The 55,901-nt window shown below is 41.2% G+C and carries 69 protein-coding genes, 1 riboswitch and 1 other annotated feature (2 of these 71 only partly in view); of the genes, 14 read left to right on the forward strand and 55 right to left on the reverse strand.

Annotated elements, in window-relative coordinates; translation table 11 throughout:
• The 14 genes from NST24_RS10810 to NST24_RS10875 form a co-directional block, all read right to left on the reverse strand.
• Nucleotides 1–467, reverse strand: partial view of a sigma X negative regulator gene (locus NST24_RS10810; protein WP_342461763.1) — the 5' end (the start) only. 640 nt of this gene lie to the left of the window's left edge; the window shows 467 of its 1,107 coding nt (coding positions 1–467); its start codon is at nucleotides 465–467; the stop codon falls past the left edge of the window.
• Nucleotides 427–987, reverse strand: coding sequence for an RNA polymerase sigma factor SigX (gene sigX / locus NST24_RS10815; protein ID WP_007501006.1), 561 nt, complete (start codon nucleotides 985–987; stop codon nucleotides 427–429). Before sigX ends, NST24_RS10810 begins: the two co-directional genes overlap by 41 nt.
• A 202-nt stretch (nucleotides 988–1,189) precedes the next feature.
• Nucleotides 1,190–2,971 (reverse strand): ATP-binding protein, encoded by a 1,782-nt coding sequence (locus NST24_RS10820; protein WP_024718919.1) that lies wholly within the window; start codon nucleotides 2,969–2,971, stop codon nucleotides 1,190–1,192.
• Nucleotides 2,968–3,690, reverse strand: a complete 723-nt coding sequence (locus tag NST24_RS10825) for a response regulator transcription factor (RefSeq protein WP_003215596.1) — start codon at nucleotides 3,688–3,690, stop codon at nucleotides 2,968–2,970. Before NST24_RS10825 ends, NST24_RS10820 begins: the two co-directional genes overlap by 4 nt.
• Nucleotides 3,691–3,776: 86 nt before the next feature.
• A complete protein-coding gene (gene ccsB, locus NST24_RS10830) occupies nucleotides 3,777–4,955 on the reverse strand; it encodes a c-type cytochrome biogenesis protein CcsB (RefSeq protein ID WP_017359778.1) in 1,179 nt (392 codons plus the stop codon).
• Nucleotides 4,939–6,618: a cytochrome c biogenesis protein ResB gene (locus NST24_RS10835; RefSeq protein ID WP_045034330.1), complete on the reverse strand. Its 1,680-nt coding sequence runs from the start codon at nucleotides 6,616–6,618 to the stop codon at nucleotides 4,939–4,941. The genes ccsB and NST24_RS10835 overlap by 17 nt, the downstream gene beginning before the upstream one ends.
• A gap of 1 nt (nucleotide 6,619) precedes the next feature.
• Nucleotides 6,620–7,150, reverse strand: coding sequence for a thiol-disulfide oxidoreductase ResA (locus NST24_RS10840; RefSeq protein ID WP_017359780.1), 531 nt, complete (start codon nucleotides 7,148–7,150; stop codon nucleotides 6,620–6,622).
• Between the two features lie 90 nt (nucleotides 7,151–7,240).
• A complete protein-coding gene (rluB, locus tag NST24_RS10845; RefSeq protein ID WP_008344472.1) occupies nucleotides 7,241–7,975 on the reverse strand; it encodes a 23S rRNA pseudouridine(2605) synthase RluB in 735 nt (244 codons plus the stop codon).
• Nucleotides 7,976–8,109: 134 nt separating this feature from the next.
• Nucleotides 8,110–8,646, reverse strand: coding sequence for a spore maturation protein (locus NST24_RS10850; RefSeq protein ID WP_017359781.1), 537 nt, complete (start codon nucleotides 8,644–8,646; stop codon nucleotides 8,110–8,112).
• Between the two features lie 4 nt (nucleotides 8,647–8,650).
• The gene (locus tag NST24_RS10855) at nucleotides 8,651–9,238 is read right to left on the reverse strand and encodes a nucleoside recognition domain-containing protein (protein ID WP_007501015.1); all 588 of its coding nucleotides are present in this window, start codon (nucleotides 9,236–9,238) and stop codon (nucleotides 8,651–8,653) included.
• Nucleotides 9,226–10,377 (reverse strand): D-alanyl-D-alanine carboxypeptidase family protein, encoded by a 1,152-nt coding sequence (locus NST24_RS10860; RefSeq protein WP_342461764.1) that lies wholly within the window; start codon nucleotides 10,375–10,377, stop codon nucleotides 9,226–9,228. Before NST24_RS10860 ends, NST24_RS10855 begins: the two co-directional genes overlap by 13 nt.
• Before the next feature lie 110 nt (nucleotides 10,378–10,487).
• Nucleotides 10,488–10,967, reverse strand: coding sequence for a YpuI family protein (locus NST24_RS10865; protein WP_017367524.1), 480 nt, complete (start codon nucleotides 10,965–10,967; stop codon nucleotides 10,488–10,490).
• A 113-nt stretch (nucleotides 10,968–11,080) separates the two neighbouring features.
• A complete protein-coding gene (gene scpB, locus NST24_RS10870) occupies nucleotides 11,081–11,674 on the reverse strand; it encodes an SMC-Scp complex subunit ScpB (RefSeq protein WP_008344462.1) in 594 nt (197 codons plus the stop codon).
• The gene (locus NST24_RS10875) at nucleotides 11,664–12,422 is read right to left on the reverse strand and encodes a segregation/condensation protein A (RefSeq protein WP_007501021.1); all 759 of its coding nucleotides are present in this window, start codon (nucleotides 12,420–12,422) and stop codon (nucleotides 11,664–11,666) included. Before NST24_RS10875 ends, scpB begins: the two co-directional genes overlap by 11 nt.
• Nucleotides 12,423–12,632: 210 nt before the next feature.
• On the opposite strand from NST24_RS10875, the gene NST24_RS10880 reads away from it, so the two are divergent.
• Together NST24_RS10880 and NST24_RS10885 are read left to right on the forward strand one after the other, a co-directional pair.
• Nucleotides 12,633–12,725 carry a YjcZ family sporulation protein gene (locus NST24_RS10880; RefSeq protein ID WP_008359694.1) on the forward strand — a complete coding sequence of 31 codons (93 nt, stop codon included), beginning with the start codon at nucleotides 12,633–12,635 and terminating at the stop codon, nucleotides 12,723–12,725.
• Between the two features lie 88 nt (nucleotides 12,726–12,813).
• The gene (locus NST24_RS10885; protein WP_039165804.1) at nucleotides 12,814–13,338 is read left to right on the forward strand and encodes a DUF309 domain-containing protein; all 525 of its coding nucleotides are present in this window, start codon (nucleotides 12,814–12,816) and stop codon (nucleotides 13,336–13,338) included.
• 225 nt (nucleotides 13,339–13,563) lie between these two features.
• On the opposite strand, the gene NST24_RS10890 is transcribed toward NST24_RS10885, so the two are convergent.
• The 7 genes from NST24_RS10890 to NST24_RS10920 all read right to left on the reverse strand — a co-directional run bounded on the left by NST24_RS10890 (nucleotide 13,564) and on the right by NST24_RS10920 (nucleotide 17,912).
• Nucleotides 13,564–13,917, reverse strand: coding sequence for a GNAT family N-acetyltransferase (locus NST24_RS10890; protein ID WP_017359785.1), 354 nt, complete (start codon nucleotides 13,915–13,917; stop codon nucleotides 13,564–13,566).
• Between the two features lie 113 nt (nucleotides 13,918–14,030).
• The gene (gene ribE, locus NST24_RS10895; RefSeq protein ID WP_007501031.1) at nucleotides 14,031–14,495 is read right to left on the reverse strand and encodes a 6,7-dimethyl-8-ribityllumazine synthase; all 465 of its coding nucleotides are present in this window, start codon (nucleotides 14,493–14,495) and stop codon (nucleotides 14,031–14,033) included.
• 26 nt (nucleotides 14,496–14,521) lie between these two features.
• On the reverse strand, nucleotides 14,522–15,145 hold the full coding sequence (gene ribB / locus NST24_RS10900; RefSeq protein WP_017359786.1) for a 3,4-dihydroxy-2-butanone-4-phosphate synthase: 624 nt from the start codon (nucleotides 15,143–15,145) through the stop codon (nucleotides 14,522–14,524).
• Nucleotides 15,146–15,156: 11 nt separating this feature from the next.
• Complete coding sequence (ribE, locus tag NST24_RS10905) at nucleotides 15,157–15,807, reverse strand: riboflavin synthase (protein WP_138278694.1); 651 nt, start codon at nucleotides 15,805–15,807, stop codon at nucleotides 15,157–15,159.
• A 252-nt stretch (nucleotides 15,808–16,059) separates the two neighbouring features.
• Nucleotides 16,060–16,201, reverse strand: a riboswitch (FMN riboswitch).
• Between the two features lie 113 nt (nucleotides 16,202–16,314).
• The gene (locus tag NST24_RS10910) at nucleotides 16,315–16,659 is read right to left on the reverse strand and encodes a hypothetical protein (protein ID WP_008344451.1); all 345 of its coding nucleotides are present in this window, start codon (nucleotides 16,657–16,659) and stop codon (nucleotides 16,315–16,317) included.
• Nucleotides 16,660–16,893: 234 nt separating this feature from the next.
• On the reverse strand, nucleotides 16,894–17,130 hold the full coding sequence (locus tag NST24_RS10915) for a DUF2164 domain-containing protein (RefSeq protein WP_017359788.1): 237 nt from the start codon (nucleotides 17,128–17,130) through the stop codon (nucleotides 16,894–16,896).
• A gap of 200 nt (nucleotides 17,131–17,330) precedes the next feature.
• Complete coding sequence (locus NST24_RS10920; RefSeq protein ID WP_017359789.1) at nucleotides 17,331–17,912, reverse strand: TetR/AcrR family transcriptional regulator; 582 nt, start codon at nucleotides 17,910–17,912, stop codon at nucleotides 17,331–17,333.
• A 250-nt stretch (nucleotides 17,913–18,162) separates the two neighbouring features.
• On the opposite strand from NST24_RS10920, the gene NST24_RS10925 reads away from it, so the two are divergent.
• Nucleotides 18,163–19,425 (forward strand): MFS transporter, encoded by a 1,263-nt coding sequence (locus tag NST24_RS10925; RefSeq protein WP_058336690.1) that lies wholly within the window; start codon nucleotides 18,163–18,165, stop codon nucleotides 19,423–19,425.
• 31 nt (nucleotides 19,426–19,456) lie between these two features.
• Here the strand turns inward: NST24_RS10925 and NST24_RS10930 are convergent, their stop codons facing one another.
• Nucleotides 19,457–19,894 carry a peptidylprolyl isomerase gene (locus NST24_RS10930; protein WP_007501040.1) on the reverse strand — a complete coding sequence of 146 codons (438 nt, stop codon included), beginning with the start codon at nucleotides 19,892–19,894 and terminating at the stop codon, nucleotides 19,457–19,459.
• Nucleotides 19,895–20,215: 321 nt separating this feature from the next.
• On the opposite strand from NST24_RS10930, the gene NST24_RS10935 reads away from it, so the two are divergent.
• Nucleotides 20,216–21,100: a DUF1002 domain-containing protein gene (locus tag NST24_RS10935; RefSeq protein WP_008344446.1), complete on the forward strand. Its 885-nt coding sequence runs from the start codon at nucleotides 20,216–20,218 to the stop codon at nucleotides 21,098–21,100.
• Between the two features lie 40 nt (nucleotides 21,101–21,140).
• On the opposite strand, the gene lysA is transcribed toward NST24_RS10935, so the two are convergent.
• From lysA to NST24_RS11050, 23 genes are all read right to left on the reverse strand, one after another.
• Entirely contained in the window at nucleotides 21,141–22,466 is a 1,326-nt protein-coding gene (gene lysA, locus NST24_RS10940) for a diaminopimelate decarboxylase (protein ID WP_039165814.1), read from the reverse strand.
• A 115-nt stretch (nucleotides 22,467–22,581) separates the two neighbouring features.
• Nucleotides 22,582–24,054 (reverse strand): spore germination protein, encoded by a 1,473-nt coding sequence (locus NST24_RS10945; protein WP_007501043.1) that lies wholly within the window; start codon nucleotides 24,052–24,054, stop codon nucleotides 22,582–22,584.
• A complete protein-coding gene (locus NST24_RS10950) occupies nucleotides 24,008–24,616 on the reverse strand; it encodes a stage V sporulation protein AE (protein WP_007501044.1) in 609 nt (202 codons plus the stop codon). Before NST24_RS10950 ends, NST24_RS10945 begins: the two co-directional genes overlap by 47 nt.
• A gap of 6 nt (nucleotides 24,617–24,622) precedes the next feature.
• Entirely contained in the window at nucleotides 24,623–24,973 is a 351-nt protein-coding gene (gene spoVAE / locus NST24_RS10955) for a stage V sporulation protein AE (RefSeq protein ID WP_007501045.1), read from the reverse strand.
• Nucleotides 24,973–25,989, reverse strand: a complete 1,017-nt coding sequence (gene spoVAD / locus NST24_RS10960) for a stage V sporulation protein AD (protein WP_024718928.1) — start codon at nucleotides 25,987–25,989, stop codon at nucleotides 24,973–24,975. The genes spoVAE and spoVAD overlap by 1 nt, the downstream gene beginning before the upstream one ends.
• 12 nt (nucleotides 25,990–26,001) lie before the next feature.
• Nucleotides 26,002–26,454 carry a stage V sporulation protein AC gene (gene spoVAC, locus NST24_RS10965; RefSeq protein WP_024718929.1) on the reverse strand — a complete coding sequence of 151 codons (453 nt, stop codon included), beginning with the start codon at nucleotides 26,452–26,454 and terminating at the stop codon, nucleotides 26,002–26,004.
• A gap of 20 nt (nucleotides 26,455–26,474) precedes the next feature.
• Nucleotides 26,475–26,891 (reverse strand): stage V sporulation protein AB, encoded by a 417-nt coding sequence (locus tag NST24_RS10970; protein WP_007501049.1) that lies wholly within the window; start codon nucleotides 26,889–26,891, stop codon nucleotides 26,475–26,477.
• Nucleotides 26,881–27,501 (reverse strand): stage V sporulation protein AA, encoded by a 621-nt coding sequence (locus tag NST24_RS10975; protein WP_024718931.1) that lies wholly within the window; start codon nucleotides 27,499–27,501, stop codon nucleotides 26,881–26,883. The genes NST24_RS10970 and NST24_RS10975 overlap by 11 nt, the downstream gene beginning before the upstream one ends.
• Before the next feature lie 114 nt (nucleotides 27,502–27,615).
• Complete coding sequence (gene sigF / locus NST24_RS10980; protein ID WP_007501051.1) at nucleotides 27,616–28,383, reverse strand: RNA polymerase sporulation sigma factor SigF; 768 nt, start codon at nucleotides 28,381–28,383, stop codon at nucleotides 27,616–27,618.
• A 12-nt stretch (nucleotides 28,384–28,395) separates the two neighbouring features.
• Nucleotides 28,396–28,836, reverse strand: coding sequence for an anti-sigma F factor (gene spoIIAB / locus NST24_RS10985; protein ID WP_007501052.1), 441 nt, complete (start codon nucleotides 28,834–28,836; stop codon nucleotides 28,396–28,398).
• Entirely contained in the window at nucleotides 28,833–29,186 is a 354-nt protein-coding gene (spoIIAA, locus tag NST24_RS10990; RefSeq protein WP_342461765.1) for an anti-sigma F factor antagonist, read from the reverse strand. The genes spoIIAB and spoIIAA overlap by 4 nt, the downstream gene beginning before the upstream one ends.
• Nucleotides 29,187–29,343: 157 nt before the next feature.
• Complete coding sequence (locus tag NST24_RS10995) at nucleotides 29,344–30,531, reverse strand: D-alanyl-D-alanine carboxypeptidase family protein (protein WP_041091986.1); 1,188 nt, start codon at nucleotides 30,529–30,531, stop codon at nucleotides 29,344–29,346.
• Between the two features lie 126 nt (nucleotides 30,532–30,657).
• A complete protein-coding gene (locus NST24_RS11000; RefSeq protein ID WP_342461766.1) occupies nucleotides 30,658–31,470 on the reverse strand; it encodes a purine-nucleoside phosphorylase in 813 nt (270 codons plus the stop codon).
• Between the two features lie 11 nt (nucleotides 31,471–31,481).
• A complete protein-coding gene (gene deoB, locus NST24_RS11005; RefSeq protein ID WP_025207568.1) occupies nucleotides 31,482–32,666 on the reverse strand; it encodes a phosphopentomutase in 1,185 nt (394 codons plus the stop codon).
• Nucleotides 32,667–32,819: 153 nt separating this feature from the next.
• Nucleotides 32,820–33,710, reverse strand: coding sequence for a site-specific tyrosine recombinase XerD (gene xerD, locus NST24_RS11010; protein WP_007501057.1), 891 nt, complete (start codon nucleotides 33,708–33,710; stop codon nucleotides 32,820–32,822).
• A gap of 6 nt (nucleotides 33,711–33,716) precedes the next feature.
• Nucleotides 33,717–33,944 (reverse strand): YqzK family protein, encoded by a 228-nt coding sequence (locus NST24_RS11015; protein WP_024718934.1) that lies wholly within the window; start codon nucleotides 33,942–33,944, stop codon nucleotides 33,717–33,719.
• A gap of 117 nt (nucleotides 33,945–34,061) precedes the next feature.
• Nucleotides 34,062–34,514 carry a ferric iron uptake transcriptional regulator gene (fur, locus tag NST24_RS11020; RefSeq protein ID WP_342461767.1) on the reverse strand — a complete coding sequence of 151 codons (453 nt, stop codon included), beginning with the start codon at nucleotides 34,512–34,514 and terminating at the stop codon, nucleotides 34,062–34,064.
• 121 nt (nucleotides 34,515–34,635) lie between these two features.
• Nucleotides 34,636–35,280 (reverse strand): stage II sporulation protein M, encoded by a 645-nt coding sequence (gene spoIIM, locus NST24_RS11025; RefSeq protein ID WP_017367532.1) that lies wholly within the window; start codon nucleotides 35,278–35,280, stop codon nucleotides 34,636–34,638.
• A 115-nt stretch (nucleotides 35,281–35,395) separates the two neighbouring features.
• Entirely contained in the window at nucleotides 35,396–36,526 is a 1,131-nt protein-coding gene (locus NST24_RS11030) for a S8 family peptidase (protein WP_342461768.1), read from the reverse strand.
• A 111-nt stretch (nucleotides 36,527–36,637) separates the two neighbouring features.
• On the reverse strand, nucleotides 36,638–36,859 hold the full coding sequence (locus NST24_RS11035) for a hypothetical protein (protein WP_342461769.1): 222 nt from the start codon (nucleotides 36,857–36,859) through the stop codon (nucleotides 36,638–36,640).
• Nucleotides 36,860–37,126: 267 nt separating this feature from the next.
• Entirely contained in the window at nucleotides 37,127–37,579 is a 453-nt protein-coding gene (locus NST24_RS11040; protein WP_342461770.1) for a GNAT family N-acetyltransferase, read from the reverse strand.
• Nucleotides 37,566–38,747, reverse strand: a complete 1,182-nt coding sequence (locus NST24_RS11045) for a TIGR00375 family protein (RefSeq protein WP_342461771.1) — start codon at nucleotides 38,745–38,747, stop codon at nucleotides 37,566–37,568. Before NST24_RS11045 ends, NST24_RS11040 begins: the two co-directional genes overlap by 14 nt.
• A complete protein-coding gene (locus NST24_RS11050) occupies nucleotides 38,744–39,301 on the reverse strand; it encodes an NUDIX hydrolase (protein WP_100325352.1) in 558 nt (185 codons plus the stop codon). The genes NST24_RS11045 and NST24_RS11050 overlap by 4 nt, the downstream gene beginning before the upstream one ends.
• A gap of 168 nt (nucleotides 39,302–39,469) precedes the next feature.
• On the opposite strand from NST24_RS11050, the gene NST24_RS11055 reads away from it, so the two are divergent.
• Entirely contained in the window at nucleotides 39,470–40,396 is a 927-nt protein-coding gene (locus tag NST24_RS11055; RefSeq protein ID WP_342461772.1) for an aldo/keto reductase, read from the forward strand.
• Between the two features lie 188 nt (nucleotides 40,397–40,584).
• On the opposite strand, the gene NST24_RS11060 is transcribed toward NST24_RS11055, so the two are convergent.
• Nucleotides 40,585–40,872 carry an LCI fold-containing protein gene (locus NST24_RS11060; RefSeq protein WP_171465553.1) on the reverse strand — a complete coding sequence of 96 codons (288 nt, stop codon included), beginning with the start codon at nucleotides 40,870–40,872 and terminating at the stop codon, nucleotides 40,585–40,587.
• Between the two features lie 300 nt (nucleotides 40,873–41,172).
• A complete protein-coding gene (locus NST24_RS11065; RefSeq protein ID WP_008343840.1) occupies nucleotides 41,173–41,397 on the reverse strand; it encodes a YqkE family protein in 225 nt (74 codons plus the stop codon).
• 119 nt (nucleotides 41,398–41,516) lie between these two features.
• Between NST24_RS11065 and NST24_RS11070 the strand changes: the two genes are divergently transcribed.
• Nucleotides 41,517–42,290 (forward strand): prolyl oligopeptidase family serine peptidase, encoded by a 774-nt coding sequence (locus tag NST24_RS11070; protein ID WP_342461773.1) that lies wholly within the window; start codon nucleotides 41,517–41,519, stop codon nucleotides 42,288–42,290.
• Nucleotides 42,291–42,314: 24 nt separating this feature from the next.
• Here NST24_RS11070 and NST24_RS11075 read toward each other — a convergent pair whose 3' ends face one another.
• The 3 genes from NST24_RS11075 to NST24_RS11085 all read right to left on the reverse strand — a co-directional run bounded on the left by NST24_RS11075 (nucleotide 42,315) and on the right by NST24_RS11085 (nucleotide 44,456).
• Nucleotides 42,315–43,577: a tetratricopeptide repeat protein gene (locus NST24_RS11075; RefSeq protein WP_025207573.1), complete on the reverse strand. Its 1,263-nt coding sequence runs from the start codon at nucleotides 43,575–43,577 to the stop codon at nucleotides 42,315–42,317.
• Nucleotides 43,578–43,877: 300 nt separating this feature from the next.
• Nucleotides 43,878–44,117, reverse strand: coding sequence for a YqkC family protein (locus NST24_RS11080; protein WP_008343836.1), 240 nt, complete (start codon nucleotides 44,115–44,117; stop codon nucleotides 43,878–43,880).
• A 12-nt stretch (nucleotides 44,118–44,129) separates the two neighbouring features.
• A complete protein-coding gene (locus NST24_RS11085) occupies nucleotides 44,130–44,456 on the reverse strand; it encodes an iron-sulfur cluster biosynthesis family protein (protein WP_039165847.1) in 327 nt (108 codons plus the stop codon).
• Between the two features lie 212 nt (nucleotides 44,457–44,668).
• Between NST24_RS11085 and NST24_RS11090 the strand changes: the two genes are divergently transcribed.
• Nucleotides 44,669–45,376 carry an expansin EXLX1 family cellulose-binding protein gene (locus tag NST24_RS11090; protein ID WP_342461774.1) on the forward strand — a complete coding sequence of 236 codons (708 nt, stop codon included), beginning with the start codon at nucleotides 44,669–44,671 and terminating at the stop codon, nucleotides 45,374–45,376.
• Nucleotides 45,377–45,394: 18 nt separating this feature from the next.
• On the opposite strand, the gene NST24_RS11095 is transcribed toward NST24_RS11090, so the two are convergent.
• A complete protein-coding gene (locus tag NST24_RS11095; RefSeq protein WP_342461775.1) occupies nucleotides 45,395–46,369 on the reverse strand; it encodes a GNAT family N-acetyltransferase in 975 nt (324 codons plus the stop codon).
• Nucleotides 46,366–46,845: a GNAT family N-acetyltransferase gene (locus NST24_RS11100; protein WP_007501073.1), complete on the reverse strand. Its 480-nt coding sequence runs from the start codon at nucleotides 46,843–46,845 to the stop codon at nucleotides 46,366–46,368. Before NST24_RS11100 ends, NST24_RS11095 begins: the two co-directional genes overlap by 4 nt.
• 282 nt (nucleotides 46,846–47,127) lie before the next feature.
• On the opposite strand from NST24_RS11100, the gene NST24_RS11105 reads away from it, so the two are divergent.
• The 4 genes from NST24_RS11105 to NST24_RS11120 all read left to right on the forward strand — a co-directional run bounded on the left by NST24_RS11105 (nucleotide 47,128) and on the right by NST24_RS11120 (nucleotide 50,778).
• On the forward strand, nucleotides 47,128–47,577 hold the full coding sequence (locus NST24_RS11105; RefSeq protein WP_024718948.1) for a YfmQ family protein: 450 nt from the start codon (nucleotides 47,128–47,130) through the stop codon (nucleotides 47,575–47,577).
• Nucleotides 47,578–47,718: 141 nt separating this feature from the next.
• Nucleotides 47,719–48,951: a DNA polymerase IV gene (locus NST24_RS11110; protein ID WP_135009215.1), complete on the forward strand. Its 1,233-nt coding sequence runs from the start codon at nucleotides 47,719–47,721 to the stop codon at nucleotides 48,949–48,951.
• 15 nt (nucleotides 48,952–48,966) lie between these two features.
• Nucleotides 48,967–49,311 (forward strand): YolD-like family protein, encoded by a 345-nt coding sequence (locus NST24_RS11115; protein WP_017367544.1) that lies wholly within the window; start codon nucleotides 48,967–48,969, stop codon nucleotides 49,309–49,311.
• A gap of 231 nt (nucleotides 49,312–49,542) precedes the next feature.
• Entirely contained in the window at nucleotides 49,543–50,778 is a 1,236-nt protein-coding gene (locus NST24_RS11120) for an MFS transporter (RefSeq protein WP_008343828.1), read from the forward strand.
• A gap of 30 nt (nucleotides 50,779–50,808) precedes the next feature.
• Here the strand turns inward: NST24_RS11120 and coaA are convergent, their stop codons facing one another.
• The gene (gene coaA, locus NST24_RS11125) at nucleotides 50,809–51,768 is read right to left on the reverse strand and encodes a type I pantothenate kinase (RefSeq protein WP_008342294.1); all 960 of its coding nucleotides are present in this window, start codon (nucleotides 51,766–51,768) and stop codon (nucleotides 50,809–50,811) included.
• A 188-nt stretch (nucleotides 51,769–51,956) separates the two neighbouring features.
• Here coaA and NST24_RS11130 point away from each other — a divergent pair, with 188 nt between their 5' ends.
• Both NST24_RS11130 and NST24_RS11135 read left to right on the forward strand, forming a co-directional pair.
• Nucleotides 51,957–53,285, forward strand: coding sequence for a CoA-disulfide reductase (locus tag NST24_RS11130; protein ID WP_342461776.1), 1,329 nt, complete (start codon nucleotides 51,957–51,959; stop codon nucleotides 53,283–53,285).
• An 8-nt stretch (nucleotides 53,286–53,293) separates the two neighbouring features.
• On the forward strand, nucleotides 53,294–53,716 hold the full coding sequence (locus NST24_RS11135; RefSeq protein WP_342461777.1) for a VOC family protein: 423 nt from the start codon (nucleotides 53,294–53,296) through the stop codon (nucleotides 53,714–53,716).
• A gap of 17 nt (nucleotides 53,717–53,733) precedes the next feature.
• Here the strand turns inward: NST24_RS11135 and NST24_RS11140 are convergent, their stop codons facing one another.
• Together NST24_RS11140 and NST24_RS11145 are read right to left on the reverse strand one after the other, a co-directional pair.
• Nucleotides 53,734–54,510, reverse strand: a complete 777-nt coding sequence (locus tag NST24_RS11140; protein WP_144665762.1) for an SDR family oxidoreductase — start codon at nucleotides 54,508–54,510, stop codon at nucleotides 53,734–53,736.
• Nucleotides 54,511–55,473 (reverse strand): MBL fold metallo-hydrolase, encoded by a 963-nt coding sequence (locus NST24_RS11145; protein ID WP_342461778.1) that lies wholly within the window; start codon nucleotides 55,471–55,473, stop codon nucleotides 54,511–54,513.
• Nucleotides 55,474–55,642: 169 nt separating this feature from the next.
• Nucleotides 55,643–55,854, forward strand: a binding site (T-box leader).
• 41 nt (nucleotides 55,855–55,895) lie between these two features.
• On the opposite strand from NST24_RS11145, the gene proC reads away from it, so the two are divergent.
• Nucleotides 55,896–55,901 carry the 5' end (the start) of a pyrroline-5-carboxylate reductase gene (proC, locus tag NST24_RS11150; RefSeq protein WP_216894653.1) on the forward strand. 822 nt of this gene lie beyond the right edge of the window, so only the first 6 of its 828 coding nucleotides appear in the window; it begins with the start codon at nucleotides 55,896–55,898; the stop codon falls past the right edge of the window.

The raw sequence follows: 55,901 nt of genomic DNA on the forward strand, positions 1-55,901 counted from the left end.
AGCTCCAGTTTTTCATATGTATCAAGAAGCGCCTGCACATCATCATGCTTATTTTCTTTTTGAATACTGATTGGGACAACTTGAGAAGTCGATTCATCTATGTATGAAATCGTCATATACTTTTCTTTGTCAGATGCGTAAGCAACATGTGAAGGATCATTTGTGTTTTTTACCGCCTCTAATGTAGCATTCACCTGTCCTTTTTCAGCACTCGAGTCCTTTTTCACTTTCTTTATATCTTGAGCAGCCGGCTGAAATAAATGAGGAGAAATCAAAAACGCCATAAATAAGACCACAACGGTTGCGACCGCTGGACCGATCCATCTGGCACTTTTCTTTTTCTTCCCGCTTGCCATCAGCATTTGCTGGTAAATCTGCTTAGATGAACGGTTGTCCTCCACCTTTGGAAGCTGACTGAGTAATACTTTAATTCGTTCTTCGCTCCAATTGGACCTGTTCGTTTTCATTCACTAGCTCCTCCTTCAAAAGCTCCATATGTTTTCGGAGCACTTTCAGGCCTCGGTGCTGCGTTGTTTTGACTTTGCTTTCCGAGAACTTTAGCGCCTTGGCCGTCTCCATGATTGAGTAGCCTTGGATAAACCTTAAAATGATGACGGCTCGTTGATCAATGGTGCAATGATCAAGCGCGGCATAAATTTCTTTGATATTTTCATCCTGTACAGCCAATTCATCTGGGAGCAGGTCTGGATCTTTTACATCCTGTTTATCCCAATCAAACGTGCCGAGTACCCGTTGTCTGATGGTTTGCTGTTTGCGAAACCAGTCAATTGCCACATGCCTTGCAATTGAAAACAGCCATGTTTTCTCGCTGCTTCTTCCTTCAAAAGTTTTATATGAGTGAAGTACCCGAATGTAAACCTCCTGCACGAGATCCTCTGCCTGATTTTTATCTTTTACCATATAAAATAAAAATTGGTACAAATCTTGATGGTACGAATCATATATTTTTTGAAAGGTTTCATGCATAGGAAACCCCTCCGTTCACTTATTTTTGTCGAGTGACTCTCACAAAACGTTACATTACAACTTTATGACAAATATATTACAAGATCGACAATTTGGAAAGGGCTTTTTGTTTAACTTCTCCTTAAAAATATGAAAATAGAAAAAACACTTCATTTTCTTTCGAAAAGAAGTGTTTCTCATGTAACAAGATTCTTCGTCAAGATTAGACGAGTTCCTGCTTTTTTTTCGGAATATAGAAAGTGAAGTGAGTACCTGTTCCAGCTTTACTATGTGCATGAATGGAGCCTTGATGCGCTTCTACGATGTTCTTCACAATCGCAAGGCCCAGCCCCGTACCGGAACGTCCTCTTGTTCTTGCTTTATCTGCTTTATAGAACCGTTCAAAAATAAACGGGAGATCCTCTTCAGGAATGCCGCTTCCCGAATCTTTCACATCCATCTTGAGCCCATTTTCCACCGATTGAACTGAGAAGTGAACTTCTCCGCCTTCTGGTGTATGACGAATGGCATTATCGATGAGATTTGTAAAAACCTGTTCTATTTTATCTGGATCAAATACAAAATACGGTTCTTCTACTTGAATTTCATACGTCAGGTTGATTTGTTTTTCTTTCGCAATTCCAAGGAATTTACGGTAGATTTTTTCAGTCAGCTCTTCTGTATCAGTTGATTCAAGATTCAGTGTAATATGACCAGCTTCCATACGTGCGAGATCGAGAAGATCATTCACAAGACGACCCATTCGAAGTGATTCATCATAGATAATTTGGGCAATCTCTTTCTTTTCCTCTTCTGATCCGGCAATGTCATCGACAATCGCTTCACTATAGCCCTGAAGCATAGCAATAGGTGTACGGAGTTCATGACTGACATTTGCAATGAAGTCTTTTCTTAGCTTATCCAGTCTTCTCTCTTCTGTCATATCGCGAAGTACCGCTACCGCCCCTCTGACATCTTGCTGGTTATAAAGCGGAGACATGAGAAGAACCCAAGTACGCCCTTGCAGCGTGACTTCGATCATTTGCTCTTTTTCCGTACTGACGGCAGTATGAAACAATTCACGCGCTTCTGGCGGCAGTTCATCCCCATCTTTGATCTTCATATTTTGCTCGTAATACCAAGCCTGCAAGAATCTTTCTGCAGGAGGGTTTGTCATGAGGATCGTTCCATCAATATTGATCGTGATGACACCGTCTGCCATACTGCTGAGAATGTTGGACAAATGTTCTTTTTCTTGATTTAAAGCGGTTATATGAAATTTAAGCTGCTTACCCATTTGATTAAAGGCGATCGCCAGTTCCCCAATTTCATCTTGCGTTAAAATAGGAATCTTTGTATCAAATTTCCCTTTCGCCAAATCTTGTGCTCCCTCTCTCATCTTTCTGAGAGGATAGGTGACACGAGTGGATAAGAAGAAAGCGAAAATCGTGGTGAGCACAATCGCAATTCCGGCTGCGAGGAAGATATAACGCGTCGTATGTTTTGTTGTCTGCTCTACTGCGAGGAGGGATTGAGAAAGAAAGACCATCCCTTTCTTTCCGTTCGCCTCGTAAGGAACACCTACTACAATGCGCTCATCCTTCTGATTGCCTGTATCAGATTCAGCTCGTTTACTGATTTTTTTTCGTTCTGTCAGTGCCCTGTTCAAATCTTTGTCTGCTTCAATTTGTTCTTTTGTGATCGCAGGAAGCTTCCCGCCTTTTTCAGACGAATACCATTCTAGTCCATCCTCTTGAACAATCGCGATACTTGTCAATTTATCAGCTAGTTCTGATGTAATCGATCTTGCAAGTGATTGATCCTCATGGCTTTCTAAAATGACTGCTACTTTGTTGGCCATTTGTGTTAAATCAGACTTTGCTTCTTCCACATGGTAATTCTCAATGAACTCTAAAAGAAGCACAGTTAAAATCGATAAAACAATGAGCACGAGGAAAAGAATGGTTAACCATAGCTTTCCTACGACACTTTTCCACAGCTTCATTCAGCGCCGACCTCAAATTTGTACCCGACACCCCATACTGTCACGATTTTTTTCGCTGCTTCTGGTGACACTTTATTCAGTTTTTCGCGAAGCCTTTTGACGTGGGTATCCACTGTTCTCAGATCCCCAAAGAATTCATACTGCCACACTTCTTTGAGAAGCTTTTCCCTGTCATAGACCTTATCCGGCGTTTTTGCCAAGAAATACAAAAGTTCGTATTCTTTCGGCGTGAGGCTGACTTCTTTTCCATCTGCTGTGACCCGGTGTGCATCATGATCAATGGATAGATGAGAAAACACGAGAACATCTTTTGTGGTTGTTCCAGTATTAAGGTATGACGTTTGAGACGATCTTCTTAGCAGTGCTTTCACACGAAGAACCACTTCACGCGGGCTGAAAGGTTTGACGATATAATCATCCGTTCCTGCCTCAAAGCCTTGCACACGGTTAGCTTCCTCACCTTTTGCTGTCAGCATAATAATTGGTGTGGCTTTTTTATCTCGGATTTGATTACACACTTCAATCCCATCTGTCCCAGGCATCATTAAATCAAGCAAAATGAGGTCATAATCGGTTTGAAGTCCTTTTTGAATGGCTTCATCCCCATTTTCCGCTTCATCAATTTCATAATTTTCCCGTTCTAAATACATTTTTAAAAGGCGACGAATTCTTGCCTCATCATCGACGACTAATATTTTCGTTTGAGTTGTGTGTTCCATTAGACAATCCTCCTGCTTTCTCCGTTGTTACATACATTTTAACAAAAAGCCGAATCGAATCATAAAAGTTGGCCTTTTTCATGCGATTAGGCGTAAGAATGAAGCCCCGCAATCACTAGGTTGACAAAGATAAGGTTAAACATAATGATCGCAAATCCGATTACAGCAAGCCAAGCGGACTTTTCACCATGCCAGCCTCGTGATAACCGAAGGTGGAGATAGGCGGCGTAAAATAAAAATGTAATTAATGCCCATACTTCCTTCGGGTCCCATCCCCAGAATCTCGTCCATGCAATTTGTGCCCAGATCATCGCAAAAATAAGACCGCCTAACGCAAATACAGGGAATCCTATGGAAACAGCCCTGTACCCAATTTCATCGACTAAATCGAGATTCACCTGTCTTACGAGCGGCTGAAGCAGCGCACTTAGTCGTTTGCGAATGATCAATCTTAGCAGTCCATAAATAATCAGCCCAACGCCAAATGACCACAGCACTGTATTCACCTTTCTACCTGAAAAAACAGGCGGCAGATCAACTACAGGCTCTAAACGATCTTTTGTGATAAGTTCTCCTTTATGAGGTCCTACTAAAGCAGGCAGCTCATAGACCATGACGCTCTCTTCTTTATTTTTATCTACCCAATTAAATTTCGCTTCATACCCTGTCATTCTAAAAATGGACGTGACAGCGATAAATGCAAGGGTGACCACAATCATAAACATGACCAGCTCTAAGCCAAAGGTTTTCTTCCCCGGTTTTGTTTGATCGACATGCTTCAAAAGAAAAATCACACCTGCCACAAAACTGATCGCTAAAATGGCTTGACCAAGCGCTGCTGTCGTGACGTGAATATATAGCCAATTACTTTGAAGCGAAGGAATCAGCGGTGAAATATCCGATGGAAACATGCTTGCATAAGCAATGATTAATAAAGCGATTGGAAGTGTGAATAAACCTAGCACAGACACTTGATAGACAAAATATAAAATAATAAATGCGAGCACCAGCATCATGCCAAAGGCTGTGGTGAATTCAAACAGATTACTGACTGGTGCGTGACCAGACGCGATCCACCTTGAAATAAAATAGCCAAATTGACTCAAAAAACCAATGATGGTGAGCGTTATGCCGATAAGTGCCGCCTTGTTTTTGCGCGGACCCTCTTCTTTCTTTTTTCCTTTAATGGCCCCTCCAAAAAAAGGAACTGCCGCTAAATACAATAGAAAAGCTGCAAATAACAGGTTTTCACTGACTGCCGCCATCTAATCCTTCCCCCTTGCTTTTGCTGATACTTGTTGTATCAGGCAGTTCTTTTTGATCCACTGGCTGTTTGATGCCACTGCCATGCAGTAACACCTTGAGATCAGACTTTAAGCCGAACCAGTTTTTGTTTGTATGTCCTGCCACAAATACTTTTCCATCCTTTGCCGACAGCCAGATTCTTCTGTGCTGCCAGTACATCCCTTGTACGACACCAATCATAAAGATCATTCCGCCAACAATAAGTACCCAGAGTGTTAAGTCTTTTCGAACCGTTAAACCTGTCACGTTTTTTGTTTCAACCCGGTCAAATTTCATTTTATAAAGATTGTTATCAGAACCCTCTACTGTCTCTTGAATCGCGACAAAACTTTTTTCACCTTTTGGTTTTTCAGGAGAGATCATTTCAAAGACGAACGCAGGATTATTCGGATTCCTCGTTTTCGTACTAGGTGTGCCATCTTCGTCAAAATAAAAATCAGGCAAATAACTCATCACCTTGACTTTGTAACCGCTACCAAGATCATATTCTGACTTAGGCTCCAGCAGATTAATCTTCACTGTTCCGAAAGATTTCTCAGTATCTTTTCGAATCAGCTGAAAGACCATTTGATCGAGTTCATTTTGTTTAAAATCCACTTGATATAATGAGAAATTGTCAAACTTAAGCGGTTCATTCACTTTAATATCGTGTTCTGTTACCTGCTTCAGCTTTGGCTTTTCACCAAAAACAACTTCCCCTTCACGTTTGTATAAAACGGCATCGGTTTTATAACTTTTGACGACTTGACCATCGCCAGCCTTTTCAATAGCATTTTCAAAGACTTCTTTTTCTTTTTCAGATTCATAGCGGTCAATTGAAAACGCATTATTCTTTAAGAAGTATTGGCCTCCCGTCCCTGGGATTGGTGCCGTTTCGCCTTCTCTTACCCATAATGTTTCATCCACGTACATTCCCGGGACAAACCGAAGCATGGATCCAATGAGAAATATAATTAATCCAATATGATTGACGTAAGGTCCCCAGCGGGAAAAGCGGCCTTTTTCAGCTAAAATATGTCCATCTTCTTCTCTTACGCGGTAACGCTTTTGTTTCATCTTACTAACGATGCCTTCATATGTATGTTGATCTAATGTTTGATTTGTTTCGCTGAAAAGACGCTGCCTTCTCATAAAGCCTTCTTTTTTGACAACCCCTTGATTTTTGAGTGCACGATAAAGTGGAATCACTCGATCAAGGCTGCAAATCACAAGGGAAATTCCGATAGATGCGACAAGGGCTAAAAACCACCAAGAATTATAAAGATCATGGAATCCAAGGATGTAATATAACTTGCCAAACGACCCATATTGCTCCTCATAATAAGTGGAAGCTGATGCACCTGGCGGAATAAACCGCTCCTGCGGAAAAATAGTTCCTAGCGAAGAAGCTAACAGTGTGATGACAATGAGCCACACACCCACTTTTACGGAAGAAAAAAAGTTCCATACTTTATCAACAATCGTTTTGTTGTATGTTTGCGAGCGTCTTGCACTGCCGTCATATCTCATATCAAGCAGTTTTGATGAATTTTTCTCTTTTACTGAAATGGGATTCCCGCATGATTCACATAGAACAGTACCGATTGGATTAATATGTCCACACTCGCACTTTACCTCTTTCATTCTATGACCCCTTTGGTTTAATCAAATTCATATATTCATAGACATTACGTTCTGTCATCGTCCCCTTTATGACTTTGATTACTTTGCCTTCAGGATTAATTAAAAATGTGGTTGGCAGCGGCGTAATATCATATGCCTCTGTCACTTGACGATCTTTGTCCATGGCAACAGGAAAATTCACGCCATAAGCATCCATAAAGTTCTTCACAGCAATATTGGATTCCCCCACATTTACGGCAACAATTTCGACACCGCGATCCTTGAACACTTCATACTGATTTGCCATATAAGGGAATTCCTGCTTACATGGACCGCACCATGTACCCCAAAAATTGAGAAAGACGCCTTTGCCTTTTAAGTCCTTTAATTCAATCCGTTCCCCATCTACCGATTGAAGGACAAAGTTCGGCGCAATAGATCCTTCTTTGATTTGATCCTGTTTGGCAAATACTGAGTTATACATCGTATAACACAGTGCAGCAAGCATCACGAGGAGAATGCCCGTCCGTATGAAAAATCGTCTTTTCTTCATCTGAAGTACCCCTTCCCCATAGACATTCAGGTAAATTATAGCATTCTCCTTCTTTTGATGCTTCTTCATTTTTTGAAGTTTATGTGAAAATTAAAAAGCGCTTTTCCCATGATCCGCAATCGCTCTTAGGCGTTTTACTTCATGCGGCGTCAATTCTCTGCGATCTCCTGGTCTCATGCCTTCAATATGAAGGAAAGCATATTGCTCTCTTTTGAGTTTTAAAACGTCGTGGCCGATTGCTTCAAACATGCGGCGAACCTGTCTGTTTCTGCCTTCATGAATGGTTAATTGCACAATACATGTTTGCTTTCGTTTATCAATCGAAAGCATTTTGGCACGGGCAGGTGCTGTTTTTTTATGGTCTAACATGATTCCTTTTTCTAACTTTCTAAGCAATTCTTTTGAAGGGATGCCTTTTAGTTTCGCTGCATACGTTTTATCAATTTGATATTTCGGATGCATGAGCTTATGGGCAAATTCGCCATCATTTGTAATCAAAATTAAACCGCTCGTATCATAATCCAACCGGCCGATTGGATACAGACGCTGCGGAACATCATCAAAGAAGTCTGTCACGACTTTGCGTCCTTTATCATCCTCGGCAGCTGAAATGACGCCGCGCGGTTTATAAAGCATAAAGTAAACCGGTTCTTCTCTTTCAAGCTTTAAGCCATTGACTTCAATTTTATCTGAAGAGCCCACCTTTACTCCGAGCTCTGTCACTGTTTCACCATTAACGGTAACTCGTCCTTCTTTAATTAATTCTTCAGCCTTTCGTCTAGAAGCGACGCCGGCATGGGCAATTACTTTCTGTAAACGTTCCATTTGTCTTTCACCTCATGTACTATCTTACTTGCTTGGCTTGAAACAAACAAGCATTCGTGGAAAAATAAGCGTTTCATCTGTTTAATTTCAACAAAAAAGCTGTTTTCCATCCACGAAATAAAAAAAGCACCTGATTAGGCGCCGCTAAATAACAAACTGACGATAATAATCGATGCAATGATCCCAATCAAGTCTGCTAACAGCCCCACTTTCAGTGCATCTCCCATTTTTTTAATACCAACTGCTCCAAAATAGACGGTTAAAATATAAAGGGTCGTATCCGTTGACCCTTGCATAACGGCGGCAAGCTTGCCGATAAAAGAGTCTGGACCATAAGTCGCAATTAAGTCTGATGTCATACCAAGCGCCGCTGTTCCTGATATAGGACGAATAAGCGCAAGCGGCACCACTTCTGTAGGAACACCAATCGCTGTAAACACAGGTTTTAATAACTCCATGACAAAGTCAAGTGCCCCTGATGCTCGGAAAATCGTAATGGCAACAAGCATACCGACTAAATATGGAATGATTGAAAAGGCAATTTGAATGCCTTCTTTCCCGCCTTCTACAAATGTTTCGTACGTCGGTACTTTTTTAATCGTCCCTGCAATCAATATTCCTGCGATGATCAGTGGAATCAAAGCAAGTGACAGCCAGTTAATAAATGCCACAAGATCACCCCCGCCTGCTTCTGCGATAGTGGAAATAGCGATCAATCATAATCGCACCGATACCTGAAATAAGTGTCGCCAAAATGGTTGGGCCTACAATATCTGTTGGCTGATCTGCGCCATAGGTCATACGAATGGCAATGACAGTCGTTGGCACAAGTGTGATAGAGGATGTATTGACTGCTAAAAACGTAATCATAGACCGGCTCGCCTCATTTTTCCCGCCATTTAATGCTTTCATCTGCTCCATCGCCTTAATCCCAAGTGGAGTGGCAGCATTGCCAAGCCCAAAGAAATTTGCCATGAGATTGGACAGAATATACCCCATCGCTGGATGATTCGCAGGAATCTCAGGAAATAGTTTTGAGATAAAGGGCCGGCATAATTTACTAAAGAAATGTAACAACCCCGCTTCTTCTGCGATCTTCATCAATCCTAGCCAGAATACAAGAACACTAATCAACCCAATTGAAATGGTAACCGCTTCTTTTGATCCTTTAAAGACCGCTTCATTCACTTCATGCATCGTTCCGTTAAACATTGCATAGACAAGACCAATGACCGTGAGGAATACCCAAATCAGATTGACCATGAAGATCCGCCTATCGATGTCTGAAAGACAGACTTAAACATTTCTTGAAAACTTTTTTGAGGCATTCGGTTGCGTTTGTTTTCATAAAAAATGGGGACTTGCTCAATCACCTGACCATCCAGTAAAAACGTCATTTTCCCTACTACATCTGGGATCGCTTCTTTGTTTTTCTCCCATTTCTTTTCAGGCGTCAGCATTTCCGTTTCGATTTCCACTAGTTTTTTCTCATCCTCATTTAGTAAATAGTCCACATCCCGCTTAATAAACGCTTTTTTTTCGTAAAAAGTCCCTTTTAACGAAGCGAGCCTGCCTTTTTCAGCAAGCACATACGTTTTATAGTGATCAAATGCATACTCAAACATTGAGATATGATCCTTCCAGTCATCCGGTGCATTAATCGTCACAGCAATGAGCGCAGCATCTCCTTTTGCAGCTGTGGAGACAAGTGTGCGTTTTGCAAGTTTTGTATATCCTGTCTTCCCTCCTGTCGAATATTGATACAAACCAGTGAGCAGCTTGTTTTTATTTTTCCAATAACCCTCGATTGTTTTTGCTTTATAAAAGGTGGTACCGGCAATTTTTTGATATTGCTGATGCTTCATGGCGTATTTCGTTAAGATCGCCATATCATAAGCTGATGAATAATGGTTTTTATGATCATCGAGTCCATGCGGATTTTGAAAATTCGTATTCTCCATGCCTAGTTCAGAGGCCTTTTGGTTCATCATAAAAATAAACCCTTCTAAGCTGCCGCCAACATGTTCTGCAATGGCAACAGCTGCATCATTTCCAGAGCGCAGCATGAGCCCGTATGTCAAGTCTTCTAAACTCACCTTCTGTCCTTCCTTTAAATAAATCGAAGAACCTTCCGCTTGAATCGCACGTTTTGACACTATGACCATGTCGTTCATTTTTCCTGATTCAATGGCTAATACAGCCGTCATAATTTTTGTGATACTGGCGATTCTTCTTTTTTCGTGCTCGTCCTTTCCAAATAGGACTCTGCCTGACTGTCCATCTATTAAAATGGCGCTTCTCGCACTCACCGATAATGAGACGTCTGCTTGAGCGTGTGAGGAAAAAGGCAGTAAGAGTGTTAATAGAAGAAGGACTGCTGTTCCAATTTTTAAATAGGGCATGTTCATTCACGTCCTTGTCCGTTTTGTACAAGTGTATGCGCGGCTGAAAAAGTTATGATGCCTCGTCCATAAAAAAAAGCAACTCTCATGTGAGAGTTGCCTTGTCTTCTTTATACCATTTTCATTTGCTGATGAGATGTTGTATATTCCAGCTCTTCTCTCATCGTTAAAAAATCTTTTTCTAATGAAGAAAACAAACGTTTGACCTCAGCCGATACTTCATGATGGAAAACAATGCAGCTTTTTCCTGTGTAGGCTGAACGGCTATCTTCATACCAAGTATCCTTTTTTGGTGTAAAAAATTCTTCAATACATTGATGATAAATACGATGAAGCGTCTGCTGTGCGGCTTGCTGCGGGAATGTCTGCTGCTGCCTGATTTTCCTACAAACCGCCGCGGCATCCTCGCTATAAACTGCAAGCTTCCGCAATGTACTTAATATGTCACAATAATAGGCTTCCGCTTCCGGGTTTAATCGTTTCAAGCTTGATAAGGTAGCTTCGTTCAGAAAATCATTCACTTCAACTGCAACCTTTGATAAAAAAACGCCTGCTTGATCAACTTGAGCCTTTACATTCATATGTGCCATTTGTTTCGTGTTTACCTTCCCCTCATGGCTTTGTCACCATTTTATCTTTCAAATAAAGATTTTAGACCTAAAATCTTTTTTATATTTTATCATACATTTTTCCTTATTTTGAACTATTTTATCTCTTCAAATGTTTGATTGAAGTTTTCAAAAAAGAGATCAGCCTCTTCTTGCACCCCATCTGCTTCCACATTCTCTGGAAGTGGCGGTAATTCATCTAAGGCTTTTAAACCAAATTGCTCTAAAAAGGTAGGTGTTGTCCCATAAAGGATCGCTCGTCCCGGTCCATCGGCACGTCCTACTTCACAGAGCAGTGCTTTGGCAACTAAACTATGCAGCACTCGTTCTGATTTAACGCCTCTGATCTCCTCGACTTCGCTGCGTGTAATCGGTTGTTTATACGAGACAATGGCGAGCACTTCTAGCGCTGCCTGTGACAAACCTTTCGATGGTGTCTCTACTAATTTTTTTAAATATACGCTGTATTCTTTTTTCGTCAGCAGCATGTATGAATCTGCATATTCAATGAGCTCAATTCCTCGTTCTTGTTTTTGATATTCTTCCTTTACGGCAGACATAATATCAAGCAACGCTGCCTCATCAACTTCAAGAACAGACATGAGCTGTTTTCTTGTTAAGCCTTCGTCACCTGCTGCATATAGCAGCGCTTCTAAGATGGCTTTCCAATTCACGATATCAAGCGTCATGAATCGTTTCACTCCCTATGATATAAATATCTTCAAAGTTTCCTTCCTGCTCCAGCATGATTTGATGGCTTTTCATCAATTCGAGAACAGCAAGAAACGTCACGACAAGGTGTTCCTTTTGATCATGTTGAAACAAAGTCATGAAATTGGTTCGCTTTTTTGTTTTTCTTAAATGGTTCATAATCTCATTCATTTTGTCTTCAATCGGGATTTCTTGTCTTGTAATCTTTGATGGTGCTGGTTTTGTTATTTTTTTGCGGTTCAATACCTTTTGGAACGCACCTAACATATCATACACCGTGACGTGTAAGTTTGTGTCCTTCGCTTCTGCTTCTTTTGCAAATTCACTTAAATCACTTGGTGGTTTTGTGAAGGCGTTTTGCCGCTCTTCTTCACGTTCCTTCAGTTCTTGCGCTGCATTTTTATACTTGCGGTATTCAATTAATTTGCCAATCAGCTCATCACGAGGGTCCTCTTCTTCTTCCATCAGGTCTTCATCAAACAGCTCTTCCTCTTGTTTTGGAAGAAGCATTCTGCTTTTAATGCTGAGGAGAGTTGCAGCCATCACCAAATACTCACTTGCAACATCCAGTTCAAGCTCCCTCATCGTGTGGACATATAATAAATACTGCTCCGTAATTTTAGCGACGGGAATATCATAAATATCAATTTCCAAACGGTTAATTAAATGTAAAAGCAAGTCCAAAGGACCCTCAAACGAATCTATTTTCACCTGATATTCCAGCATTCTTTTCTCACCATTTCTACTGTCTTCTAAGTACCGTTTTCATCGGCTAACCTTTAGTATAAGACACCATAAAGCTCTCGTCCAATATAATTTCGACCATGAGGCAGCAGGCAAAAAAAGAAAAACAGTGGATTCGCCCATACCAATGAGGGCATTTATACATAGAATACCATTGTAATCAGAACTGATGAAAAAGGAGGCCGTAACATTATGGGAGATGGTTATTACTTCGGCGGAGGATTTGCGCTTATTGTTGTGCTGTTCATCTTGCTGATCATCGTTGGCGCGGCTTGGGTTTATTAAAGAAACAGAGCGTCCTTTCATAAAGGGGCGCTCTTTCTTCTTTTCTTTTCGGTATGTTAGACTGATAGTGGAAAAGGAGATGACCGCTGTGTATCCTAAAGCGTACGTGGCTTTTTTACATGAATTTCATACGACAAGAGATTATTTTGAGTGTCATGAAATTCTTGAAGAATTTTGGAAAGAAGATCCTCCTCATCAGCGCAAAAAGTACTGGGTGGGTCTCATTCAGCTTGCTGTTGCTTTGTATCATCAAAGACGAGGAAATGGAAAAGGAGCAAAACGGCTGATTTCAAACAGCCTTCATATATTAGATTCGGACCGGAACGTACTAACAGAATTAGGTCTTGATGAAGAGGCATTTCTTTTACTGCTGAGAACACTGAAAAAGAAAATCGATGAAGACACGCCCTACGAAAGTGTGATGCTGCCAATCCGAGATGAAACGCTTCTTTCTTTATGCCAAGAGATGGCGGAAAAAGAAGGCTTAACCTTCGGACAGGAGAGCAACTTATCCCATACATTCTTAATTGAAAAGCATAGACTGCGTGATCGGACAGACGTATTGCTTGAACGTGAAAAGCAGATGGAACGTAAAAAAAGCAGAGGCATATAACCTCTGCTCTAGCGTGTAGACAAACCCTCGCATTCGGTGTCAGTCCTGCGTGCCGGTGCTCACGAATATCGAATTCGCTCCGCTCCAGTACTCGTCCTTCCTAGACTGCAAAGGTTTTCTATCACGCTGAAAAGGAAGACAAAGGGCTAAAATAAAGTTCATTTTAGCCCTTTGTCAACAATCTAAAGCAGAGGCATATAACCTCTGCTTTTACATGTGTGATATTTAGTTTGTTTCATTGTGACACTTATGAAAGAAGCCTTGCGTTAATTCATTTGGAATGAGTGTTTTCGTTTTGAATACTTCTTCCACGGCTAATACCATTTCCTTGCCGATGCCTTGGTCACGATGGGACGGATTGACACTAATATGTTCGATTTGTACTTGGTCGTCTGTTTTCAGCACACCAATCGCACCGACGATATCCTCACCATCTTTCCAAAGGAACAGCTGCCGATCTTCATCCATTTCATACGACTTTATCGTCTGCTGAAGCTGTTTGACGTCTTTCTCACCCGGCATAAAGGACAGGAGTCCCATGGCAATTTTTTCAAAAGACCTCTTGTAACGAATTAACATATATACCCCTCAATATTAAAATTATCCTATTCTCCAGCAAATGTCTTATGAATCACTTGCTCATCACACATTATAAACACTTTTAGGTTGTTTTTAAACTCTTTTTCATCAAATTAACGAAACGTTCGATTTAGGTTGGCCATTTCAATAGCAGCTGCAGCCGATTCACTGCCTTTATTTCCAGCCTTTGTACCGGCTCTTTCAATGGCTTGTTCAATAGATTCTGTTGTCAGTACACCAAAGATAATCGGCACCCCTGTTGAGATGGCACTTTGTGCGATTCCTTTAGCCGCTTCATTACAAACATAATCGTAATGTGATGTTGCCCCGCGAATCACGGTTCCAAGTGTAATGACTGCATCATATTTTTTTGTTTCTGCTAGTTTTTTTGCCATATACGGAATTTCAAAAGCCCCCGGCACCCACACGACATCAATATCGTCACCGTTTGCTCCGTGTCTGAGCAATGTATCTTCTGCTCCATCTAGCAGTTTGCTTGTAATAAAATCATTAAATCTAGCGACGACGATTCCAAACTTTAATCCTTCTGCTACTACATTACCTTGTATTGTATTCATATGTTCATCATCCTTTTTTGTGATTTTTATTTTGTTTTCATTGTCGTTGTTTGCTTGTTTATATATGCCTGCAATGCTTCAATCGTCAGCATCTTTAAATCGTGTTCTTTTTGAATTTTTTGTAGTTCGGGTACGCGGGCCATGGTTCCATCTGCATTCATAATTTCACATATGACACCCGCTGGCACTGAACCCGCAAGTTTAGCAAGATCAACGGCCGCTTCTGTATGACCTGGTCTTTCTACTACGCCTCCCTCTTTTGCAATAAGAGGGAAAACATGACCTGGGCGGGCAAAATCTTCTGGTTTTGACTCTTTATTTAACATGGCCAATATGGTCGTTGAGCGCTCAAAAGCACTTATACCAGTTGTCGTTGACGTATGGTCGATGCTCACTGTAAATGCTGTATGATGTGCATCCGTATTTCGCTCGACCATGGGATGCAGATCCAAGTGTTTCGCAATCGAGGCATGAACTGGTGTGCAAATAAGGCCCCTTCCATGTAAAGCCATGAAGTTAATGACTTCTGGCGTTGCATGCTCAGCAAGTGCCACAAAGTCTCCTTCATTTTCTCTGTCTTCATCATCTACTACGATAATGATTTCTCCTCGTTTCAGGGCATTTACTGCCTCATCAACTGAATGATACATACAATCGCCTCCTAGAATCCGTGCTCTTTTAAAAATGATGGGGTTAATCGTGATGGCTGCTTTTCGTTTTGCTCTTTTGTTAAAAAGCGATAAATGTATTTACCGATCATGTCACATTCAATATTTACTACATCCCCCATAGTTTTAGTCGGGAAAATAGTTCCTTCAAGCGTATGTGGAATGATAGAAACTGTCACATGAGCATCTCGCAAATCGAAAATAGTCAAGCTGACGCCGTCTATTGCGATCGATCCCTTTTTTGTGAGCATATCTGTGAGGGTCTTGTCCATTTTCAAATCATAGTAAATGGCATTACTCTTCTTTTCTACACGGGTAATCACAGCCGTTCCATCAACATGGCCTGAAACAAAATGACCGCCGAATCGTCCATTTGATGACATCGCTCGCTCTAAATTCACTTGGCTACCTGGCGCAAGCTGATCAAGTGATGTCGCTTTGACCGTCTCAGGCATCACATCTGCCGCAAACTGTTCTTTTGTGAAGCTTGTGACAGTGAGACAAACGCCATTGATGGCGATACTATCGCCTAGGTGAACATCTTCTAGTACACGACTGCACTTGATGATAATTTCCATGGCATCTGCGGATCTTTTGCTCAATGACTGGACTGTACCCACTTCTTCAATAATCCCCGTAAACATGTGATCCTCCCTTTCTCTTTCTTTTGTATTTCTCACTTTATGAAAAAGCGATGTTCGGGACATGTGATCGATTGAACACCTTCGTCGCTTTTTATGGTCCATACAAGGTAAATGAGGGATCACCTAATAAACACTGCATGCGATGACTATATTGACATACAGAAAGCCCCGGAAAAATTCCGGGGCTGTGGTTTTTTTGCATTAGAAATAAAACTATGATCAACACATATTTTTTGTTCATACATAGCTCTCGTTATCCTTCTCCCATCCAGACTTTCACTGTCGGCTTCAGCTTCTCACTGAATCAACCGTTAATAAATTAACGGGTCACGGGCTGTAAAGCATTTGCTTTATTACCGTCGGTCGGGATTTTCACCCTGCCCCGAAGGATACAATCGATATTTAGCTGTCCTTAGGGGCTATTATAGCGATCCTTGTGGTCAAATGCAACAATCAAGATTTATCACCTGTTCATAAAAAAAGCCTCCCTATAGGAAAGGAGACTTGTTAATTGACGACTTTTACTACTTTTATAAGACCGTCTATTCTTTTTTCATTACTAAAGTATGCTTTAATACGATCGCCTTTTTTCAGATCGGCCACATCATCTTCAAATTTCTTCCCATTAAAAATGATTTTCGTGCCATTTTTGGCTTGACCGTAATACTCATCACCATCAATTTTTGTAATGGTATATTCATAGATGGTGTAATCTTTATCATTATTCGTTAAACTTTCGCCAATGGCTGTTGGCACATCTTCAATTTTCATGCCATTCATGTATAAATAACCTGCGCCTAAACAAAGCAGTAAAACAAATAAGATTGCGATTTTCAATTTAATTTTCCCCATATCTAGAACCTCCATCATCTGCACTTCGCCTATTTGTATGTTCTATTCCTTCTTTTGATGAAATAAAACCAAAAAAGCTGATTTTCATTAATGGTTACTTATATAACGATTCAAATGGACTTTTGGTTCCACCTTTTCATCATTACATATGATACGAATATGCGTTCTTTATTAAGGGGGTCTTTTTTCCTCTTTATCTGTTAGCAGGGTAAACAAGAAAGACGAGCTTTTTGATTATATTCTTTTCTCTAATGCGAATAGATCTTCCTCTAACAATTGAGATCTTTGAACAGCGATATTTCGGCTGTCACGAACCCCTTGATTATAATAGTAGCTTCCAAGATGTTTTGTGATAAATTCTAATATATTGATGGCTGCTAATTCACCAATCTCCTCTTCTCGTTCTTCAGCAAAGTAACGCTGAATGGCAATCATCATCTGATTTTTTTCTTCTTTTGTTAATGGTTTCAAAGTATCTCCTGCTTTCTTACAGCATGATCAAACGCTTTTTAGATGTGCACTTTCACTTATTTTTAGAGCTACATATGGTGACACTCACGAATACGAATATTTGTTCTCTTATCATATCACAAAAACGTGTCCATCACACCCTAAAAGAAAAAGCGTGTTTTAATCAATTGATCAAAATACGCTTTCTTTATATAAACTATTTATTTCAATATGGATAGGATCGTCGCTACAGAATGATCTACAAATGAACGCTCTGGGCGAGATTTCATGAGAACTGTAAGTCCAATAAAAGAAACAACCAGCGCCTGTGCTAAGGCTTTGGCATTCAGACTGCTTTCGAGCTCACCTGAGCGAATACCTTGTACAATTTTTTCTTCAAAAATGACCGAAAGATACATCTGATGCTCTCTTGTGAGAATTTCAAATTTCTCTTCGTGTGGGGCAAGCTCGACTATTGTATTGATGCAAAAGCACCCTTTACTCGGCCCATGTCCATATTCCTCTTCTACTAATTCAGCAAATAATGTATGAAATGCTTCCTTTACAGATAGATTGTTTTGAAGTTTTGTTCGAATGTGGGCAGCATGCTGAGTTGTATATTTGCGTAATGCCGCTTCAAACAATTCCTCTTTATCACCGAACGCTGAGTATAAGCTTGGCCGCTGTATTCCCATTTTTGCAGTTAAGTCGCTTAATGTAGTGGCTCTGTACCCCTTCTCCCAAAAAAGCAACAAGGCCTCATCTAACGCTTTTTCCTCATCAAATTCCCGTTGTCGAACCATCATCAACCCTCATTTCTATCATAAAAACCTCTTCACTAAATCAATCATCTATTTCTTATAAGGATTTTTTACTCATCGGTACATTATCATTTTATTTTATTGACGTATCATTGTCAAACCGACTGCCCATCTCAAGATCTTCACTACATCATCTTGACTTTAAAACGTTTCTCTGGTTATCCTTAACAGGAATTATTTTATACCAAACAGTATATTATACTATTTAGTACAAAAAGAGAGGATGACATGCATGAAAAAAGAAAAAATGAATGCCGTTGAACATTCTGATCTGGAAACGACTCATTTACAAATAAACACCCGATCAACGATGACTCGCAATATGGCTCTACTGTTTTCGACAGCCTCAGGGATGGCAGTTGCAAACATATACTTTGCACAGCCATTATTAGACTCCCTCGCATCCGAGTTTGGTATCAGCTATTCATCCGTTGGTATGGTCATTACGATTACTCAGCTTTGTTATGCGCTAGGACTGCTACTGATCGTACCACTTGGTGATCTGTTCAACCAACGGCGGCTCATCGTAGCTCAAATGCTAGTATCCGTGTTATCTCTCATTCTAGTCGGTATCGCCCCTACCGCCACCGTCCTGTTCATAGGACTAGCTGCGGTGGGACTGCTCGCTGTAGTCACTCAGGTACTTGTAGCATTCGCAGCGACATGGGCCGCTCCTGAAGAACGTGGCCGCATAGTGGGCTTGGTTCAAAGTGGAATTGTGATTGGTATTCTTCTCGCACGAACGTTTGCTGGTGTACTAACCGATCTCGCCGGCTGGAGATCAGTCTATCTCGTTTCCGGCGTGATGATGCTGATCATAACTGGCGTGTTGTACCGGTATCTTCCGCGTGCTGACAGCAAGAGAGTCTCCATATCCTATGTGAACTTGCTCGCTTCAATGTTTATATTGTTCAGACAAGAACGAATTCTACGTATTCGTGGCGTACTGGGTTTTCTGATCTTTGTTGTGTTTGGCACGCTGTGGACTTCACTTGTGCTGCCTCTCAGCACTACGCCATACAATCTGTCACATACGGCAATTGGTGCATTTGGCCTTGCTGGAGTTGCCGGAGCATTAGGTGCCGCTCGAGCTGGGAGCCTTGCTGATCGAGGCTTAGGACAGTTAACAACGTGCATCGCCCTTGTCCTATTACTCTTTTCATGGTGTTTTATTTTTTTCACTGAATATTCCCTCATTTTATTAATCGTTGGTATAGTCATTCTTGACCTATCTGTGCAGGCCGTTCATGTGACCAATCAAAGTATGATTTTCATGGTCCGGCCTGAGGCGAGAAGCCGGCTGACTGCTGCTTATATGATTTTTTATTCCCTTGGCAGTGCGCTCGGTTCTATTGTATCAACTAACATATACGCAAACGCTGGCTGGAATGGGGTATGTCTATTTGGAGCCTCTATCAGCGCCTTAGCCCTTTTATATTGGATGATCACCTACCGCTTCACGGCACAGATCACAGGAACATCAGATGTAAAATAAAAAAAACACCGCAATTAAGCGGTGTTTTGGATTAAGCATCGATCACTTCGACTTTTTCCATGCCTTGTCCTTGTTCCATATCAAGAACAGCTTCGATACCAGATGTTACTTTACCAAAAACAGTGTGAACACCGTTTAAGTGCGGCTGTGGGTCATGTACGATAAAGAATTGGCTGCCGCCAGTGTCTTTACCAGCGTGTGCCATTGATAATGAACCTCTCTCGTGCTGATGAGGGTTTCCTTCTGTTTCACATTTAATTGTGTAACCAGGTCCTCCAGTTCCATTACCGTTTGGATCGCCGCCTTGGCTTACGAACCCTGGGATCACGCGGTGGAATTTCAATCCATCGTAGAAGCCTTCATTCGCTAATTTTTCAAAGTTTGCTACTGTACCTGGAGCAGCCTCTGGGTAAAGTTCAAACTCAATTTTCTTTCCATTCGTTAATTGTATGTATCCTTTTTTCGCCATTTTTCACATTCTCCTTTCAGGTTAAACAACGCTCATTATAGCACATTTTCAGTGATGTTAAACATCCCCTGCTTGTCGAATGTGATTTACCTCTTTTGCCATCATTGATAAAATAAAAGAGCTTGATCCTTTTCTCCTAAGGAAATGATCACAGACTGAGCAAATCACTTCATCATATTGGAGGTTTCAAACATCTTTAAAAGAAAATTGAAACGTCAGACTGATTTGTTACGTCTATATGATGGAGTACGATTCAAATCATGTACTCAAAAGATGAGTTTCTCACCCTCGAGAAACGCTTTCGACTTGAAGGAGGTCAACATGTTTAAAAAAACAATGCTTGGTATGATGGCAGCGCTCCTTTTACTGATTGGTGCGCCAAAAGTCAGCTTAGCGGATGCAGCTGTCGGCGATGTCATCGTCACACTCGGGCAAGACTTAACACCGGCTGATCGTCAGAAGGTGCTTGACGAGTTGAATCCACCTGAAAATGCGACAAAAATTGAAGTAACCAATAAAGAAGAGCACGAATATTTAGGAAAGTATATCCCTCGTTCTTCTATCGGGACGAGAGCATTATCATCTTCATCCATCACCATTGAAAAATCAGGTACGGGTCTGACCGTGGATACACATAACATTAAGACCATTACAGATGAGATGTATTTAAATGCTTTAATGACCGCAGGCGTGAAAGATGCAAAGGTTGTCGTGACGGCGCCGTTTGAAGTATCTGGTACAGCAGCACTGACAGGTCTATTAAAAGCCTATGAAGTGTCAAGCGACAAAGCCATTCCCGAAGATGTGAAACAGGTGGCAAACGAAGAACTTGTAACAACATCTAAACTGGGAGACTCTATTGGAAAAGACAATGCTTCTGCCCTGATTGCAAAAATCAAAGATGACATTGCCAAAAATGGAGTTCCTAAAACAACAAAAGAAGTGGAAGAAAAAGTAGATCAAGCCGCTTCTGATTTGAACTTAAATCTAACGCAAGACCAAAAAGATCAACTTGTCTCTCTCTTTGATAAGATGAAAAATATCAATATCGATTGGAAACAAGTCGGATCTCAAATTGATAAAGCAAAAGACAAGATTACAAAATTCATAGAATCAGATGAAGGGAAAAACCTTCTACAGAAGATTTGGGATTTCTTTGTATCTATTTGGAACGCGATCGTCTCTGTATTTACTGGTGGAAAATAAATGTCATAGAAAAAGCTGCCTGATGATCAGGCAGCTTTTTTTAAGTCGATGATTTCACTTTTGATTGATAAGGTAAATCCAATTTGACAATGTCCTCATATGTCTCACGCTCAACGACAAGCTGCGCTTCCCCATCTTCTACAAATACTACAGCCGGGCGCGGGATGCGGTTATAGTTGTTTGACATGCTGTAGCCATAAGCTCCTGTACAAAAGACAGCTAACAAGTCTCCCTGTGATAACTCTGGCAGATCAATATCCCAAATGAGCATATCTCCACTTTCACAGCATTTGCCTGCAATGGACACAGTTTGATCATGCGTTTGGCTCATTTTATTGGCGCTCGCTGCTTCATATTTTGCTTGATATAAAGCTGGTCGAATGTTATCACTCATTCCGCCGTCAATGGCTACATAATCGCGAATGCCAGGTACATGTTTTGATGAACCAATCGTATAAAGAGTGGTTCCCGCATCTCCAACAAGTGAGCGGCCTGGCTCAATCCAAATTTCAGGCATCTTAAACTCATAGCGGGCTACATTTTCTTTCACCGCTTGAATAATTTTCTCCACGTATTCAGTTGCTGGAAGTGGTTCGTCCTCTTCTGTATAACGGATGCCAAAGCCTCCGCCTAAGTTCAGCACTGTGGAAATAAATCCAAATGATTCTCTCCATTCATCTAGCTTCAAGAAAATCTTATCTGCCGCAAGGACAAAACCAGCTGTATCAAAAATTTGTGAGCCGATATGACAATGAACACCTAAGAGCTCGATCACTTCTGATTTAAGCACTTGTTTGACCGCTTCGTCTGCTTGTCCATTATGAAGATCAAAACCGAATTTTGAATCTTCTTGACCTGTTGTAATATAGTCATGCGTATGTGCTTCAACGCCCGGCGTGATGCGGAGGAGTACTTTCACCTGTTTTGACAGCTCTTGTCCAAGCTGTTCAATGAGGTTGATTTCATAGAAATTATCAACAACAATACAGCCGATTCCATGCGCTAATGCCATCTTTAATTCTTCTCTGCTTTTGTTGTTACCATGGAAATGAATTTTTTCTACAGGAAACCCGGCACAAATGGCCGTGTGCAGCTCCCCGCCTGAAACGACATCAAGTGATAAGCCTTCTTCTTTTGCCAGCTGGAACATGGCAATAGAAGAAAACGCCTTACTCGCATATGCCACCTGAGCCTTTAGTTCTTCTTCAATAAATGCTTTCTGAAAGCTTTTTGCACGCTCCCGTATTAAAGCCACATCATATACATAAAGTGGTGTCCCATACGTTTCAGCTAAAGAAACGGCATCAACACCACCAATTTCTAAATGTCCGAGTTCATTTTGTCTGCAAGTGCCGTGTAAATACAATGTCATTCCCTCTTTCTCCGCCTCGGCTGAAAAAAGACAGCTGCACAAGCTGCCTTTTGCCGTTTCTCAAAGTTAAAAATACAATATCACAATCTTCAGCCACTTTCAACGAGCGTTAAGAATTTGGCGGAATTTTTGATCTGTTCTGAGGGTGAACGATGCTTGGCCTTACTTTTGAGCCAGGAACAGACGTCCGAATGAGCACTTGCCACAAAGCCTTTCCATTAAAAGGAATGAACGGCCACATATAAGGCGTCTGTAAGGAACGAATGGATGTTAAATAAATAAGTAACAGCGTAAAACCGATGATCAGTCCATTCAGCTTAAAGATCGCTACTAGTGCTAATATGATCAGTCGGATGATTTTATTAGCGACACTCAGTTCATAACTTGGAGTGGTGAATGTACCGATGGCTGCTAGCGAGACGTATAATATGACCTCTGGTGTAAATAAACCGACATCAATTGCAATTTGTCCAATTAAGACAGCTGCAATCAAGCCCATGGCAGTCGACAAGGCGGTCGGCGTATGAATCGCCGCCATTCGTAAAAATTCCACCCCAAAATCAGCAAGGAATACTTGGAGAATGACAGGGATATGAGAAGGTTTGTTAAATCCAATATAGCTTAGATTGTCTGGCAGAAGATTCGGTTCTAGAATAAAAAGAAACCAGATCGGCAAAAGAAAAGTAGAACATAAGATGCCTAAAAAACGCACCCATCTTAAAAAAGTCCCAACTGCTGGCGCCTGGCGGTATTCTTCAGCATGTTGAACGTGATGAAAAATAGTGGTTGGTGTAATGATGACACTAGGAGATGTATCCGTAATGATGATGACATGCCCTTCTAATATATGGTTAGCGGCTACATCTGGGCGCTCGGTGTATCGCACAAGCGGGAAGGGATTATATCCTTGCTTAATGATAAATTCTTCTATTGTTTTATCAGACATCGTCAGTCCGTCAACTTTAATCCCAGACACTTCTTTTTCGATAATATCAACAAGATCAGGGTCAGCTATGTCTTCAATATAACAAACACAAACGTCTGCTTTAGAACGCTCGCCTACTTTAAGCATTTTGTATCGCAGTTTTTCATCCCGCACTCTTCTGCGAATGAGTGCTGTGTTCACAATGATGTTTTCAACAAAGCCGTCTCTTGCACCTCTGACAACCTTTTCTGTATCCGGTTCCTCCGGCATTCTGCCAGGGTAGCTCCTGACGTCAATAATAAATGCGTAATTTTCACCTTCGACAACGACTGCCACAAGTCCAGACAACACTTGATCCACTGCTTCATCAAGTGTTTCAACTTTTGAGACTTGCTGATTGACAAGACGGTTTTCTACCACACGTGCAAGATCATCTGATTCAGGTTCATTGTCATTGATTTCAATCAGTTCTTTTAATAAATAGATCACATATTGTGTATCACATAATCCATTTACATAGTAAAGCTGGATTTCCTGATCATGGACATAAATTTTCCGAACGCCAAGGTCAAAGCTGAGACCCATCCCGACATTGTCTTTGAAAAAATCTTCATTTTTCTTCGGATCTCGGTACACGTGCACCTTGTCTTTCTTCATGGAAACCGCTCCTTTCTAAAATTAATTCGACTGCCTTCATTGTGATGGGGGACCCTTTGCTTAGATCATCTTTCCGTCCCATCTTGCCAATATCTCCAATGCCGACAACAATCGGAAGCTGTAGTGAATCGAGACAATACACTGTATCTCCACTCATTTTGTGTGGTTCCATTTCTGGAAGTCCATGTTTGTCAACGCCGTATTCTGTCAGTTCACCTTCCCGGTCAATGGAGACATGTACCTTTGTCCATTCCGCTTGATGGGTTTTAGATGCCACTGCAATGGCGCCAATCACTTCAATTTCAGGGTGACGTGCTACGTGCTTCATAGCCGTCTCCCCTGTTCCTTCACCTGTTAGGCCAGAATCATCAAACATGACAAACACTGGGTCATACGGCGTTTTTAAAATCATCTGGACCAGTTCTGGCCCTGTTCGTTTGCTCGGATTCCCTTTTGAGCTGGAAATACATCTTCCGCCGACTTTCTTTGCGACAAGCTCAATCGTTTTGGCAGCATATATATCTCCGTCTGTCACTAAAATGACTTTGCGTCTTTGCCCCATATTAGGTTATCCTTTCGGTTTAAAGATAAGTGCAATGATAAATGAAAATAAAATCGCAGCTGATATTCCAGCAGAGGTTAACTCAAAAATCCCAATTCCGATTCCAATAAATCCGTGGACATCGGCCTGATGCATCGCCCCATGAAGCAAGCTATGACCAAAGCTTACGATAGGGACGGTAGCACCCGCTCCTGCAAATTCAATAAATTTATCATAAATACCAAACCCGTCTAAAATCGTCCCCGCCACAACAAAGGTCGTCATGACATGTGCCGGTGTGAGTTTCAGTACATCAAGTAAAAGCTGGCCGATTACGCAAATCAGTCCGCCTGCAACAAAAGCAATCAAATAATCCATTAGCTTTCTCCTCCTGCACGCTCAAATACAACTCCGTGCGCAATGGTTGGAATGGTCTCTTTTTGCTGAACCATCATTGGGCTGAGAAGCGCCCCGGTTGCTACAACCAATACTCTTTGCAAATTCCCTGCTTTCATTTCTTGAAAGATGTGACTGAATGTCACGACAGCTGAGCAGGCACAGCCGCTGCCTCCAGCGAATACATTTTGATCAGGTGTGTATATGATTAATCCGCAATCATCATGCTTCCGTCCAAGCTGAATGCCATCTTCTTTCAGAAGATCCTTTAAAATAGGCGATCCAATTCCAGATAGATCTCCTGTTAGGATGAGATCATAATCATCTACTGTTCTTCCTAAGTCTTCTAAATGTTGTTTGATTGTGTCTGCCGCTGCAGGCGCCATAGCCGAACCCATATCGAATGGATCTGTAATCCCAAGATCCATCACCCGTCCGACAGTGGCACTTGTAATTTGAATTTGGGAAGGTTCTTGGCTGATGACGACAGCACCGCTCCCTGTCACTGTACTTGTGGCTGTATCTGGTTTTTGCCCGCCATATTCTGTTGGATTACGGAATTGCCGCTCTGCCGTCGCATTGTGACTGCTTGTCGCAGCAAGTGCTCTATTGGCAAACCCACCATCTATTAACGCTGAGGCAATGGCGACTGATTCCATAGATGTGGAGCAGGCACCAAATAAACAAAGAAACGGGATTTTGAGTTCTCTTGCCACATAGTTGGCTGTCACGTTTTGGTTCAGTAAATCTCCTGCCAGCAAAAGGTCAATATCACTTTTTTGCAAATTCGCTTTTGATAAGGCCATTGATATGGCATCATCCATGAGCTGCCTTTCAGCCATTTCCCAGTTCTTTTGATAACAGTGCATTTCATCATAGGTTTTATCAATGAGATGACCGATTGGGCCTTCTTTTTCTTTCGGTCCTGCAGCTGTTCCTTCCGCATTCACATAAAGCTTGTGTTCAAATACCCAAGATTGCTTACCTGTTAGTTTCACGTTTTATTCCTCCTACGAAAACATCTTTTCCAAGACGTATCGAATAATCCCTACGACATATGCCGAGACGACACCAAACACAATGACGTTCCCAGCTAGTTTAAACATGTTGGTCGCTACACCTAACACAAGCCCTTCACTTTTATGCTCAAGAGCCGCACTTGTCATGCTATTTGCAAATCCTGTCACCGGGACAGCTGATCCCGCTCCAGCAAACTGGCCGATTTTATCGTAAATACCAATACCAGTTAAAATAGAAGAAATTAAAATAAGGGTCGCCACCGTTGGATTCCCTGCTGTCTTCTCATTAAAATCAAAAAAAGTAATATAGAAATTTTGCAATCCCTCGCCTATCGCACAAATCAAACCGCCGACAAGAAAAGCCTTGATGCAGTTCAGTACATAAGGAGGTTTCGGCTGATACGTTTTCACTTTAGATGGATAGTTCTCTTTTAAACTTGACACGTGTTGTTCCCTCCACATTTTTAAATATAAATAAGCCAATGAAATAGCGAGCCAAACACCTTTCCTAAGACGATGGCCATGAGCAGCAGCACAATTTTCCCGTCCATTCCAATTCTTTTCGTTAAGATAGGAAGTACATTTAACACTTCTGTGAGTGCGGCAGCAAGCATGCCGACAAAAATGCCAGATAAAAGACCGATCGGTAGCGCCAGCCATTTGGATAAATGCAAATGGACTTGACTTAAAGTAGCCCAGCCGCCAACGACCGCTCCACTTATCACGGCAGCCTCATATCCTTGAATAAAACGCTGCGTTTTCGTTAATTGCATTAATCGAGGGATAATACCAAGCACTGTAAGAAACGCCACAAATCCTGCCCCTACCGTTAAACCGCCGCCGAGCCCAACAAGCACCACAAAAAGCCATTTACCGATCATGGATATCTTTCAATGTTTCTTTGTTTTCATTGAGTGCGACATAATGATCAAGATCGAGCTGATATTTAAACATTTCCACTTCAAGCGGGCTTGGCTCTTCGTTTAAACGCTTTTTAAACACATGATTGAAAAATAAAATCATGCCAAAACCGAGTCCAAAGCTATATGGAATTTGTAATAAATACGGATGCTCAACCGTGTTTCCAGTAATCATCTCGTAAAGGCGGATATGAACAAGTCGCATACTAACATCCTCATGGAAATTCATGATGGCAAGGGCCGCTCCGACAAATAAGAGGAGCCATACAAACACGAATAATACGGGGGACAGCTGGCGTTTGCCTGTGTCTATTTCAACAATGGCTTCTGAGCCTCCGACTGTTTGAATGTCAATGTCAGGCCATGTTTTTTTGATCGTTTTGACCACATGCATGATATCTAACACAACGATGTGACGATCCTTTTTGCTGACATGGTATATCGGCATTTTGCTCAGCTTTTGCACAGCACTGTCATCTCCAGTGATTTGGGCGATATCCTCTAAATAAATAAGCTGATCATTACCAGTCTTAATCCGATGGCGCAGCCGAATAAAGATTTGTCCGTCCATCCAAGTCACTTCCTATACGATGGGTTAAAAATAGTATGTGGTGAAAAATGGTTCTCATACTGAAAGAACTTGATTTACCGGTAATTACCACACAAAAAAAGCCAGCCGAATTGGCTAGCTGTCCTTTTGATCCATTTGCATTTGAATTTGTTTTAAAATTTTCTTTTCAAGCCGTGAGACTTGCACTTGGGAAATTCCGAGTCTTTCTGCTACTTCTGATTGTGTTTGGTCTTTATAATACCTTAAATAGACAATCAGTTTCTCACGCTCTTCTAATTCTTTAATCGCCTCTTTTAGCGCAATTTTATCAAACCATCTTTCTTCTGAATGATCGGCAATTTGATCGAGCAACGTAATCGGATCGCCGTCATTTTCATACACGGTTTCATGAATAGATGATGGTGAGCGGACCGCTTCTTGAGCAAGGACAACATCCTCAGGTGTGATGTCCAGATATTCAGCGATTTCCTGAACAGTCGGCATTCTGCCATGAGATTTAGACAATTCGTCCCTTGCCCGCCTGATTTTATTTCCAAGTTCCTTTAAAGACCTGCTGACTTTGACGGTTCCATCATCACGAATGAAACGCTGAATTTCACCAATGATCATTGGAACGGCATACGTCGAAAACTTCACATCATAAGACAAATCAAATTTATCAACAGATTTCAGCAGGCCAATACAGCCTATTTGGAACAGATCATCTGGTTCATATCCTCTATTTAAAAAGCGCTGAACAACGGACCAAACAAGACGCATGTTTTTTTCTACGAGGAGGTCTCTTGCTTGTTGATCTCCGTCTTGGCTTTTTTTGATGAGCTGTTTCACTTCATCATTAGACAGCTGTGCTTTTTTTGCTTGCTTTTTTACCTCCACATCCATATGAGCAGCTCCTTAATTACAAAGCGCTTTGCTTTTTGATAGATGCTTTGTTAAGCGGATCGTTGTGCCCATTTCTGGAGATGAGTCCACCATGACATCATCCATAAAGTTCTCCATGATCGTAAAGCCCATCCCGGAGCGCTCTAAGTCTGGTTTCGTCGTAAAAAGCGGCTGCCTTGCTTCCTCAAGATCTGAAATGCCCATACCTTCGTCTCGAATCGTCAGATACACAATATGGTCATCCAGTGTAACGCTAATGTGCACCTTGCCGTCTGGATTCCCGTCATACCCGTGAATGATCGAGTTCGTGACCGCCTCTGATACAACGGTTTTGATTTCTGTTAGCTCATCTAATGTTGGATCAAGCTGAGCGATGAATGCTGCCACCGTTACTCTCGCAAAGGATTCGTTTTGACTTAAAGCAGAAAAAGTCAGATTCATTTCATTTGTCATGATGCCACCCCCAATGTTTGCAGCGCAGTTTGCTCTGAAGGTTCCATACGAATAATTTTAAACAAGCCGGACATATCAAATAAACGGTTCACCGCTGGCGAGATCGCACAGACGACCATTTCACCGCCAAGTTGTTTAATTTCTTTGTATCTTCCTAAAATCACTCCGAGCCCAGAGCTGTCCATAAACGATAAATCAGCTAAATTCAGCACAATGTGGCGAATGTCCTCTGTTTCCAAATAATTCGTCACCTTTTGTCTCAATGTCTCTGCGGAGTGATGATCAAGCTCCCCTGTCAACCGAATGCAAAGTACGCTCTCTTTTATTTGAAAATCAATATCAAGGCTCATCTTTTCTTCCTCCTTGCTCTATTTTCGGATAAAGAATGTTTCTCTTTCTTCACATGCAAATCCTTCACCATGACAAAACTAGTGATCATTCGTCACATTTAGATGTTCTTTTCGTTCATAGCAAAAAAGACTGCCAGTTGCAGCAGTCTTTCACCTTTTACTTCCATTTAACAAATTCGGCCATAGCCCGTTTGAAGAACGTCCAAACACCGGCTTTTTCCATATCTTCTTTCGCTTCAACAGGACTTTCATGAAGCACTTTTCCATCTTTTTTCAAGATGATGGTGCCAAGTTTCGTTCCTTTTGAAAATGGGGCTGTGACATCTTGAGTTAATTTAATTTCTTTTTTGATCTGATCGACATTTTCGCCTTTTTTCGTTAGAAGAGAAATCGGTTCAGACGTGACAAGCTGAATTTTTTTCTTTTTCCCTTTGCTCACTTTGATCTCTGCTACATCTTGACCACGCTTGTACAGAGGATGCGTTGTATATTGACTAAAGGCGTAATCCAGCATTTTGACGACTTGAGCATTTCTGTCTTTTGGTGTGCTTGCGCCGAATACAACAGCAATCACGCGCATGTTGCCTTTTTTAGCAGATGCAGTTAGACAGTATTTCGCCTCGCCTGTAAACCCTGTTTTCACCCCATCCACACCTGGATAAAATTTAATGAGACGGTTTGTATTCACAAGCCAGAATTTTTTATCCGTGTTCTGACGAAGATAGTCTTCGTATACACCTGTGAACTTGGTGATCTCTTCATATTTCAACAGCTCTTTCGCCATTTTTGCCATATCATGAGCCGTGCTGTAATGATCTTTTTCAGGAAGTCCTGTTGGATTTTGAAAGACCGTTGAGGTGAGTCCAAGCTCTTTTGCCTTTTTGTTCATCTGCTCAACAAACTGTTCTTCAGATCCAGCAATATGTTCTGCCATGGCAACTGAAGCATCGTTTCCTGACGCAATCGCAATGCCTTTTAGCATGTCTTTAACCGTCATTTCTTCTCCCGGTTCAAGGAAAATTTGCGAGCCTCCCATAGATGCTGCATGATCGCTCGTTCTTACTTTATCAGTCATTTTTAATTTCCCTTGATCCATCGCTTCCATGATGAGAAGCATCGTCATGATTTTGGTCATACTTGCAGGGGCAAGTTTTTCATCACTGTTTTTGTTGTAAAGCACTTTTCCCGTGTCACGTTCCATTAAAATCGCTGATTTGGCTTCATGCGCCAATTCTGATGTTTGTTTTTCTCCTGGCTTTTCAATCTTTTCTTTTGCCATCGCTGATGGTGAAACCATTGAGATAAGGATCATTAAAATAAACAATGCACATATATGACGTTTCAAGTGGCAGACCTCCATTATCGTAATCCTTTCTATTTTTTCCTCATAAAGGCTGTTTTATTCAGAGATCGTTTGATTGCCATAAAAAAAAGCCCTCTGTTTCATGAACAGAAGGCTCTTTCACACGATCTATGAGAGTTGTTTGACAACTTCTTTCACTAAATCAAGGAAACTTGCTTTCACTTTTTCCGTCACTTCGATCACTTCATCATGAGAAAGCGGCTGATCTAAAATACCTGAAGCCGCATTAGAGATGCATGAAATACCAAGTACTTTTATGCCTGCATGACGTGCCACAATCACTTCTGGCACAGTCGACATACCGACTGCATCAGCGCCAAGCGTTCTGAGGAAACGAACCTCTGCCGGTGTTTCATATGAAGGGCCTGTCATTCCTGCATAAACCCCTTGCTGCACAGATATGCCTAAATGTTTAGCCGTTTTCTCTGCAAGTGCCAACAAATCTTTATCATACGGTGCAGACATATCAGGGAAACGAACCCCTTGACTGTCGTTTGGTCCAATTAACGGATTGGTTCCCATCATATTGATATGATCTGTAATCAACATAAGATCGCCAGGATGGAAGGACGTATTCACACCGCCCGCTGCATTTGTCACAATACATGTCTCAATGCCGATTTCTTTCATTACACGGACAGGAAATGTCACCTGCTTCATATCATACCCTTCATAGTAATGGAAACGTCCTTGCATGGCACAAACGACCGTGCCTTTCAGCGTTCCAATGACGAGCTGGCCTGCATGCCCTTCTACTGTTGAAACAGGGAATCCAGGAATATCTTCATATTTTAATTTGATTGGATTTTCAATCTCATCGGCTAAAACGCCAAGACCTGAACCTAAAATCAATCCAACTGTTGGTACATATGTCGATGCTTGTTTAATATATGCCGCCGCTTCTGAAAACTGTGCTCCCACGTGATTTCCCCCTATTTGAGTTTAGATAAAAAGCTTGTTCCGTATTTTGGCAGCGTTGATTTAAAATTATCTGCTACCGTTGCCCCAAGATCAGCAAATGTTTTCGCTGTTGGCAGCTCATTCGCTTCTTGATGCTTTTTGCTGTAAGCAATAAGCGGAACGTATTCTCTTGTATGATCTGTTCCGTGATGAACCGGGTCATTTCCGTGATCTGCTGTGATCACAAGCAGATCATCCTCTTTTAATAGATCAAACACTTCAGGTAGACGTGCGTCAAATTCCTCTAGTGCCTTACCGTAGCCTTCTGGATCTCTTCTATGTCCATAAAGCGCATCAAAGTCGACAAGATTTAAGAAGCTCAGCCCAGTAAAGTCTGTTTTCAGCGTCTCCACTAGCTTGTCCATTCCATCCATGTTGGATTTCGTTCTGAGTGAAGAGGTGATTCCTTCACCATCATAAATATCAGAGATTTTTCCGATCGCAATGACATCAAGTCCATCATCTTTCAATTCATTCATGACGGTACGGTCGAATGGTTTTAATGCATAGTCATGACGATTTGGTGTTCTAACAAATGCCCCCGGCTCCCCGACAAATGGACGAGCGATGATGCGCCCTACCATATATTTTTCATCTAAAGTCAGTTCACGTGCGATTTCGCAAATGCGGTAAAGTTCGTCTAATGGCACAACTTCTTCGTGTGCAGCAATTTGCAGCACAGAATCTGCTGAAGTATAAACGATTAAATCGCCTGTTTTCATATGCTCTTCGCCAAGCTCATCCAAAATTTCTGTACCAGACGCTGGTTTATTTCCAATGATGCCGCGCCCTGTTTTTTCTTTTAATTCATTTAACAGTTCATCTGGAAAGCCGTCTGGAAAGACTTTAAATGGTGTGTCGATGTACAGACCCATGATTTCCCAATGCCCTGTCATTGTGTCTTTCCCGTTGGATGCTTCTTGCATTTTCCCATAATACGCAAGCGGTTTTTCGTCCGCTGGAATTCCTTTAATTTCTTTAATATGACTTAGCCCAAGCTTCGCCATATTCGGCATATGAAGCCCGTTCATTTTTTCAGCAATATGTCCAAGTGTATCTGCACCTACATCATTAAAATCAGCAGCATCAGGTGCTTCCCCGATTCCTACTGAATCCATCACAATGAGGAAAATGCGTTTATACTGATAATCAGGCATAAAAAAGCGCCTCCTTCAATATTCTTGTCCTTTCACCTTTCACAACTGGAGAGGTCAGACATCTCAAGTATAAACCGTTTTCAAGTCAATTGACAACCATAAACGGTCCAAACATAAAAAAGCATGATACACGTTCACCGTGCCATGCTTTACTTATGCCCTTGGATGGAATTTGTGATACACGTCTTTTAATCTTGTTTTTGTGACATGTGTGTAAATTTGTGTAGTAGAAATATCGGCATGTCCGAGCATTTCCTGTACGGCTCTAAGATCCGCACCGTTTTCAAGCAAATGTGTCGCAAATGAATGCCTGAGCGTATGAGGCGTCAATTCTTTTTGAATACCTGCTTCTATGGCTCGTTTCTTTAAGTTCTTCCAAAAGCCCTGCCGCGACATTTTTTTTCCGTGATGATTCAGAAACAAGGCATCGGCCGGCTGTTTTTTGAGCAGCTTGTTTCTTCCTTTTTCTATATACACTTCAATCGCACTTGCAGCAGCTTCACCAATAGGCACGATTCGCTCTTTTCTTCCTTTTCCAAAACAGCGGATAAACCCCATGGTCAGATGCACATCTGCAAGAGTCAAATCAAGCATTTCACTTACGCGAATACCTGTTGCATATAAAAGTTCGAGCATGGCTTTGTCACGGTAGTCAAATGGTGTTTGCTGCTTAGGTGTATCGAGCAGCTTTTCTACCTCATCTAATGATAGAACTTTCGGTAATTTCCGCTCTGTTTTTTGTGATTCAATGTTCCATGACGGGTCATCTGTTGTCACTTTTTCACGGAGCAAAAATTGATGAAAGGAGCGTATCGATGATAGATGACGGACGGACGTTTTACTCGATTTCCCCTCGTCTTTTAACTGTTTTAAATAATGAATAATATGAAGGCGTGTGACGTCTTTTACATCTGTCAATTGTTCATGCGTCATTAAAAAAGACAAATAGTTCTGTAAATCTCTTTTATAAGAGACAATGGTATTTTCAGAGAGTCCTCTCTCTACTGTCATAAAATGAATAAAGTCGGATAATTGATCCTTCAATGGTTTCTACTCCCCGTTTTGATAAAAATAAATCAATCGATCCTGCCACCTGTCTTGTTTCGGCTGATCCATTTCCATCACTTTTATCGCTGCACCTTCTGGTTTATCATAACGATGATAGCTTTCATATTCTGAATTTATCCATATCATAGCATAATAGAACAGTACGGTAAAACCAGTGAACAAGATAAATACTTTCATTACTTCACCTGTTGTTTTGAGCCATTTTCGCATGTTCTTCATGTCCTTTCTCGTGTTCTCATTACTTCAGCATATGCCAGGTGGGACAAGGAATATACAGCGAACATGCAAAAAACCTTTTCATTTTGAATGAAAAGGTTCCAATTCGGATTATTTGCCGGATTCATAATCATGACACCGGTGGCAAATACCATGGAATGTCAATCTATGATCCTTAATTTTAAATTTCCAGTCGCGTTCAATAATTTCTTCAACATCTTCTAATAAATCATCTTCTATCTCATCGACTGTTCCGCATTCCATACAGACAAGATGGTGATGGAAGTGAGCGGCTCCTTCTTTGCGAAGATCATATCGCGAAACGCCGTCTCCAAAGTTAATTTTATCAACAACTTTCAGTTCAGTAAGCAATTCTAACGTCCGATAAACAGTAGCAAGACCAATTTCAGGAGACTTCTCTTTTACGAGGAGGTATACATCTTCTGCACTTAAATGGTCTTCTTCATTCTCAAGCAGTACTCTTACTGTTGCTTCACGCTGTGGCGTGAGCTTATAGCTGGAAGAATGAAGCTGTTTCTTAATTCGATCAATCCGATTTTCCATTGACTTTCCCTCCTACGCCACATTACTTGATCATTATATCAAATGATGTGCAGAGAGCCAACTATAATCATTTTAAATTGATAAATAAATTGATTATTATTTAATAACGATTATAAAATCATCAAAACAGAACACCTGCCAGCTTTTTCATTAGCATGAATGATAAGTATGATTCAAAAAAGGACGAAAGAGCAGCGAGGGTTAAAATCATCAGTAGAACAGAAGCATACCGGCCAAACCAATGGATTGGCGCTTGACTGATGGTTTTTTTCATAAAAAGCTGACCAATTAAACGAATGGAGAACGCAATCGCACAAGTTCCGATCACTAAATACGCAGGAATGAGCAAGATATTTTGAGGAAGCACCGAGACAAAAGATAGAAAAAAACCGCTAAGCCCCATTTGATTGACCAAAAAACCGACAGTAAACCCAACTACAATCCCTTTTAAAAAGATCATAAGAAAAATAAGCGGCAGGCCAATGATGGAAATTCCGAGTATCCACATGAGGCCCAAATATTTCATATGATGCAAAAAGCTTTGCAAAAACATTTCTTTTGATTCTGCTGCTTTCTCATTCGTCAGTTGACCAAAAAATTGATTTAAATAGTAGAATAAATCCTCTTTCTGACTCATTGTCATACTATTGACGATAATGGCTCCAAAAATGACGCCCATTAAAAATAGTACAGAAACAAACAAATAAATTGATAAATGATCTTTCACGTGCTGAAGAAGATGTTCTTTCCAAGACTTTTTCCGCATGCGCCTTCCTCCCAAATAGTAAAGGTTACTAGATTCTATGAGAGAGCAGACGAAACATGACAGTTTTATGAAAAGAAAAACGAGAAAGCAGCTGCACACTGCTTTCTCGTTTCCTTTATCGTGCAGCTTTTTGTACGTTCACAAGCCCAGCCCCATAATAAAAAGGTTCGCCAAGTTTTGTTGCCGTTTTTGTCAGCCTTTCACGCAATTCATCATTTGTGAGATTCGGATGTTTTGATAGAATGACTGCCGCAGCACCAGCTACATGAGGTGATGCCATAGACGTTCCACTCTTATATCCATATTCGTTATGAGGAATGGTACTTAATGTTGAAACGCCTGGTGCTGATACTTCCACTTCCTCCCCAACAGAGGAATCAAAGGCTCTTTGCTTTCGTTGATCCACTGATGCGACTGCCATGACAGAGCTGTATTTGGCCGGGTAATCTATCGTATTAAGTGACCCGTAGCTCCCAGCATTTCCTGCAGATGCGACAATGAGAATCCCGTTGTCATATGCTCGATCGACCGCTTCTTTCAGCGCCTCCGATTCACTTGCTCCCCCCATACTAATATTGATGACATCCATCTCATTCTCAATCGCCCATTCAATGCCTTTAATGATCCAGCTATAGTAGCCGTCACCATTTTCATCTGCCACTTTCACCGCATAGATCGAAGCTTTCGGAGCCACACCAACGACGCCTACCTTATTATCTAATGCTGCGATCGTGCCTGCAACGTGGGTTCCGTGTTCATGCGGGTCAACGAGCGGATCGGACTCTGTTGGAACAAAGCTGACACCACCAGTTACATGTAAATCTTCATGCTTGCCGTCGATTCCACTGTCAAGAACAGCTACTTTGACATTCTGTCCGGCATATCCTCGTTTATGTACCTTTTGTGCTTTAATGCTTTTGATACCATAAGGGACGCTTTGACCGCTTGTTTTTGCTTTTTGGTCTTCCTCAATAAAAGTAACTTCTTTTGCTTGATGTAGTTTTTCTTTTGATGCTTCGTTCAACGAAACTTTCATCATATCTATTTTATCTATTGATTCTTTCACATGACCGCCAGCTTTTTCAACAAGCTGTTTTTGTGTTTTGTCTTGAACGGAAGAAGAAAAACCGATCATATACTCTTTTTTTGCTTGATCCTTTGCAGATACATCTGATGCGCCGAATGTTATCGATGCCAGCAGCATACTTGCCATACAAAGCCCTGCTCCAAATGATTTGACCTTCACGATACCCACTCTCCCTTTCATTTCTTTTTGTCATTTAACTACATTTTTAGACAAAAAGAAACGACCGTTTGTCCTATTTTTTAAAATTTTTCCAATTATTTGATCTACTTGTCACAAAAAAGCAAAATAAAAATGCTTATGATCCTGTTCATAGCGATCATAAGCATTCCTACCTTTATGTTTTTTCATCATATGCTGCAAGGCTTCTTGTTTTGTTTTTGTCTTTCTTTCGTGTGTACTAAAATGCGGGATATTTCCTCTCGATTGTTCTCGATTTCGACTGTGCTGCCTTTGAAGGTGTTCTCTCTTTTTCTTTGCTTTGCTTTTTCCCATTTCGCAAAACCCCTTTCGTTGTCGTTATGATACATGAAAGAACCTAAAAAAGATAGACGTATACACGTCTATCTCAAATTGTTGACAAAAGGCTAAAATGTACTTGATTTTAGCCTTTTGTCTTCTTTTCAGCGTGATAGAAAACCTTTGCAGTCTAGGAAGGACGAGCACTGGCGCGGAGCGAATTTGACATTCGTGAGCACCGGAGCGCAGGACTGACAAAGAATGCGAGGGTTTGTCTACACGCTGAGATAGACGTAGACACGCCTATCTTTCTTTTCTCACCATATCAAGATGCGGGATTCCATCCTCATCATAACAATCTGAGACAGCTTCAAAGCCAAACGATTCGTAGAACGATTTCAAATAAGCCTGTGCTTGGATTTTAATCTTTGTTTCGCCTAATTCACTGAGCTTTTTTATCGCCTGATCGAGCAGGATCTTCCCGTAACCTTTTTTCCGGCCGTTCTTCGTCACAAGGACACGGCCAATGGATGCCTCTTTGTACATGATCCCGCTTTGGAAAATGCGGCAATAAGCCACAATCGTGCCGTTCTCTTTGGCGATTACATGTAGCGCCTCTTGATCACGATGATCAATTTCAGGATAAGGACATGTTTGTTCTACAACAAACACATTCACTCTTTCCATTAAAATCAGGTAAAGGTCCTCTTTAGACAGTTGTTCAAATGTGTGACATGTCCATTTAAGTTGATTCATGATTGATATCCACCTTACCGTAGACCCCGCCTCCGCCAGCGATCAGTCCAACTTCACCTCTTCTTGCTTTGATGATGTAATCGGCTGTTTTCTCAGGCAGGACAGCTTTTAATTCTTGTTCTGTTGCTTGATGAAGAATATTCATCTCTGTATGAAAGACAGCTTTTAACTTTTCTAACGTTTTGGCTCCAACACCTGGAATAAATTGAAGGGGAAGCTGGTGAACATAAGGAGGCCTTATTCCTTTGTCGCTTTCTTGGTCAGCAAGCTCCTTTAACCGCTCACTCACCCCTTTTGTCATTCGGGTATGGCCACATGCTTGGCACTTTTCTTGATCCTGACTGTCTGGTCTTACCCCGCATTTCTCACAGGTCGTATGATAATACTTTCCGAGCCGCGGAGCGAGCCCATAATTTCCAGTGATGTTTCTGCCATCTTTTCCTTGAAGCGCTAGCTCGAATTCAGCGAAGGAGGCATGATCCATTCGGATCTTAGTATATTCCCGCGCAATTTTCCCTAAAGAATGGGCATCTGAATTTGTTAAAAAAGGATAGCGGTTTAGCTCACTTAGCTGGGAGGCCATGGACGTATCACAGCTAAGGCCAAGCTCAACAGCATCAATGAGTTCTGGATCGAATACTTCGGTTAAAGACGTATTGACCCCTTTGCCGTATAAACTTTTATGCGGCGTAAAAATATGGGCAGGAATAAATAATCCCCCTAATTCCTTCACCTTATGCTGAAGCGTTCTCCCATCCACATATAACCGCTGTGAACTCAAATGCACATTTTTCATATGAAGGGAAAGCCATGCGGAAAACTCAGACATTTTACGAAGCGTTGGCATAAAGGCAAGCACATGAATCGGACCTTTTGATTGGTTATCATTGATTTCTAGCTCACTGCCTAAAAGCAAAACGGTCTTTCCAAATGATAAACCGCCATCGCTTAGTTCAGTGTACGTGCCTTCCTCTACACCTTCTATCAATTCTTCTAGTACTTCGGGAGATTGTGCATCAATGACACCAATCATCCCCATCCCTTTACTTTGAGACGCTTCAATGAGAATTTGGTCAATGGTCAGTGACCTTGCACCTGTAATTTTGACAGCCCTGCCTGTTCTTGTTCGACCAATATGAATATGGATATCTGCAAAGAATTCCCTCATTTTGTAGACTTAAGTACCTCTTGCAATTGTAAGTATTGAATGGCATAGGCTGTTTTCGCATCATAAATATACTGTTTTTCGATGAGGTGCAGCGCTTCTTCTAGTGAAACTTCCATCACTTCGACAAATTCATCCTCATCCAGCTCTCGTTTCTCTTCAAGCGGGACCAGCTGATCGGCAAGGTAGATATGAACAATTTCATCCGCAAACCCTGGTGATGTATAAAAGGCGGTCAGCTTTTGGAGCGCCTGAGTTGTATAGCCTGTTTCTTCTTCTAATTCTCTCAGTGCTGTATGTGCCGGCTCTTCCCCTTTTTCTAGTTTTCCAGCCGGGATTTCAACGATGGCTCTCTCCAGTGCTTTACGGTATTGTTTGACCAAAATGATTTTATTTTCGTCTGTACGTGCAATGACTGCTACTGCACCTGGATGTTTAATGATTTCGCGTTTGCCTGGTTTTCCGTTCGGCAATTCTACATCTTCAAGAACCAAGTCAATGATTTTTCCGTTATATAATGTTTTTGACGATAATGTTTTTTCTTCAAAGTCCTTCAATTTTTTCAGCTCCTCGTTCTACTTTCACTTTTTACTTCATTCATTTTAACATAGATGTTTTAGGAGAAGCCAAAATGCGGATGCCTGCTTCAATGCGCCTTTTGAAATCACCTAGCTTGAATTCCAGAATTGTTTCACTTAATGTGAAAGGATAGGAGTGTGATTGAATTGAAAAAAAGACGAATTGGCACCTCTGATCTCTTGGTTAGTGAGGCGGCACTAGGATGTATGTCCCTTGGGACTGAAAAAGAAAAAGCGCTCTCTTTATTAGATGAAGCCATTGATCTTGGGATTAACTATTTGGATACAGCTGATTTATATGATTTTGGAACAAATGAGGAAATCGTCGGGGAAGCCATTAAGAACAGACGCCAAGATCTGATTTTGGCCACAAAAGGCGGCAACCGCTTTGAAAAAGGCAAACCTGGCTGGGACTGGGATCCTTCAAAAGCATATATAAAAGAGGCAGTGAAACAAAGCCTGAAACGACTTCAAACAGATTATATTGATTTATATCAATTGCATGGCGGCACAATTGACGATCCAATTGACGAAACCATCGAGGCATTTGAAGAATTGGTTGAAGAAGGTGTCATTCGCTATTACGGCATATCGTCAATCCGTCCAAATGTCATTAAAGAATACGCCAAAAAATCAAACATCGTGAGTGTGATGATGCAATATAGTTTACTCGACCGCCGCCCAGAAGAATGGTTCTCTCTTCTTGAAGAACAAAGCATTAGTGTCGTGGCAAGAGGTCCTTTAGCAAAAGGATTATTAACTGAAAAACCCCTTTCGCAAGCAAGTGCGGCGATTCAAAAGAACGGGTATCTTGAATATTCATTTGAAGAGCTCCAGCAAATCATTCCTTCGTTAAAGAAAGTCGCTTATGACCTATCACTGACAGAGCTGTCCATTCAATACTTGCTCAAGCATTCTGCAGTCAGCTCTGTTGTTTTTGGCGCAAGCTCGGTGAAACAGTTAAAAGAAAATGTGGCAGCGGCAAATGCACGTTCATTAAGCGACCAAGAAGGAAAAGCTTTGTCATATTTCACAAAACAGTCTGTGTATGAGACGCATCGTTTGAATCAATAGAAAGCAAAAAGAGATCACATGTATGTGATCTCTTTTTAGCGTATGTATATATGGATGTACGTTTTCATGTTCTACATGCAAATAGGAGAACAACTTGCCACTTACGTTTTGTTTCCCGTTCATCCAACAGCAGCGAGCTAATCAAGATTTCCTCTAAGACTGAGGGGCTAAAAGCCCCCGTTGACTAATTAACTTTTGCTGCTACTTTCATAATATCCATAATTTCCAGCTTTGCCTTTAAAATAAAATGTAGTACCGAAATTATTGAAACTATTTGCAAAAACACCATTATCTGAGTACATACATAATCTATTCGCTTCTTTTTTAAAAGGAGTTTCGGAACAATCTACAATTTTAGTAGCCTTCGTACGCAGATCTGCATCCGTTGAATGATTTGTAGCAAGAGCTTGTCCAGAAATAGGTAAAAGCAAGCCTAAAGATAAAGCAACTCCAGTCATTGTTCTTCTCAATTTCATGTGAATCATCTCCATTCCCAAATTTTGTAATACACCTTAATTATAAGAGGAATGGCTCTTTCCTAAAAGGGTCTTAACTACTATTTTTGGGATAAAAAGGAATTTAAATAAATCAATACTCCTCGTTTTAATTTATCGTTTATAAAATACGTTTTGTTTTGGTTTGAACGTAAAATCCTATTGGTGGGATTCTGAAATGAAGTGATACGAGGGAGTCAGACGTGTTTTCTCTCAGGCTCATGTAGTATGTATTCATCTCAATGATATAACATAAAAAAGGGAGCATCGTAGCTCCCTTTTTTAACTTTTATACTTTCTCCAGTCTAAATGACTTTCATCTAGCAGCTCTGAGAAGCTTTTATTTTTTTCTTTTTCTTTCTGTTGCCGAAGGAGGTCTTGTCGTTTTTGTTCTTCTCTTTTTTCTGTCTCGGCGGCCAGATTCTGCTTCATTTGAAGGAGCTGCTGTTTCACATCATCCTTTATGCCGTCCTTTAGCTTTGCTTGATCTTGATTGGTCTTTTTCACTTTGCCTCTCTCCTTTTGCTTTAGTGTATCATCCGTTTTATTTGCTCAGCAAGAGTCACGCCAAACTCCCAGCATGTGGTATGATCTTCATAGAAACCCTTCGGAAAGGAAGAATCAGCTTGAAGAAGAAATGGCTCGCTATACTCGCCTTGGTATTATTTCCACTCGCTGCAATCGGCATTTTTTTTACCAATAAAATGATGTATATACGAAAATTAACGGATGAAGAGCTCATCAAACGAGAATCAGATGAAGGGCACTATCATCACGAGGAGTTTCAACAGCTGCAAAAAGAGAAAGTTTGTATTCCTTCAACATTTGGTTATGATCTTCATGGCTATTTTGTACCGCTCCCTCATACAACACGCACCATCGTTCTTTGTCACGGGGTTACAGTCAGTTTGATCAATTCCGTAAAGTATATGAAATTATTCCAAAAGCTTGGATGGAATGTGCTGCTTTATGATCATAGAAGACATGGGATGAGCGGCGGAAAAACAACGAGCTATGGATATTATGAAAAAGAAGATTTGGCTCATCAGCTTCTGTATCGATTAAAAACAGATTTTCGTCTTTCAGGACAGTGGATTCTTCCACTAAGTGATCAAGTGTTGAAATGGCGGGACGGATACAGCATTCGGCAAGTTTCTCCACTTGATGTAATCGATCAGGTGAAAGAACCTATCCTTTTTATTCATAGCCTCCATGATGACTATATCCCTTGTGAGCAAAGCGAGCAGTTATACGCACGCAAAAAAGGTGATAAACGGCTATTTATTGCGCCACATGGTGCGCATGCGATGTCTTATAGTGACAATAAGGAAGTCTATGAACAAGAGGTCGAAGCATTTTTGGAAGCATTTCAATTCAATCAAAATGAAAGAGGAGAATGAACAGCCGTTCGTCTCCTCTTTTTGCTAACTTATACGATAGTCACCACTGTTGTATGGTGTCTGCCCGCCAGCTCCATATGGCTCTCTTCCGATTGCTGCTGACTCATGACCGATAACCCTGCAGTTGCTGCCAATAAAAGAACTATCAAACTCATTTTCATATAAATGACCTCCATTTTGAATTTTTGATATGGCTTGAATTTTCCTTTCGTAATACCGGGTAGAAACTTCAAATAATCCAAGCTCATTATAATAATGAGCCGCATCAAGTGCCAGTTCCTCAATATCTGGGTATAAACGCTTGTCCTCCAACAAATCTAATGTATCGTCTATGATTTTTATTTCTGCATCAACGTATAATGCTTTTAAAAACTGAAACTTGCAGATGTAAATTTCATCTTCTAATTCACAGGCTTTCATAATACCTTGTTGATAGAGGGTTAACGACTCTTCTATTTGTTTTTGTTTAAACAGGATTTGGGTCAGCATAAATAGTGGGTCTAGAGAGCGATTCAGATGGGTTAAATTCTCCTTTTCAAACACTTCAAGAGAGTCTTTGAGATAGCGACTTGCTGTAGCAAGATCGTTCATTTGGTAATAGCAGTTACCTAAGTTGAAAAGGGCCGAACCTATGACTCGAGGGTTTCCAATTGAGCGTGCTCGCTTTAGAGCATTTTTAAAGTAGGGCAATGCATGTTCATAGCATTTCAAATCATCATAGTTTGCACCGATGACAAATTCACAGTGGATGATTCTCAGCGTGTACGTTCTGTAGGCAGAGTACGTATCTAACGCTTGCAAAGCATAGTGCATCGAAAAGTGGGTTTGTTTCATGTGGTAGTATATTTCTGCTAATTTAAAATAAAATTCTGCTCTTTCTATATCATCTGATATGAGATTGAGCTTTTTTTCTGCGGAACGGTAATAAGCAATGGCGCTCAAATAGTTTCTCTGTTCAAATTCAAACATCCCTGTAAAAAAATGAACATAATATTCAAGCATATCTGTTAATTTGTTCTGCGAATGTTCAATTGTTTCTAGAAGCTTCTTAATCTCCTCATCATTCGAGGCTTTTTTTGCCGGTTCAAAATATTCAAGCATGACCTTATGTCGAAAATCCATCAGCTGGTAAAAAAGCAGCAAGTTCTGATCTTGCTCCATCTCAAGGATTTCCTGCTCGATCTCGGCCTTTAGCTTCTCTGCTTTCATGACATGAAATCCGCAAATCTGCCTATACCATTCGTTTATTTTGATTCCAACCTGAGGCGATGACAGCTTGAGCTTCAATTCACCTTAGCACCTCCCTCCTCATGTACGATACATGTTGTATTCTATCATATTTCCTCGAATGGAAGAAATATGAAATGTCGTTTTTCGTAAAGTTTTCGGTATCCCGCAATAACCGCTTTCATTGCCGATTTTTCGGCATTTACAGTCTCTATTTTTCTCTTTCTATTTTTCTCATTTTGTCTAAATGTTTGTTAAAAATGACTTTTTATCGTTGAAAAATCTCATTTTTCAAATTAGACAGTTCTCCTGTTTGATGAGATGATGATGGCACAAAAAAAGCCCTCTTCAGCAAAGGGCTTATAACACATCTGTTACGTGTTCCATATTCTCTTTTATCCAACTGACTGCTAATTCAAGCGTTGGAAATTCTTCCGTTTCAAATGTGACTTCATCTTGGAGAAGCCAGACGTCCTTTTTTACTGAATCCATTCCACCGATTGACCAGTGCAAAAGGCTATATGGATGATTATTATTTAAAAACGACACCCACGTTTTATTTTGTGCCGTATTTTGTATCACTTTCAGCTTTTGATCCACTACATTTCCACCTTACTTTACAAGTATACCCATTCTCGGGCTGAGTATTTGTTGAGGACTTTTCAACATAAGTGTATTGGCTTTTTCATTAAAATCAATCGTCATTTCCTCGTCAAAAAACACCTTTTGTGCTGTGTGTATATATAGTTTTAAATGTTGGCTATTTTTAAGTGGTTCCCATTCACCTGTTCTTTCACTTGTTAACCAAAGCATCGGTACGCCACTCACTGCACAGCCACAACCTTCTGAATCGTAGCGAAGCAGTAATTCCTTCGTTCCGTTTCCTGTTTGCTGTTTCTCTATATACGTTTTAGCCAGTTCTGTGATGTGAATATACATGGCGAACATCCTTTTTAAATTGATGCTTACATTGTAACACATAAAACACCATAAAACATGACACACGGCTAAATCCGAAAGTCATACTCTTTGAAATACACGCTCTTCTCACTAGGATTATATCTATCTATTGGCTCTTTCTGCATCCTGTTTTTTAGAATTATACTGATGACGCTATCAATTTTAAAAGAAAAAACAGGAGGTTTTAGATCGTGAAAAAAAGATTATCTCTCTGCTTTATCGGGGCGCTGATGTTGATGTTGAGTTTCACTATGCCCAACATGAAAGCGGCATCTATCCTTGATGAAGTACGAGAAAGCTATGCGACTTATACGGGATCTGGTTACTCAGGGGGCGCCGCTTTATTAGATCCTATTCCCTCTGACATGGAAATTACAGCTTTAAATCCCCATGACTATAACTATAAAGGGGTAAATGCGGCACTTGCAGGGGCTTACCTTGAAGTGACGGGGCCAAAAGGAAAGACCGTTGTGTATGTAACCGATAAATATCCAGAAGGAGCAAAAGGAGCTCTTGATCTTTCTCCTAATGCCTTTGCCAAAATTGGCAATATGGAAGATGGGAAAATCCCAATTAGTTGGAAAATTATAAAAGCAACGATTAGCGGAAATGTAGCTTACAGAATAAAAGAAGGTAGCAGTGAGTGGTGGGCTGCGATTCAAGTGCGCAATCATAAATATCCGGTTATGAAAATGGAATATTATAAAGATGGACAATGGGTGAACATGGAAAAGACCGACTACAACCATTTCCTTGGCTTTCATATGGGGTCTACATCTCTTCCTGTTCGAATCACAGATATCCGAGGGGTCATAGTAAAGGATCAATTACCCGCTCTTCCATCTACTGCTGCTTCACAGGCCTATATTGTAAAAGGCAATGTTCAGCTTCCTAATTAACCGAGGAGAAGAGGCAGCTTATTTAAGAGCTTCCTCTCTCCCTTCTTTATCCCAGCGATATGCCTCATTTTCTATTTCTTTTATGATTTCATTCTTTCCCACCATATAGCTTTGTATATCTTCCGGATACTGATTTGCTAGTTGTTCCTTGACAGACGCATACGCTTCAGCTCGTTCTGGGTGGACTCTTAAGTAATCTCGAAACAATAAATGTCTTTTCACATCAGAATGATTTCTTTCATACACATGGACATGATGCGTACGATTCAAGCCACCCTTTTGAAAAAAGCGTCTCCCTTTTATACCATTTTCACCGAGCGCTTCGTATCCAAGGTGTTCAAATCTCTCTTTTTTTCTATCAATCTCTTCTATATCGCTTACTTCTATTAATATATCTATAATTGGTTTGGCAACAAGTCCTGTAACTGACGTGCTGCCTATATGGTAGCCTTCTATCCAGCTTTTTTGAATGATTTGCTTGAGTCGCTGCTTTTCTTGACGGAATTCTTCATGCCATTCTTTTTTGAATTCGACAACCTCAACCTTGCGTCGCGGTATCCATTTCATTTTTGATAGGGTGAGCTTTTTTTCCACATGAATGACATTTGTTTCAAAAAAACCTAATTTTTCATATAGTCTTTTTGCAGGGGTGTTTTCCTGCCCTGTGGTCAGTTCTATCGGCACATTCTTCTCTATGATTGTGGACATAAGTCTTGTTCCAATTCCCTGCTTTAGCGCTTTTGGATGCACAGCCAATCGACTAATGATCAAACAATCTTTCAGCTCTTCATAAGAGACTACACCTAATAAAATATCATTTTGCTCAAAACCAATAAATTGCTCTTTTGCTTTCATGACATCTTGAATGGTCTCTTTTAATGGCGGAAGATCAGCATAGCCAATTTGTTCAGCTTCTTGTTGGTATGCAGCTAGTTGAATATGTAAGATCTGCTTTGCTACATCACTTATTGTGTGATCTAAATAAACAATCATTTCATTGCCTCCAGCTTCTTCACAAATAACACACGGTCTTCATGAATGCCATCGTAATCTGAAAAGACTGAGATGCCATCTACTGTTTTATCTCCCTTTTCTATCTGAAACCCGAGTTTTGTATGGTAAGCAATGGAGACTTTATTGATAGGAGCTGTGACAGCTTTAATTGTTGTTCTTCCTTCCTTTTCAGCCGCTTCATAAAAAGCTTGATAGAGGATTTTACCTATCTTTAATTTACGGTGATCTGGGTGGACGCCAACAAAGTGAATATAGGCTTCATCCGAATGAGATTGCGATAAAAAACCAACCAAAAAGCCGATCAGCTCTCCCTTTTCAACGACAACAAAACTTGTTTGCTGGAAATGTTCAAAAAAGAGCTTTGGCAATTTTGCACGCAAATCTCTGCCTCCCCACCAGCTTTGAATGACGGATGTGACTGCGTAAAAATCTGACGGTTTCACTTGACGTATCATGATGGCCTCGCCCCTTTTTCCATTTTGGCTTTCCTTTGATTCGTTTTTTCTCAAAAATGCGATTGTTTCAATAGTCTACTGTCTGATCAAATGGTTGTAAAGACAGTATGCCTGTCTTTTTTCATATTCACTTGTTGGTTCTTCGTCTTTCAGCCGTCATCTCCTTTTAAATCTTCACACTTATTTCAAAAAGTTCACTTTTTGTGCGAAAGTTTCATTCATTTGTTATGTTAAGATGGTTCATATAGGAAATGGTACAAATGTTTATTGGAGATGATGAGATTGGTTTGGGTTGTTATTTCGCTTGTTGTATTTAGTCTTTTAAAGCTGCTTGTCACCTCTTTGCCTTCTGGTGTTGTTGAGCGCCTTTTTAGCCGCTACGCCGTACATGCTAAAGTAACAAGTGAGCAAACAAATATTACTTTTCAAGGTCGTTCGCTTGATGAGCAGCGAGCATCTGAAATCATTCAACATTTTAATGATGCGATCTTTATTGAACGCTATTATATTTACCCTGGTGATGAAGAACGCTTTCTTCATCCGAATGAAGGGCCAGCGCCGCTTACTATGCAAACAAAGCATGGGAAACATGATGTCACCCTTTATCTGTTCCATTATGATGACCATGTGGATGTGGTTCGGCAGTTTACACATAAGCCAAAGAAAAAGCTGATGGCTTATCGTCTGCGTTCTGAACCGCTCCAAACATTCCACAACATGGCACATGCCTAACAATCGTTGCAGCAGACGAGACGAAGTGTTCACCACTTCGTCTTTTTTGTATGGACAGCTTTTGAATGATTTACCAGTATGAATTTCACCTCATGTTGTTTACAATAGATACAGAACATACGTTCTAAGAGGTGAAGTACAATGAATGAACGAGCCATTCTGCTTGTGGATATGCAGTCATTTTATGCATCAGTCGAGAAGGTGGAGGCGCCTCATTTGGAGAATGTACCGCTCATTGTCTCTGGAGATCCAGAACGAAGAAGCGGAGTCGTCCTGGCAGCCTGCCCTCTCGCGAAGAAACGTGGCGTACAAAATGCATCAAGGTTATGGGAAGCACAGGAGAAATGTCCTGAAGCAGTGGTTGTACGTCCACGTATGCAGCGCTATCTCGATGTTTCGGTCATGATTACAGAACTGCTTGAACAATACACAGACCTTGTCGAGCCATATTCCATTGATGAACAGTTTCTTGATATTACAGGCAGTCTTACACTATTCGGCTCTCCACATAAGATCGCTCAACATATACAAACAACGATTATGAATCAGACTGGCATTTACGCACGTGTGGGCATCGGCCCTAATAAAGTGCTCGCTAAAATGGCCTGTGACCATTTTGCCAAAAAAAACACATCCGGCATCTATGAACTGAGTGCCGACCGGGTTGCTGCTGATTTATGGCCGCTTCCAATTGGAAAATTATTTGGCGTCGGCAAACGAATGGAGCATCATTTGAAACGAATGGGTATCAGTACCATTGGCACACTTGCTACTTATCCGTTAGACCGATTAAAAAAACGCTGGGGAATCAATGGGGAGCTTCTGCAGCGAACAGCTTTAGGACACGATCCCTCCCCAGTCACTATTCACACACATGATCAGCAAAAAGCCGTTGGGCATCATATGACCCTTCCCCGTGATTACGCATCTTTTGAGGAGATCAAAGTCGCTCTTCTTGAATTGAGTGAGGAAGTCGCTAGGCGGGCACGTTTTAAGCATTATCTCGGTCAAACGGTGTCTGTTGGTGTAAGAGGGGCTGATTTTTCACATCCAACAGGCTTTCATCGACAAATGAAGCTTCATTCACCGACACAGTATGGCTCAGATATTGCAGAGGCAGCGATTCAGCTATGCCAGCAGCACTGGGATGGCCAGCCCATTCGCAGTGTAGGCATTACCCTCTCACAGCTGCAGCCTGACAGCCACTATCAGCTGACTTTATTTGATCATCATTTGAAGAAAGATCAACTCAGCAAAGTATTTGATGAAATCCATCTGAAATATGGACCTGCGGCATTATTGCATGCTTCGTCACTGACAAGCGCAGGGCAGGCATATCACCGCGCCGAAAAAATTGGCGGGCATTACAAATAACGGAGGCGAACAAGCATGAATCCCAATAAATTAACACCTGGATACAACATCATGTGGGAATCAAGCCGAATGATGCTACCAGAGCACCGAGAGCAACTACTTGCTCAAAAACGAAAGAAAAAAGAATATACACCTCTACCGCTCAGCTCCGATCAGCTAGAGGAAATGAATGTTTTGATCACACAGTCGATTACCGAGGATCAAGCGATTTGCGTGACATATGTCTCATCAGGCATGAAAGCACAGTTTTGGGGCTGGGTGAAAGCCATTCATTATGAAACACGCCAAATGAAAATCGTGAATGACGAAGATGTTCTAAACCTTTCCTTACATCAAATTATTGCCATCGATCTCAATTGATTTTCGCAAAACGAAAACATGATCATCGAAAAACACGCTTCGTTTTTCTGAAAAAATTATGACCCATCAAGGCTTAAAACCTTGAAAACGAGGCATATGCTCTTCGAATGAACGGAACGGTTCAAGCTTCTCTGTCATTTGACGGATGACTCCTCCATCAAATTGTGTATTTAATTTGCACAATTTTTCATGTATGATTGGAACATCTTACAAACTCAGGGGAGACACAGCATGAAAAATAACTTACGCACTTTACATCCACTTAGTTGGACGATCATCATCGGCACGATATTTGGCCGAATGGCGACATCCATGAGCATTCCCTTTTTAGCCGTTTATTTGACACAAGTCAAAGGCGCCTCAGCCTCTTCAGCTGGATTGATCATTGCCGTCAGCTCTCTTATTGGGATTGTTGCGAGTTTTTACGGCGGCTATGTTTCCGACCGAATTGGCAGAAAAAAGGTCATGCTTTTATCCATCTTTGGCTGGACACTTGTCTTTGTTGGCTTCGCATTTGCAGATGCCATTTGGGTCTTCTTTTTTATGAATGCTTTAAATGGACTGTGCCGGGCGCTGTTTGAACCAACGTCTAAAGCACTCTTATCCGATGTCACCCCATCGAGCATTCGGTTGTTTGTCTTTAACTTACGGTATACGGCCATTAACATTGGTGTCATTTTCGGCCCACTGCTTGGCTTATATCTCGGGTCATCAAAAACGACTTTTCCATTTCTCGTCGCTGCCCTCATTTACTTGTTGTACGGGTTAACGCTGGCATGGCAATTTCAAAAGCACCCAGTGGCTGCTCCAGAAAGCACCAAACAAATCGGCGTCAAAAAAGCTCTTTCCATTATTCAGAAAGATACGGTCTTTAGCATCATCCTCATTGGCGTTACTTTATGTTCATTTGGCTATTCACACCTAAGCTCAACACTGCCTCAATATTTATCGGCATCCCCTATGATTGAGGATGGCCCTAAACTGTTTGGGTATCTTTTATCCTTAAACGCAGTGGTTGTCATTGTCGTTCAGTACCCGCTGATTATGATCGCTAAGCGCTATTCAACGATTTTGTCGTTAACGACTGGGAACGTGCTTCTAGCAGGCAGTTTGTTTGCCATTGCTTTTTCACAAAGTCTCGGTACGCTTGCTTTTATCATTGTCGTGTTTACGATTGGTGAAGTGCTGCTCTTTGCGATGATGGATCTGTTTGTAGACAATATTGCAAAACCTGAAGTGAAAGGGTCATACTTCGGCGCAATGGGGTTTTCTCAGCTCGGCAGCGTCGTCGGACCGTTTGTCGGAGGATTGTGTATTGACTTATTTGGCGCAGCCCATCCCCTTTCTATTTTTTCAGTCTTGGCGATTGTCACCGCTGCAGGCGTTCCGTTTTTACTTATCGGATACTACCGCCTAAAAAAACGAACGGCGGCTGCCGTGGCTGTGAAAGTAAGTGGAGGTCATTAAAAAAACCGCTCTCAATTTGAGCGGTTTTCTTTATACCCTGCGGATGGCGATCTCTTCCACCTTATGCTGATCGCCTTTTTTTAAAATCAAATCGGCTCTATATTTTGTCGGCAAAATATTTTCATATAAATTTGGCCGGTTCACTGTATTCCAAATCGTGCTTGCCATCTGATCTGCTTCTTCATCTGTCAAATCTTTGTATTGATGAAAGAAGGATTCAGGGTCTTGGAAGGCTGTTTCCCGCAGCAAACGGAACCGTTCTTTATACCAGCATTGAATTTGCGTCTCAGCGGCATCTACATAAATCGAAAAATCGAAGTAATCTGATACAAACACGCGCGGCTCATCCTTCAGATCATCCAGTGCCGGTGATTGCAACACGTTGATCCCTTCAATGATGACAATATCTGCATCTTCTACTGTTTCATACACCCCTTCAAGACGGTCATAGGTCAGATGTGAATATACAGGTGCATGCACAGTTTGTTTCCCTGATTTTAATTCATTTAAAAACGAAAGTAGTGCTTTAACATCATAGCTTTCCGGGAAGCCTTTCTTTTCCATCAGCCCCCGATCTTTTAACTCTTTTTGAGGATACAAAAAGCCGTCCGTTGTTACGAGACTCACCTTCAGCCCATCTCCAAGCCTTGATAAAAGTGTTTCAATAATACGTGCTGTCGTGCTTTTTCCGACGGCCACACTTCCTGCAATCCCAATTAAAAAAGGGATTTTCGCATGATGCGGGTAGTTTAAAAAAGCATTGACATGCTGATTTTTTTGTTTTTCTGCAAAGACATGTAATGTCAGAAACCGAATAAGCGGTATGTAAATATCTCGCACTTCTTCTAGCGATAAGTAGTCGTTTAATCCTTGAAGTGCTCTCACTTCTTCTTCTGAAACAGATACCGGCATATATTCTCCAAGAGCGGCCCATGCCTCTCTCGTATGGCGTGTATATAGTGTATTAAAATCTAGTCGTTCGTCACCCAAAGTCTTTCCCACCAATCTAAACTAAACTCATAACCAAAAAGACGATAATCCGATTGTAGCTTAAAATGAAGGCGCTGTCTTTATTTTTCAACGAAAGTTTGCTTCTTTTGCGAAAAAAAAGCATTAAATAAAGGAAAATGAGGGTAAATAAGAGTATTCAGTTTGATAGATAGAAGGGAGCACACCAAATGAAATATGTGATGATTGGCGGAGATGCAGCAGGAATGAGCTGCGCTATGCAAATATATAGAGAGGATCCAGACGCACAAATTGTAGCTTTTGAAAAAGGAGAGATTTTCTCATATGGACAGTGCGGGCTCCCCTACTTGATCGGCGGTCTCATTGATCATCACAGAAAACTCATCGCACGTAGCGCTGAAACTTTTCGTGACAAATACGGAATTGATGCCAGATGCTTACACGAAGTGACCTCAATTGACCCGGAGCAAAAAACAATATCGGGTATTCATTCTAAAACAAAAGAGCCCTTTACAGAAACGTATGACCGTCTGTTAATTGCGACAGGAGCAAGCCCCGTCACACTTGATCTAGACAGTCATTCATTAGAAGGTGTCCACGTATTAAAAACAATCCCGCATGCGCTGTCTATTTTAGACAATCTAAAAAAAGATGTCACACATATCACGATCATCGGCGGAGGGTATATCGGCTTAGAAATGGCAGAAAATTTAAAAGGGCTAGGCAAAGACGTTCATATCATTCAGCGGGGGGCAACACTTGGCCCAGGCTTTGATCCCGATATGGCAAAATATCTGAAAGAAGAAGCGGACAATCAAAGCATTCAAGTAGTACTTGGTGAAACAGTGCAAAAATTGAAGGGCAAGACACATGTAACAGCTGTTCAAACAGACAAACAGACCATTGAAACAGATATGGTCATCATTGCCGTTGGCGTCACTCCGCAAACATCCTTTTTAGACAGCACAGGAATTCAGCGTCTTCAAAATGGTGCAGTTGTTGTGAATGAATACATGCAGACGAATGTACAAGATATCTATGCGGCGGGTGACTGCGCAGCGACCTACCACCGTATCAAAAAGGAACTGGACTATATTCCGCTCGGCACGACAGCAAATAAACAAGGAAGAATCGCAGGTTTTCATATGACAGGAACAAACCGCGCGTTTCAAGGCGTAACCGGCACAGCGGTGATGAAATTTATGGACGTGACGGCAGGGCGAACGGGTTTATCAGAGAAAGAAGCAAAACACGCAGGCCTTCCTTTCTCCACCATCACCATCGACAGCACTGACCACGCTGGATATTACCCAGATGCAGAGAAAATAAAAGTGAAACTGATTTACAGAAGCGATGATCACACCTTGCTTGGCGCACAAATCATCGGTAAAGAAGGTGTTGATAAACGAATTGATGTCATGGCAACTGCTCTTTATCAAGGGCTGACTGTGACAGACCTTGAAGATTTAGATATTAGCTATGCCCCTCCTTTTAACAGTGTATGGGATCCACTTCAGCAAGCGGCAAGACGAATATAGAAAAAGGAGTGAAGCCATTGACCATTCAACAAATTGCTACGATTGAAATTCCTGTGACTGATATCACCCGGGCTGTCTCTTGGTATGAACAGATTTTAGAGATGATCGTTCTACATCAATCAGAAGAAGCCGCCATGCTCACTTTTACCCATGGCGAGGGACCTTCTTTTTATCTCGTCAAAACAAAACACGAGAAACGAATCTACTTTATGAACTCTTTTACAGGAGTTCGGCATAGTATGATTGATCTATTTGTGAAGGATTTAAAAAACTTTCACCAGTATTTAAGCGAGCATGAAGTGACCGTATCGGATATTCAAATATTAGCTGACCCAGACTTAGGCGGTTTTAGCTTCGAAGATGTTGATGGCAATGTCTTTGGCGTCACCAATATCAAGCCCCATCAAACAAAAAAAGAAACCAGACTGTGACCGGTTTCTTTTTTTTGTTATTTTTTCATCATCGCTTTACGTGCTGCTTTTTCAAATAAAAACGGGAATAATTGATACAACTTACTGCCAGCATTCATCCATCCTGGTAAATTAATCTCTCTTTTTTTCGTCATCATGGCGGATACGACCTTCCCTGCTACCTTGTCAGCACTGAGCATCATAAAATCAACATTTTTCACATATTCACCACTGCGGTCTGCAATGGTAAAGAAGTCTGTGGCAATCGGTCCTGGATTGACGGTTGTGACATGAATTCCGCTGTCTGCCAGCTCCATTCTCAGGCTGTTTGAAAAACCGAGAACCGCATGCTTTGATGCGGAATAGATGGCGGATTTAGGGGTGGCAATTTTGCCTGCCTGTGACGCAATATTGATAATATGTCCCTTCCCTCTTTGTTTCATCTCAGGAAGGACCTTTTTTGTGCAGGCAATTAAACCAAAGACATTGACCTCAAACATCGACACCATTTCCTCAATGGATGCGTCTTCGACGAGATCGAACACACCAAAGCCGGCATTGTTCACCAAAATATCAACAGCACCCACTTGTTGATAGGCTTGATCAATGTCCTCAAGCTGACTGACATCAAGCTGAACGATGTGACATACGCCGCCAGCACTTATAATCTTTTCTTGTACACCTGCGAGCTTTTCAATTCGTCTTGCCGACACAATGATTTCTGCTCCTTCGGCTGCTGCCAAGTACGCCATCTTTTCACCAATACCGCCTGAAGCACCTGTAATCCATATTCTCTTTCCTGTTAGTCGCCCCATTTATTTCACTCCTTCATTTGCTCGATAGTAGAGGGTTCCGTCTTTTTGCACTTCTTCAATTTGTCCAGCCGCTAAAAGCACATCAAGCTGTCCGACTGTCTCAGACATTGTCAGAAATAATGCTTCTTCATACAGGCCCGGAAATAGGGTACGACAAAGATGAAAGGCGGTCATTTCCTTTCGTTGAAGCAGCTGATACATCGTATTTGCCCGTTTTTCCTGTTTTTTAAATCTTTCTTCGATCAATTCGTGATGAGAGGTAATGAGCTGGCCATGCCCTGGATAAATCGCCTGAATGGGCAAATGCAATAAACGCTCGAGTGATGCTTTATATTGAAGCAGCGATTTTTGACGTTCTGTTCCTTTCATTGGCGCTTCCATTAACGGATTGGAAGAAATGGTCGTAAGCAGCAGATCACCGCCGATGAAATTCCCTGTTGTTTCATCTAAAAAAGAAAGATGAGATTGTGCATGTCCCGGTGTCTCTAGCACTTGGAAGTGCTCATGTCCCTTCAAACGATCGCCTTCTTTTATGACGTCATCGACATGTGCCGTACATGAATATGTATAGGACTGCCTCACAATTCTTTCACACTCACCTTGACGAAGCGGCACACCTAACTGCTGAAAAAAATCATTCATAAAATGGATTTGACGCTGTTTAAACGCTTCATCCTGACTAATATAGGGCTCATTCAACTCGTGTCCGATGACACGGACATGAGGTTTCATCAGATCTAAAAGACCGACATGATCTGCATGATGATGTGTCAAAACCACTTGATCAATATCATCTATTGATAAATGATGTTCCTTTAATTGCGTGACAAAGGCATACTGCGCCTCTTGTGTCATCGGTCCGCAATCGACTAAGGTCACGGCATCGCCTTTTAATACATATGCATGGACATCCCCCACCGCAAACGGTGTAGGGATGGATAATTGAATCATTTCTTCTTTCACTTTTATACGTCATCTCCTGATTTTTGACTCATAGATCATCTGAACTCACTCTTCTTTATTCATTGTATCTTGCAAAGGGCAGACTGTCATGCGGTTTAGATGGTCAATTTTTTTATCTCTCCCTATTGACACAAACTTGTCCATCGTTGCATAATGAACAACAAATATAAGATGCGCGATGACAAGGATTAGTAAGCAAAATAACGATGCAAGAGAGTGAGGTCCGCCGGCTGTAAGACTTCACCATCCTCTTATTTGCTGAACCTGCCCTTTGAGCTGTTAGGCAAACCTAAACGTTTCCCGCGTTAAGGGACTAGAGCTGAGTATGCATGATTGCATGCTAATTGAGGGTGGTACCGCGAAAAACCTTTCGTCCTTTGCAGACGAGAGGTTTTTTTATTTTCTACAAGGAGGAGCAGCTTATGAGT

This window comes from Bacillus sp. FSL R5-0286, from assembly GCF_038593245.1.
Taxonomy (GTDB): Bacteria; Bacillota; Bacilli; order Bacillales; family Bacillaceae; genus Bacillus; species Bacillus altitudinis.

What these genes read in the sequence shown, in the direction of transcription:
- sigX (WP_007501006.1), bottom strand. Translation starts at nt 987, where the DNA reads ATGCATGAAACCTTTCAAAAAATATATGATTCGTACCATCAAGATTTG.
- NST24_RS10820 (WP_024718919.1), bottom strand. Translation starts at nt 2,971, where the DNA reads ATGAAGCTGTGGAAAAGTGTCGTAGGAAAGCTATGGTTAACCATTCTT.
- NST24_RS10825 (WP_003215596.1), bottom strand. Translation starts at nt 3,690, where the DNA reads ATGGAACACACAACTCAAACGAAAATATTAGTCGTCGATGATGAGGCA.
- ccsB (WP_017359778.1), bottom strand. Translation starts at nt 4,955, where the DNA reads ATGGCGGCAGTCAGTGAAAACCTGTTATTTGCAGCTTTTCTATTGTAT.
- NST24_RS10835 (WP_045034330.1), bottom strand. Translation starts at nt 6,618, where the DNA reads ATGAAAGAGGTAAAGTGCGAGTGTGGACATATTAATCCAATCGGTACT.
- NST24_RS10840 (WP_017359780.1), bottom strand. Translation starts at nt 7,150, where the DNA reads ATGAAGAAAAGACGATTTTTCATACGGACGGGCATTCTCCTCGTGATG.
- rluB (WP_008344472.1), bottom strand. Translation starts at nt 7,975, where the DNA reads ATGGAACGTTTACAGAAAGTAATTGCCCATGCCGGCGTCGCTTCTAGA.
- NST24_RS10855 (WP_007501015.1), bottom strand. Translation starts at nt 9,238, where the DNA reads ATGGTCAATCTGATTTGGGTATTCCTCACGGTCATTGGTCTTGTCTAT.
- NST24_RS10860 (WP_342461764.1), bottom strand. Translation starts at nt 10,377, where the DNA reads ATGCCCTATTTAAAAATTGGAACAGCAGTCCTTCTTCTATTAACACTC.
- NST24_RS10865 (WP_017367524.1), bottom strand. Translation starts at nt 10,967, where the DNA reads ATGGCACATATGAATGTAAAGGCTCAAGTTGATCAAGCAGGCGTTTTT.
- scpB (WP_008344462.1), bottom strand. Translation starts at nt 11,674, where the DNA reads ATGACGCTTGATATCGTGAATTGGAAAGCCATCTTAGAAGCGCTGCTA.
- NST24_RS10875 (WP_007501021.1), bottom strand. Translation starts at nt 12,422, where the DNA reads ATGCTGGAATATCAGGTGAAAATAGATTCGTTTGAGGGTCCTTTGGAC.
- NST24_RS10880 (WP_008359694.1), top strand. Translation starts at nt 12,633, where the DNA reads ATGGGAGATGGTTATTACTTCGGCGGAGGATTTGCGCTTATTGTTGTG.
- NST24_RS10890 (WP_017359785.1), bottom strand. Translation starts at nt 13,917, where the DNA reads ATGTTAATTCGTTACAAGAGGTCTTTTGAAAAAATTGCCATGGGACTC.
- ribE (WP_007501031.1), bottom strand. Translation starts at nt 14,495, where the DNA reads ATGAATACAATACAAGGTAATGTAGTAGCAGAAGGATTAAAGTTTGGA.
- ribB (WP_017359786.1), bottom strand. Translation starts at nt 15,145, where the DNA reads ATGTATCATTCAGTTGATGAGGCAGTAAATGCCCTGAAACGAGGAGAA.
- ribE (WP_138278694.1), bottom strand. Translation starts at nt 15,807, where the DNA reads ATGTTTACGGGGATTATTGAAGAAGTGGGTACAGTCCAGTCATTGAGC.
- NST24_RS10910 (WP_008344451.1), bottom strand. Translation starts at nt 16,659, where the DNA reads ATGGGGAAAATTAAATTGAAAATCGCAATCTTATTTGTTTTACTGCTT.
- NST24_RS10920 (WP_017359789.1), bottom strand. Translation starts at nt 17,912, where the DNA reads ATGGTTCGACAACGGGAATTTGATGAGGAAAAAGCGTTAGATGAGGCC.
- NST24_RS10925 (WP_058336690.1), top strand. Translation starts at nt 18,163, where the DNA reads ATGAAAAAAGAAAAAATGAATGCCGTTGAACATTCTGATCTGGAAACG.
- NST24_RS10930 (WP_007501040.1), bottom strand. Translation starts at nt 19,894, where the DNA reads ATGGCGAAAAAAGGATACATACAATTAACGAATGGAAAGAAAATTGAG.
- NST24_RS10935 (WP_008344446.1), top strand. Translation starts at nt 20,216, where the DNA reads ATGTTTAAAAAAACAATGCTTGGTATGATGGCAGCGCTCCTTTTACTG.
- NST24_RS10945 (WP_007501043.1), bottom strand. Translation starts at nt 24,054, where the DNA reads ATGAAGAAAGACAAGGTGCACGTGTACCGAGATCCGAAGAAAAATGAA.
- NST24_RS10950 (WP_007501044.1), bottom strand. Translation starts at nt 24,616, where the DNA reads ATGGGGCAAAGACGCAAAGTCATTTTAGTGACAGACGGAGATATATAT.
- spoVAE (WP_007501045.1), bottom strand. Translation starts at nt 24,973, where the DNA reads ATGGATTATTTGATTGCTTTTGTTGCAGGCGGACTGATTTGCGTAATC.
- NST24_RS10970 (WP_007501049.1), bottom strand. Translation starts at nt 26,891, where the DNA reads ATGATCGGTAAATGGCTTTTTGTGGTGCTTGTTGGGCTCGGCGGCGGT.
- NST24_RS10975 (WP_024718931.1), bottom strand. Translation starts at nt 27,501, where the DNA reads ATGGACGGACAAATCTTTATTCGGCTGCGCCATCGGATTAAGACTGGT.
- sigF (WP_007501051.1), bottom strand. Translation starts at nt 28,383, where the DNA reads ATGGATGTGGAGGTAAAAAAGCAAGCAAAAAAAGCACAGCTGTCTAAT.
- spoIIAB (WP_007501052.1), bottom strand. Translation starts at nt 28,836, where the DNA reads ATGACAAATGAAATGAATCTGACTTTTTCTGCTTTAAGTCAAAACGAA.
- spoIIAA (WP_342461765.1), bottom strand. Translation starts at nt 29,186, where the DNA reads ATGAGCCTTGATATTGATTTTCAAATAAAAGAGAGCGTACTTTGCATT.
- deoB (WP_025207568.1), bottom strand. Translation starts at nt 32,666, where the DNA reads ATGCCTGATTATCAGTATAAACGCATTTTCCTCATTGTGATGGATTCA.
- NST24_RS11015 (WP_024718934.1), bottom strand. Translation starts at nt 33,944, where the DNA reads ATGCGAAAATGGCTCAAAACAACAGGTGAAGTAATGAAAGTATTTATC.
- fur (WP_342461767.1), bottom strand. Translation starts at nt 34,514, where the DNA reads ATGGAAAATCGGATTGATCGAATTAAGAAACAGCTTCATTCTTCCAGC.
- spoIIM (WP_017367532.1), bottom strand. Translation starts at nt 35,280, where the DNA reads ATGCGGAAAAAGTCTTGGAAAGAACATCTTCTTCAGCACGTGAAAGAT.
- NST24_RS11035 (WP_342461769.1), bottom strand. Translation starts at nt 36,859, where the DNA reads ATGGGAAAAAGCAAAGCAAAGAAAAAGAGAGAACACCTTCAAAGGCAG.
- NST24_RS11040 (WP_342461770.1), bottom strand. Translation starts at nt 37,579, where the DNA reads ATGAATCAACTTAAATGGACATGTCACACATTTGAACAACTGTCTAAA.
- NST24_RS11045 (WP_342461771.1), bottom strand. Translation starts at nt 38,747, where the DNA reads ATGAGGGAATTCTTTGCAGATATCCATATTCATATTGGTCGAACAAGA.
- NST24_RS11060 (WP_171465553.1), bottom strand. Translation starts at nt 40,872, where the DNA reads ATGAAATTGAGAAGAACAATGACTGGAGTTGCTTTATCTTTAGGCTTG.
- NST24_RS11085 (WP_039165847.1), bottom strand. Translation starts at nt 44,456, where the DNA reads ATGTATATTCACATCACAGAACTGGCTAAAACGTATATAGAGAAACAG.
- NST24_RS11095 (WP_342461775.1), bottom strand. Translation starts at nt 46,369, where the DNA reads ATGATTGTTTATTTAGATCACACAATAAGTGATGTAGCAAAGCAGATC.
- NST24_RS11100 (WP_007501073.1), bottom strand. Translation starts at nt 46,845, where the DNA reads ATGATACGTCAAGTGAAACCGTCAGATTTTTACGCAGTCACATCCGTC.
- NST24_RS11110 (WP_135009215.1), top strand. Translation starts at nt 47,719, where the DNA reads ATGAATGAACGAGCCATTCTGCTTGTGGATATGCAGTCATTTTATGCA.
- NST24_RS11115 (WP_017367544.1), top strand. Translation starts at nt 48,967, where the DNA reads ATGAATCCCAATAAATTAACACCTGGATACAACATCATGTGGGAATCA.
- NST24_RS11120 (WP_008343828.1), top strand. Translation starts at nt 49,543, where the DNA reads ATGAAAAATAACTTACGCACTTTACATCCACTTAGTTGGACGATCATC.
- NST24_RS11130 (WP_342461776.1), top strand. Translation starts at nt 51,957, where the DNA reads ATGAAATATGTGATGATTGGCGGAGATGCAGCAGGAATGAGCTGCGCT.
- NST24_RS11140 (WP_144665762.1), bottom strand. Translation starts at nt 54,510, where the DNA reads ATGGGGCGACTAACAGGAAAGAGAATATGGATTACAGGTGCTTCAGGC.